Genomic DNA, 54961 nt, shown 5'->3' on the forward strand with positions numbered 1-54961 from the left:
TGTTCGTTTCGTCCGGCAACACCGGCACCGACCAGGGCTTTGCCCCCAACAGCGCCATGATCGTGGTCGGCGCCACCGACAGCAACGACAACCGCGCCAGCTGGTCGAGCTACGGCAGCTTCGTGACCCTGACCGCGCCCGGCAGCGGCATCTGGACCACCCGCATGGGCAACGGCTACGCCGCCGTGAACGGCACCTCGTATGCGAGCCCGGTGGCAGCCGGCGTGGCCGCGCTGATGATGGCCGCCGCCCCGACCCTCAGCAACAGCCGCATCGAAAGCCTGCTGGCCTCGACGGCGGTCGATCTGGGCACGGCTGGCCGCGACAATGACTTCGGCTACGGCCGGGTCGACGCCGCCGCCGCGGTCAAGGCGGCGCTCGCCGCCGCCCCGGCCGTCGACGGCAGCGCGCCCAGCGTCGCCATCCAGGCTCCGCTCGGCAGCAGCACGGTGTCCGGCCTGGTGGCCGTCGATGCGGTTGCCAGCGACAATGTCGGCGTGACGCGTGTCGACCTGCAGGTCAACGGCACCACGGTGGCCAGCGACACCAGCGCGCCCTATGGCTTCAGCTGGAATTCGGCGGGCGTGCCGAACGGAATGGCCAACCTGGTGGCCGTCGCCTTCGACGCCGCGGGCAATGCGGGCCGTTCGGCCAGCGTGGCCGTCAACGTCGCCAACGCCACCACGGTGCCGACGGCGGGCAAGGACACCAGCGCGCCGGTCGTCAGCATCGTCAATCCGGTGGCCGGCGCGGTCTCGGGCAACGTCAAGGTCAGCGTGAGCGCCAGCGACAACCTGGGCGCCGCCGCGCTGTCCCAGCAGCTGCTGGTCAATGGCGCCGTGGTGGCGCAGGGCAGCGGCGGCACCCTGTCGTACACCTGGAATACGCGCAAGCTGAAACCGGGCGCCCATACGCTCCAGGCGATCGTGCGCGACGCCGCCGGCAACGTCGGCAGCGCCAGCGTGAGCGTGACGATCCGCTGAGCTTCAAACGCCGCTTGTCCTTCCAGCGCCCGGTGCACCGTACCGGGCGTTGTGCATTTCGTGGCAAGATTGCCGGACCTTAGACAGACAGGAGTCCGCATGCTGATCGCCCAAGTCACCGACCTGCACCTGCACGCGGATCCCGGGCATCCCAACCTGGCGCGCTTCAAGCGCGTGCTCGATCACCTGCTCACGCTCCAGCCGCCGCCCGATCTGCTGGTCCTGAGCGGCGACCTGGCCGACGATGGCGCGCTGGAGAGCTACCGGCATTTGCAGGGCGCGCTGGCGCGCTGGCCGCGCCCGGTGCGTCTCGCGCTGGGCAACCACGACAGCCGCGCGCACTTTCAAGCCGTGTTCGGCGGGGTGCATGCCGCCGATGGTTTCGTGCAAAGCCGCAGCGCGTTCGGCGCCCTGCAGGTCGTCGTGCTCGACACCCTGGAAGAAGGCCGCCACGGCGGCGCCTTCTGCGAAGCGCGCGCCGGCTGGCTGCGCCAGGCCGTGCAAGACAGCGAGGGTGCGCCGCTGCTGGTCTTCCTGCACCATCCTCCGGTCGACGTCGGCATTCCGTGGATCGACCCGGGACCGTGCCAGGACTGGATCGCCCGTCTCGACGGCGCCCTGCAGGGAGCGCAGGTCGCGGGCATCTGCAGCGGCCACGTGCACCTGGGCGGCGTGTTCCGCTGGCGCGGGCGGCAGGTCGTGACTTGTCCGTCCTCGTCCTCGGACCTGAGCCTGGGCTTCGCGTCGATGATGGGAGGGCAGCCGGACGGCCGGCCGCTGGTGGAGCAGGGCGAGCCGGCTTTCGCGCTGAACCGCTGGGAAGACGGCGCCCTGGCGACGCTCTTCGGACGCTGTCCGCAGCGTGTGCTGGCGCGCTGGGATGCGGGCACCCAGCCCATGGTAACGAGCATGCTGGCCGAAAAAAAGCCGGCCTAGGCGATGCTGTCGCTCTCGATGCGGCCGTCCACCAGGGTGATGGTGCGGTCGCATTGCTCCGACAGGCGCGGATCGTGCGTCACCAGGAGCACCGCGCAACCGAACTCGCGGTTGAAGCGGCGGAACAGCTGGAACACTTCGGCGGCGGATTTGCTGTCGAGGTTGCCGGTCGGTTCGTCCGCCAGCAGCAGGGCCGGACGGGTGACCAGGGCGCGCGCCACCGCCACGCGCTGCTGCTGGCCGCCCGACAGCTGGTCGGGCTTGCGCGCTTCCATGCCCGCCAGTCCCACCTGCGCCAGCAGGGCGCGGGCGTGATCGGCCTGGGCGCGGGTCGGCTTGCCGCCCACGGCCATCAGCGGCATCAGGACGTTTTCCAGCGCAGTGAAGGCCTGGATCAGGTGGTGGAACTGGAACACGAAGCCGATGGTGCCGCCGCGCAGGGCGGTGCGGCGGGCATCGTCCATGGCGCTGGTCGGCTCGCCCAGCAGGAACAGCTCGCCCGCCGTGGGCCGGTCGAGCAGGCCGATCAGGTTGAGCAGCGTGCTCTTGCCGGAGCCCGAGGCGCCCACCAGGGCGGCGAAGTCGCGCCGCTCCAGGCGCAGGTCGATACCGTGCAGCACCTCGACCTCGGTCGGCTTGCCGACGTTGTAGCTCTTGCGCAGGCCGTCCAGGCGCAGCACTTCCTGGCCGGCGTCGTGCGCGGGATCGCGTTCAGACATGGCGAATCGCCTCCACCGGATCGAGGGCCGCCGCGCGCCGCGCCGGCACCGCCGCCGACACGATCCCGGTCACGGTCGCCAGCGCCGCCGCGCCCGCCAGCAGCGCGGGATCGAGCGGGATGGTGAACAGCTTCGGCCCGAAGGTATTGAAGGCGCCCACCAGGGCGTAGCCGGCGCCGCCGCCCAGCAGCGAACCGGCCAGCCCGAGCAGCGCGCCCTGCACCAGGAACACGCGCAGCATCTGCCCGCGGGTGATCCCCATCGCGCGCAGGATGCCGATCTCGCGGGTGCGCTGGACCACGCTGACCGACAGCACGCTGGCGATGCCGAGGGCCACGCTCAGGGCCACGAAGGTGCTGATCATCCGGGTCGACAGGCTTTGCGAGCGCAGCGCGTTCACCAGCTGTGCATTGGTCTCCATCCAGCTCTCCACTTTCAGGCCGGTCAGGCGGGCGGTGCGCGCGGCGATCTCGCGCGCCGCGAAGATGTCGTCCACGGTCAGGTCGATCACGGTGGCGGCGCCCGGCAGGTCGAGCAGCGACTGGGCCTGCTTCATGTCCAGGTAGACGTAGCGCGCATCGAGCTCGCGCACGCCCAGCTCGAAGATGCCGGCCACGTTTACCACGCTCTCGCGCCCCTGGCCGCCATCGAGCCGCAGCTTGTCGCCGACCCGCATCCCGAGATCCTTGGCCAGCTGCCGGCCGATCACAGCGTCGCCCGCGCCGATGCGAAAGGCCCCTTCCACGATGTCCTGCTGGATCGGGATGATGCGCTGGTAGCGCGGCGGATCGATGCCCACCAGCGCCACCGATTCCAGCGCGTCGCCGCGCCGCGCGAAGGCCGGTCCCGAGATCAGGGGCGAGACCGCCGTGATGCGCGGCAGGTTGTCGAGCACGTCGCGCACCTCCTGCCAGTTGTTGATCGAGCGCAGGCGCTGGGCGCGCTTGCTCTCCAGTACCAGCTGGGTGGTGCCGGCCGCCGGCGCCAGTATCCGGTTGTGCTCCTCGGTGGGCTGGACCTTGATGTGGGCCTGGGTACCCAGGGTACGGTCGATGATGTTGGCCTGCAGCCCGTTGATCAGGGCGGTCAGGAACACAATTACGGCGACGCCGACGCCGATCCCCACCAGGATCAGGGTGCTCTGCGCCCGGCCTTCGCGCAGGAACCGGGTGGCGATGGTCCACTCGAGCCACATGATCAGTCCAGCCTGGCCGGCAGTTCCCTGCGGGTGGCCGAGTCGGCCGGCATCGCGGCCGGCGCCGGGCGTACCCGGTCGCCGGCGCGCAGCGTGGCGGGCGGATCGGCCAGCACCCAGTCGCCGGCGCGCAGGCCGGCCGTGACTTCGGTCTGGACCAGGCCGCGCAGGCCGAGCTGGATGCGGCGCCGCTCGGCCCGGCCGTCCGCCACCACCCAGGTCTCGGCCTGCCGGCCCTGCACCGCCAGCAGGGCGTCGTTCGGCACCACGATGGCGCTGGCGCGCCGGCCGGTTTCGACGTTCACCGAGACCGTCATGTCCTGGCGCAGGAAGGCCGGCGCCGGATCGACCGCGAGGCGCAGGTCCACGGTGCCGCGCTGGGGATCGACGGCCGGGGCGATGAAATCGACCCGGGCCCCGAAGGGCTGCAGCGGATAGGCGTCGGCGACGCAGACGGCGCCCTGGCCGACGGCCAGCACTTCGAGGTTCTTCTCGTCCACCGGCACCAGGATCTCGGTGTCGCCCGCGCGCGCGATCTCGAACAGGATGCGGCCCGGCTGCACCAGGTCGCCCGGCTCGGCGTTGCGGGTCAGGACGGTGCCGGCGACTTCGGCGCGGATCGTGGTCTTGGCCAACTGGGCCCTGGCATTGGCGAGCCGCGCGCGCGCCGCCTGTTCGCCGGGATTGCCCGGCACCAGCGCGCGCGCCGCCAGGCGCGCCTGCTCGGCCGCGATGCGGGCCACGGTCTCGGCCTGTTGCGCCTGTTCCATGGCCTCGCGCGTGATCATCTGGCGCTGGAACAGGTCGCGCCGGCGCGCCGCTTCGCGGCTTGCCTGGGCCAGCCGCGCCTCGGCTTCGCGCAGGCTGGCCTGGGCCTGCGGCCGGGTCGACTGCTGCAGCTGGGCCAGCTCGGCCTCGGCTTCGCGCACCGCCGCCTCGAGGTCGTCGGCGCGCAGGACCGCCAGCACGTCGCCCGGCCGCACCGCGTCGCCTTCGCGCACGCGCCGCTCGAGCACCACCGCGGTCAGCGGACTGCCGACCTGGGCGCGCGATACCGCCGCCACCCGGCCGGTGGCCACCACGGTCTGCACCATGGGCCGCTCGCGCAACTGGTAGGCGGCCAGCGCCGGGCCGCGCATGCCGTGCAGCAGCCACCAGGCCAGCGCGGCCAGGATCAGGACGGAGGCAATCATGAGCAGTCGGCGTCGTTTCACGGCATTCTTTTTGTTGGAATTGATGAGCATTATTCTAAACGAAGGACCGCAGCGGAAGCGGGTAGCCTGTCCCAAAAAAAAGCCGGTATAGACAAGCAATGTCCCTTCGCTGACCCGGTTTTATATGAAATTTTAAACGTGCGTCGCGTTTATGAACCTATATTTAATGTCAGAACACCGTAGTGAACCGCTTGCGTCTACAACTTAACCATGATGTATCACTTCACCGGAGAACTGACATGACACTGCAAGGTTTCTTCAAATACGGGCTGGTGGTCTTTGCCTTCGCGGGCACCCTGGCCGGATGCGGCAGCAGCGACGACGACGAGGACATGGCGCCGGTCGCGATGCAGAAGAACATCGCCGACGTCGCGCGCGAGCAGGGCTTCAGCGCGCTGCTGGCGGCATCGAGCAAGGCCGGCATCGCCACCACGCTGGCCGACCCGAATGCCCAGCTGACCGTGTTTGCGCCGACCGACCAGGCATTCGGCGACCTGGCCACCCGGCTCGGCTTCGCCAGCGCGACGGCGATGGTCGAGGCACTGCCGGCCAGCGCCCTGCAGAACATCCTGAACTACCACGTGCTGACCAGCCGCAAGGCTTCCGGTGACCTGGCCGCGGGCGGCGCCACCCAGCAGACCGCCTACACCTATGCCGGCGCGCCGAGCCGCCTGAACTTCGACTTCAGCAGCGGCGTGAAGATCACCGACGCCGCCCTGACCAGCGCCACCGTCACCACCGCCAACGTCGGCGCCAGCAACGGCGTGATCCACGTGGTCGACAAGGTGCTGGTGCCGCCCGGCGTGCTGAACATCGTGCAGATGGCCCAGGCCAATCCAGTCTTCAGCTCGCTCGTCAGCGCCGTGGTGGCGAGCAACCTGCAGGGCACGCTGGCCGGCGCCGGCCCGTTCACGGTGTTCGCGCCGACGAACACGGCGTTTGCCGCCGCGCCGCAAGGCTTGACTGCGGCCCAGCTGCGCACCGTCCTGACCTATCACGTGGTGTCGGGCCAGGTGCTCTCCACGCAGATTCCTTTCGGCGCACCGGTGGCGACGGTGGCCGGCCAGAACATCGTGATCTCGGCCGGCACCCCGCCGACCATCCGCGACACCACCGCGGTCCCGGCGCGCATCACCGCGGTCGACGTCAGGGCCAGCAACGGCGTGATCCACGTGGTCGACAAGGTCTTGATCCCCACCCTGTAAGCGCGCACCCGGCGGGGCGCCGTGCGCCCGGCGCCCCGCCATCCGTGGCAAGATGCGGCTACCGACACGGATAAAAGGCATCGATGCGCATCCTGCTGGCCGAAGACGACAGTTCGCTCGGCGACACCATCCAGGCCTGGCTGCGGCTCGACGGGCACGCGGTCGACTGGGCGCGGCGCGGCGACTCGGCGCGCACCGCGCTGGCGACCCACCATTACGATTGCGTGCTGCTCGACCGCGGGCTGCCCGGCCTCGCGGGCGACGCGCTGCTGGCCAGCCTGCGCGCGGCCGGCGACACCGTGCCGGTGATCCTGATCACCGCCTTCAATGCGCTGTCCGACCGGGTCGAGGGCCTGGACCTCGGCGCCGACGACTACCTGGTCAAGCCCTTCGAGCTGGAGGAGATGTCGGCGCGCATCCGGGCGGCGGTGCGGCGCGGCGCCAGCCAGGCCAGCAACCTGATGGCGCACGCCGGGATCGCGCTCGACCTGGAGACCCGCCAGGCCAGCCTGCACGGCCAGCCGGTGGCGCTGACGGCGCGCGAATACCACGTGCTGCTCGCGCTCCTGCAGCGCAAGAACGGCATCGTCACCCGCGCCCAGATCGAGGAAAGCCTGTACGGCTGGGGCGAGGAAGTCGAGAGCAACGCCATCGAGGTCTACATCCACAACCTGCGCAAGAAGTTCGGCAGCGACAGCATCGTCACCGTGCGCGGCCTGGGCTACCGGCTCAAAGAAAGTGCATAAGCCTGCCGAACCCTGGTCGCTGCGGCGGCGCCTGCTGGCCGCCATCCTGGCCGCCAGCACGGTGCTGTGGCTGGCCGGCCTCGGGACCTTGACCGCGATCGCCTGGCAGGAGACCGGCGAAGTGTTCGACGACGCACTGGAAGAGTCGGCGTACATGCTGATGGCCGCCACCACCGACCTCGATGCGCGCGGCCTGCTGGCGCCCTTGCCGCCGATGGAAGGGGGCGGGGTGCGCCGGGTCGACATGCAATACCAGGTGGTGGCCGGCGGGCAGGTAGTCCAGCGCAGCGCCGGCGCCCCGGCGCGTCCCTTCGTGGAGGGCTTCGACGAGGAACACGGTTTTATCGACCTGCGGGTGGATGCCGAAGCCTGGCGCGTGTTCGTGGTGCGCGACGGGGCGCGGCGTTTCGAGGTGCAGGTCGGCCAGCGCGCCGGCAAGCGCTTCGAGATCCTGGAAGACCTGGCGGAAGCCCTGTGGCTGCCGGCGCTCGGCATCCTGCTGCTGCTGGCGCTGCTGTGCTGGTGGCTGACCGGGCGCGTGCTGGCGCCGCTGCGCCGCACCGCCGCCAGCATCGCCGCCAAGACCCCGGGCGAGCTGGCGCCGGTGGCGCTCGACGGCCAGCCGCGCGAACTGCTGCCGATCGTGGGCGCGCTGAACGAAGTGCTGGGACGCCTGGACCAGGCCTTGCAGGCCGAGCGGCGCTTCACGGCCGACGCGGCCCACGAGCTGCGCACGCCGCTGGCGGGCCTGCACATGCACGTGCAGCTGCTGCAGCGCCAGCATCCCGGCCTGGCCGAGTCCTTCCACAAGCTGCGCCAGGACATCGGGCGCCTGACCGCGCTGGTGGACAGCCTGCTGGCTCTGGCGCGCCTCGATCCGCTGGCGCGTGCCCAGCTGGCGAGCCAGGCGGTGGCGCTGCAGCCGCTGTTCGACGGCATGCAGGCCGAGTTCGCGGCCGAGGCGGCGCGGCGCGGCATCGCGCTGCGCTTCCAGGCCAGCATCGCGGCGGTCGGCGCCGACCCGCAGATGCTGGAGATCGTGCTGCGCAACCTGGTCGCCAACGCGCTGCGCTATTGCCCGGCCGGCAGCCGCATCGAGGTGAAAGCGCTGCGCCATGCGGGCCGCGACCGGATCGCCGTGCGCGACGACGGCCCCGGCGTCGATGCGGCCAGCCTGCGGCGCCTGGGCGAGCGCTTCTTCCGGGTGCTCGGGCAAGAGGAGGGCGGCAACGGCCTCGGCCTGTCGATCGTGCGGCGCATCGCCGAGCTGCATGGCGCCCAACTGGCGTTCGGACCGGGCCTGGCGGGGCGGGGGCTGGGTGTGACGCTCGACTGGCCGCCGTCTTAAGATCGGTTTAATGTCCGGCCGGTGTAATACCCCTGTGTCTTTTCGATTATCCAGACCAGGAGCTACCATGAAACGTATTGTCCAGATTTCCGCCATCACCACCCTCTTGGCCGCATCGGCCTTCGCCGTCGGCCAGCCGGCCGGCTACACCGGGCCGTCGAGCGTTCCCTTGATGAGCGCCAAGGCCCTGCTCGACAAGGGCAAGGACGACCAGCATGCGCGCCTGCAGGGCAAGCTGCTCAGCCACAAGGGCGGGGACGATTATGAATTCGCCGACGCCAGCGGCAAGATCACCGTTGAGATCGAGCCCGAGCTGTTCCCGGCAGGCGTGAGCATCGACCACAACACCGTGGTCGAGCTGAGCGGCGAATTCGACAAGGAGACCTTCGGCGAATCGAGCTTCGAGGTCAAACAGATCAAAGTAGTGGGCAAGTAAGCCGCCAGCGCCTTACTTGCGCTTGCGCCCGCCGCTGGCGAACAGCTCGATCTTCTTGGTCGGGCCCGACACGATCAGGAGGTCGGCCGGCAGGATGCGGGTCTCCGGCTGGGCGTGCTGGAAATCCTCGTTGGCGCGCTTGACGCCGACCACCGTGACGCCGTGGCGCGTGCGCACCTGCGACTCGGCCAGGATCTGGTGGTGGGTGTCGGGCGGGGCGTGGATCTTGGCGATGGCGAAGCCGTCCTCGAATTCGATGAAGTCCATCATGCGCCCGGTGATCAGGTGCGCCACGCGCGCGCCCATGTCCGCTTCCGGGAAGATCACGTGATGGGCGCCGATGCGCTGGGCGATCTGGCCGTGGTCCGGCGTCTGGGCCTTGACCCAGATGTCCTTGATGCCCAGTTCGGTCAGCACCATCAGCGTCATCAGGCTGGCCGCGAGGTCCGAGCCGATCGCCACGATGGCATGCGAAAAATCGGCCACGCCCAGCTGCAGCATGGTGCTCTCGTTGGTGGAGTCGGCCTGCACCGCATGGGTCAGGCGGTCGCCCCAGAATTGCACCAGGTCTTCGCGTTGGTCGATGCCCATGACGTCGTGTCCCAGGCGCATCAGGGACTGGGCGACGGCGCCGCCGAAGCGTCCCAGGCCGATGACGACCACGCTGTCGCTCGCCGAGAAGGCGAACTGCTCTGTAAAAATCCTACCCAACAATTGGATGTTCCTCCGGATAACGATAAGGCATGCGCCGTTCGCCCAGCACGAGCGAGGTGGCAAGCGTGATGGTGCCCACGCGGCCGATGAACATCAGCACGGCGAGCAGGAGCTGGCCGGCCGGCGGCAGCTCGTGGGTGATGCCGGTCGACAGACCGGCGCTGCCGAAGGCGGCGATCACCTCGAAGATGACCTGGTCGGTCGGGAAATGCGTGATGCGCAGCAGGATCACCGTACCCACCGCGACGATGATGCTGCCCAGCACCAGCACCGTGATCGCCTGGCGCTGGGCCGAGGCGCCGACCCGGCGCCCGAAGGCTTCGGTATCGGTGTGTCCTTTCGCTTCCGCGATCACCAGGAGGGCCAGGATGGCGATGGTGCCGACCTTGACGCCGCCCGCGGTGCCGCCGCTGCCGCCGCCGATGAACATCAGGAAGTAGTGCACGGCCCAGGTTTCGGGCGTGAGGGCGCCGATGTCCACCGTATGGAAACCGGCGGTGCGGGCCGACACCGACATGAACATGCTGTTCAATAGTTTATCGAAAAGAGACAATGGGCCGATGGTGCGCACATTGTTCCATTCCAACACAATAATCGCCAGGAAGCCGCCCAGCAACAGGATGAGCGAGCCGGTCAGCGTCAGCTTGGTGTGCAGCGACCAGTGGCGCGGGTCGCGCCAGCGGTGGCGCAGGTCGTGCAGCACGGGAAAGCCAATGCCGCCGATGACGATGGCGAGCATGATCGGCACCAGCACCAGGGCGTCGCCGGCGTAGCGCATCAGGCCGTCCGCATGGGTGGAGAAGCCGGCATTGTTGAACGCGGAGGCGGCGTGGAACAGCCCGCCCCAGGCGGCATCGGCCCAGGCGAGGCCATGCCCGAAGTGCAGCCTGAGCAGCAGGACCGCGAACAGCAGCAGCTGGCAGATCACGGCGACCTTGAACACGATCTTCGCCACGCTGGTGATGTCGCCGAGCCCGAGCAGGCGCGTTTCGGTCTGCGTCATCATGCGGGTGCGCAGCCTGGGCGAGCGGTTGACCATCAGCCCGAGCAGGGTGGCGGCAGTCATCAGGCCGAAGCCGCCGAGCTGGAACAGGAACATGATGACGGCCTGGCCGAAGCCGGACCAGTAGGTGCCCGTATCGACGATGGCCATGCCGGTCACGCACACCGCCGAGACCGAGGTGAACAGGGCGACCAGGGGCGGCGCCGGCAGGCCGTCGGCGCGCGCCGCCGGCAGCATGAGCAGCAGCGTGCCGGCCACGCTGGCCAGCAGGAAGCCGAGCGCGACCGCGCGTGCGGGATGGATGAGTGTCTTCATGCGCGCGTCCGTTGCGGCGCGCACGGCGGAATGGTATCGGTTCGAAAGTCCATGGTGTCGTGAGGCCTGGCCGCTTGTCGGCGGCACTCATTGCCAGAAATCACCCGAACCCTAACACACGGCGCGGGGAGGGTGCCGCAAAAACCGTCCTCGCTTGGCGCTTATCGTAGGGCGGTCGGCTCTGCCGACCGCGCATTCAACGAAAAAACGCTTCGCCACAGTGCATCCGGGAGCTGGACGCGCGGTCGGCGAAGCCGACCACCCTACATTGCTCAGCGAAATATCCCATCGCCCCGGCGGCGCCGCGCGCGCCAGGTCAGGCCGGCCAGGCCGGCCACCAGCATGGCCCAGGTCGAGGGTTCCGGCGCCTGCGACATCATGGTCAGGCGGGTATCGCTGGTCCAGTACAGGTGGCGCTCCTGGGTCTGGTTGGGTCTGAATTCGTAGGCGTAGTGCTGGTCGCCGGTGGTGATCAGGCGCCCGCCGCCGACCCAGCCTTCGGGATCCTGGCCATAACTGCCCACGCTGAAGTGCAGGCCGGCATCCTGGGAGAAGGAAAAACTGGTGGCGCCGCACTGGTAGAACGCGTTGCTGGAGGCGGCGCAGGCAATATAGTCGAGTTCGCCGACGACCAGGCTCAGCAGCTCGTCCTTTTCCAGCAGGCCGTTGCTGTTCAGGTCATGGCCCTTGAAGGAGCCGGCGATGACTTCCTCGGGCAGGAAGCTGTTCGACACGCTGTCGTAGAAACCGTTGAAGGAAAAAACCCAGGAAATGGTGTCGCCGGGGGCCGCGTGGGCGACGTCCGCGTAGGCGGCGGTGCAGCACAGGAGCAGGGCGCCGGTGGAAAGTAACTTCTTCATGTCAAACCTCGAGCAAAAAACAGGGGCGCCGATCAACAACGTCACCTGCTCACCCTACTCCTGTTCGCCAGATACTGTCGCGCTATATTGTGGATATTTCTACATTGTGTCGTGGCTTTGCGACAATCTGTAACATTGCCGTAAGGAATGCTCGAGGCGGATCATCACAAGCCGCCGGCGTAGCCGTTCTGGCGCCAGGCCTCGTAGACGACCACCGCCACCGTGTTGGACAGGTTGAGGCTGCGGTTGTCCGGCATCATCGGCAGGCGGATGCGCTGGGCCGGCGGGAAGCGCTCACGCAGCGCCGGGTCGAGGCCGCGCGACTCGGCGCCGAAGACGAATACGTCGCCCGGCTGGAAACTGGCGTTCGCGAAGGGCGAGGAGCCGTGGGTGGTCAGCGCGAACATGCGGGCCGGGTCCGGTTGCGCGTCCTGCAGGAACGCCTCCCAGTTCTTGTGCACCTTCATGCTCGCGTAATTGTGGTAGTCCAGGCCCGCGCGGCGCATCTTGGCATCGTCGAGCGGGAAGCCGAGCGGCTCGATCAGGTGCAGCTGGACGCCGGTGTTGGCGCACAGGCGGATGACGTTGCCGGTATTCGGCGGAATTTCTGGTTCGACCAGGACGACGTGAAACAAAACAAGTTCTCCTTCAATCAGTGGGGCGGCGTGCGTGCGAACACCAGGTTGGTGACGCGTGCCGCGCCGGCGCGCTTGAGCACGCCGGCCAGTTCATCGAGTGTGTGGCCGCTGGTCATGACGTCGTCGACCACCCCGACGTGCATGCCTTGCAGGGCCGGCTGGCCGTCGGCCAGGGCGAAGGCGCCGCGCACGTTGCGGCGGCGCTGGCCGGGCGCCGCGCCCGACTGCGCGGCCGTTTCCACCTGCCGCTCGAGCAGCCGCGGCGCCAGCGCAATGCCGAGCGCGGCGGACAGCGGCCGGGCCAGTTCGAGCGCCTGGTTGTAGCCGCGCTCGACCAGGCGGCGCGGCCCCAGCGGCACCGGGCACAGCAGCGCCGGCAAGTCCGGGCCGCGCGCCAGCACGGCCTGGTGCAGCCGGCCCACCATCCACGGCGCCAGCGCCAGCCGGCCGCCGAACTTCAGCTGCAGCACCAGGCGGTCGACCGGGGCGCCATAGTCGCAGGCCGCCACGGTAGCGTCGAAGGCCGGCGGATCGGCGAGGCAGGCGCCGCAATGGCGCCCGGCGTCATGGCCGCCCACCGGGTTGGCGCAGCACGGGCAGCGCGGATGGACATCCCGCGCATGGGCCTCGGTACAGGCCGGGCAGACGGCGTCCTTTCCCAGGCTGCCGCACAGCACGCAGCTGGACGGCAGCAGCGCCTGCAGACAACGCGGCAGCAGGGAGTGGAAAAGCAGGGGCATCTACTCGAATCCACAGGAGCATGTACACTCCGCCATTATCTCACCAAGTTATCGCACTGAGCGCTTCACCACCATGGCTTCATCGCAACCTTCCCGCATGAGCGCGCCGATCGACCTCGCGCGCGTCCGCACCCTGTTCGCCCGGCCCGGCCGCATCCAGCTCTCCGATTTCCTGCGCCGCGAGGTCGCCGGGCGCATGCACGAGCGCCTGCAGCTCGTGAAGATCGCGCCGAAGCAGGTGCTCGATGCCGGCTGCGGCGAAGGGCGCGACCTGGCGCTGCTGCAGAAGACCTATCCGGCCGCCCAGATCCTCGGCATCGAGGCCGCGCCCGCCATGGCCACGGCCGCGAAAGCGCCGGCGCCGGCCACCCGCTCGCTGAACCAGATGCTCAGCCGCCTGCTGCCGGCCAAGGCCGGCGTCGACGTCGTGTGCGGCGACTTCGGCAATCTGCCTTTCGGGACGAACTCGCTCGATTTGCTGTGGTCGAACCTGGCGCTGCACTGGCACCCGCAGCCGGACCGCGTGTTCGCGGAATGGCGGCGTGCGTTGCGGGTGGACGGGCTCCTGATGTTCTCGAATTTCGGCCCGGACACCTTCGTCGAGCTGCGCAGCGCCTTTGCCGCCATGGACGACACGCCGCACACGCTGCCTTTCGTCGACATGCACGACTTCGGCGATCAACTGGTGGAGGCGGGGTTTTCGACCCCGGTCATGGACATGGAACGCATCACGGTCACCTACGACGACGTTCCGGCACTGCTGGCCGACGTGCGCGCTTTCGGCGGCAATCCGCTCGACACGCGCCGGCGCGGCCTGATCGGGCAGGCGGCGTGGAAGCGCATGCTCGACGCCTTCGAGGCGCAGCGCCGCCCCGACGGCAAGCTCGGCCTGACGTTCGAGGTCATCTATGGACACGCTTTCCTCCCGGCCCCGCGCACCACCGCGGCCGGGGAGGCGATCGTGCGTTTCCAGCCACGCAGGCCCTAATAACCCCCGGCAAGAATAGGCATGTCGAAAAACCTGCTGCGCGTTGCACTGGCGGTCTGCGATGCTCGCTGTACTTTCAGTACAGCTGCGCTTCTCAACCACCATTGCCGCCGCTCGCAACGGTTTTTCGAGATGCCCACAGGCACCCGATTTTCCTTGAATAAAAATTACTGATTTGATTATAATCAGTAGCTATTTTTGTCGTCTGGACGAGAAAAACGCTGAAAAAAGCAGCAGTCCCGGCGCAAAAATAGAAATACAACGAGAAATGAATTGCAGCATCAGCAGAGCCGCTGATGGCCGGTAGCACGAAGCGACCAGCCCCCAGCGTGTAGGTTCCCACCGATTCCGCAGCGCAATTTCGCGGTAACTGGTATGAACCGTTCTGCGAATTACGTTTCGGAGCGGCGCCAGTTCGTTCATGGAGCTGTCGACCGTTAAAAAATATTTTTATTTTGGGTGGTTGGGGACAACATGACATACGCATCGCGACTTGGGGCCTGGATGTTCGGCCTCGCAGCAACGGCCGGCATCCCAGCATGGGCGGCTCCGGAAATCACGGGCCGGCCTCAGGAACACCAGTTGAACATGCAGACCCCCGTGACCGGCGTCGGCGCCGACATCTACGACCTGCACAACTGGATGATGATCGTCTGCCTGGTGATCTTCGTCGGCGTATTCGGTGTCATGTTCTATTCGGTGTTCAAGCACCGCAAGTCGCTCGGCCACAAGCCCGCCACCTTCCACGAATCGACCGCGGTCGAGATCGCCTGGACCATCGTTCCCTTCCTGATCGTCATCGGCATGGCCCTGCCGGCCACCCGGACCGTGGTCGCCCTGAAGGACACCTCGAACGCCGACATCACCATCAAGGCCACCGGCATGCAGTGGAAATGGGGCTATGACTACCTGAACGGCGAAGGCGAGGGCATTTCCTTCCTGTCCAACCTGGCCACGCCGCGCGCCCAGATCGGCCTGCCGGGCCAGCCGGCCACCGAGCAGAAAGGCGAGAACTACCTGCTGGAAGTGGACAACGAGATGGTGGTTCCGGTCGGCAAGAAGATCCGCATGGTGTTCACCGCCAACGACGTGATCCACGCCTGGACCATCCCGGCCTTCGCCATCAAGCAGGACGCGATTCCCGGCTTCGTGCGCGACGGCTGGTTCAAGGCCGACAAGATCGGCGTCTACCGCGGCAACTGCGTCGAGCTGTGCGGCAAGGACCACGCCTTCATGCCAATCGTGGTGCGCGTGGTGTCCGCCGAGGACTACAGCGCCTGGGTCGCCGGCGAGAAGAAGCGCATGGCCGCCCTGGCCGACGACCCGAACAAGGTCTGGACCATCGACGAACTGAAGACCCGCGGCGAGCAGGTCTACGCCGCCAACTGCGTGGCCTGCCACCAGGCCAACGGCAAGGGCGTGCCGAACGCCTTCGCCCCGCTGGACGGCTCGCCGAACGTGCTGGGCCCCAAGGCGCACCAGATCGAGATCCTGCTCAACGGCCAGGACACCCCGGCCTATCCGTCGGCGATGCCGTCCTGGAAGCAGCTGTCGGACACCGAGATCGCCGCCGTGATCACCTATACCCGCAACACCTGGTCGAACAAGGCTGCGGAAAACATCGTGCAACCGGCGGAAGTGCTGGCTGCCCGCAGCAAATAACGTAGCACTGTGTTAGCTATCTAAGCTTCAGGGAATCGACATGACTACCAGCACCATCGATCACGCACACGACCACGGCCACGACCACGCGCACGACCATCCACACGGCTGGCGCCGCTGGCTGTTCGCCACCAACCACAAGGACATCGGCACCCTGTACCTGTGGTTCTCCTTCATCATGCTGCTCTCGGGCGGCGTGCTGGCGCTGATGATCCGCACCGAACTGTTCGAGCCGGGCCTGCAGTTCTTCCGTCCCGAGTTCTTCAACCAGCTGACCACCATGCACGGCCTGGTGATGGTGTTCGGCGCAATCATGCCGGCCTTCGTGGGCTTCGCCAACTGGATGCTGCCGCTGCAGGTCGGCGCCTCGGACATGGCGTTTGCCCGCATGAACAACTTCTCGTTCTGGCTGCTGCCGCCGGCGGCGATCCTGCTGGCCAGCTCCTTCCTGGTGCCGGGCGGCGCCACCGCGGCCGGCTGGACCCTGTACGCACCGCTGTCGACCCAGATGGGTCCGGGCATGGACATGGCGATCTTCGCCATGCACATCATGGGCGCCTCGTCGATCATGGGTTCCATTAACATCATCGTCACCATCCTGAACATGCGCGCGCCGGGCATGACCCTGATGAAGATGCCGATGTTCTGCTGGACCTGGCTGATCACCGCCTACCTGCTCATCGCCGTGATGCCGGTGCTGGCCGGCGCCATCACCATGACCCTGACCGACCGCCACTTCGGCACCTCGTTCTTCAACGCGGCCGGCGGCGGCGACCCGGTGATGTACCAGCACATCTTCTGGTTCTTCGGCCACCCCGAGGTCTACATCATGATCCTGCCGGCCTTCGGCATCGTCTCGCAGATCATCCCGGCCTTTGCACGCAAACCCCTGTTCGGCTACGCCTCGATGGTCTACGCGACCGCCTCGATCGCGATCCTGTCCTTCATCGTGTGGGCGCACCACATGTTCACCACCGGCATGCCGGTGACCTCGCAGCTGTTCTTCATGTACGCCACCATGCTGATCGCGGTGCCGACCGGCGTGAAGGTGTTCAACTGGGTCGCCACCATGTGGAAGGGCTCGATGACCTTCGAAACCCCGATGCTGTTTGCGGTGGGCTTCATCTTCGTGTTCACCATGGGCGGCTTCACCGGCCTGATCCTGGCCGTGACCCCGATCGACATCCAGGTACACGACACCTACTACGTGGTGGCGCACTTCCACTACGTGCTGGTGGCGGGCTCGCTGTTCGCCCTGTTCGCGGGCTTCTACTACTGGGCGCCGAAGTGGACCGGCCACATGTATCCGGAAGGCCGCGGCAAGATCCACTTCTGGCTTTCCTTGATCACGTTCAACGTCACCTTCTTCCCGATGCACTTCCTGGGCCTGGCCGGCATGCCGCGCCGCTATGCGGACTACGCCACCCAGTTCACCGACTTCAACATGATCGTGTCGATCGGCGCCTTCGGCTTCGGCCTGTCGCAGGTCTACTTCCTGTTCGCGGTCGTGCTGCCGACCATCCGCGGCGGCGCCAAGGCCCCGGCCAAGCCGTGGGAAGGCGCGGAAGGCCTGGAGTGGACCGTGCCGAGCCCGGCGCCGTTCCACACCTTCGAAACCCCGCCGCTGGTGAAATGATCATGTCCGCCGAACGTAAGCCGAACAACCTGCGTACCGCCCTGATCCTGGGCGGGATCGCACTGTTCTTCTTCGCCAGCGTGTTCGTCAAGTTCACCTGGCTGAGCTGAGGGGGACGTCGGGATGAGCGCGAGCAAACGGCTGTTGCAGCTGAACCGCACCACCCTGACCAAGCTGGTGGTGGTGGCGGTGCTGATGTTCGGCTTCGGTTACGCGCTGGTGCCGGTGTACCGCCAGATCTGCGAGGTACTCGGCATCAACGTGCTGACCCAGGGCGAGTTCGTGGAAGCGCCCAGGAATACCCAGATCGACAAGAGCCGCAAGATCGTCGTCGAGCTGGATGGCAATGCGCAGGGACCGTGGCGCTTCCGCCCGGTCCAGCGCAGCATCGAAGTGCATCCCGGCGAGCTGACCACCGTCACCTACGAGGTGGTCAACACGCAGGCGAGGGCGGTCAAGGCGCAGGCGATCCCGAGCTATGCGCCGCAAAGCGTCACGCCGCACTTCAAGAAAGTGGAATGCTTCTGCTTCCAGGAGCAGACGCTCGCCGCGAACGAAGCGCGCCAGATGCCGGTGGTCTTCTTCATCGATCCGGCGCTGCCGCGCGAGGTGAAGAACATCACCCTGTCGTATACCTTCTTCGAGATCGGCGGCGCGGTGCAGACGGCGTCGGCGAAAGCGGCGACAGTCAAGTAAGGGCAGTAGACAAGAGTAGAGCGCCTAACAAAACCCCGAGGGCAAGGCGCATCGTCGAAGACAGTACGCTAGTACGGCGAGACGATGCAACGCAGCCATCGGGGGAATTGTTGGGCGCTCTTAGCGACACAAAAGAATCACCCGATAACACAAAGAGTAGATGAGGAGATGAAAATGAGTTCGCCACAAACCGCGCCCTACTATTTCGTGCCAGGCCCGTCGCGCTGGCCGATGTGCGCCGGCATGTCGATGCTGGTCACCATGGCCGGCGCGTCCGGCTGGGTCAACAGCGCCCCCTGGGGCCCGGCAGTGTGCCTGGCCGGCATCGCCGCCACCCTGGTGGTGCTGTACTTCTGGTTCGGCGACGCCATCAAGGAATCCGAGTCGGGCATGTACGGCAGGCGCATCGACCTGTCCTACCGCTGGTCGATGAGCTGGTTCATCTTCTCGGAAGTGATGTTCTTCGGCGCCTTCTTCGGCGCGCTGTTCTACGCCAGGGCGGTCAGCATGCCCTGGCTGGCCGACCTCGACCACAAGATCCTCTGGCCGGATTTCACCCCGACCTGGGGCAATACCGGCCCGGCCGGCGTGGTGGACGGGTTCCAGACCATGGGTCCGTTCCCGATCCCGACGATCAACACCGCGCTGCTGCTGCTGTCGGGCGTGACGCTGACCATTTCCCACCATGCCCTGCGCGCCGGCCACCGCTCGAAGACCGCGTTCTGGCTGTTCGCCACCATCCTGCTGGGCGCGATCTTCATGGGCTTCCAGGTCTATGAATACATGCACGCCTACGCCGACCTGAACCTGAAGCTGACCTCGGGCATCTACGGCTCGACCTTCTTCATGCTGACCGGCTTCCACGGCTTCCACGTGACCATGGGCGCGATCATGCTGTCGGTGGTCCTGTACCGCGTGCTCAAGGGCCACTTCACGGCGGACAACCACTTCGGCTTCGAAGGCGCGGCTTGGTACTGGCACTTCGTCGACGTGGTGTGGCTGGGCCTGTACGTCGTCGTGTACTGGCTGTAAAGAAAGGCAGGCGGCATAGCCGCCTTTGTAGGGTGGGCGGGGTAACTCTGGCCAATGGCCAGAGTTACGAACGCCCACGCGTTCAAATCACGTATCTTGGCCTGCTTCGTGGCTATTCATACGCCGGTTGAACGCGTGGGCGGCAGAGCCGCCCACCCTACGTTATAGTGGTCTTTCAGCGAATACCGGTCGGGGCAATCCACCCCATCTTGTAGGCGGCGAGCAGGCACAGGAACAGGGTAATCGACAGCCCGACCCGCAGCGCCAGCGCATGCACCGTCCGGTTGCTCTGGCCTTTGTCGCGCATCAGGAAGAACAGGGCCGACGCAAGGCTGGCTAGGATTAGGATGAAGGCAATCGCAACGAGCAGTTTCATGGTTGGCCCAGTCAAGGTTGAGGCATCATTGTAATGCGCTTCCCCTTCCATTTTCGCCTCATTCCCTTCCTCGCCGCACTGGTTGTTGCCCTGTTAGGTATTGCGCTAGGTAACTGGCAGCAGGGCAGGGCCGCCTACAAGCTGGCCGTGCAGGAAAAGCTGGCCACCCTCGCCACCAAGCCACCCATGGCGCTCGGTTCCGCCCTTGCGCCGGCCGCCGGTCTCGAATACCGCCACGTGAGCGTCAGCGGCGAATTCGTCGCCGGCTGGCCGCTGTTCCTGGCCAACCGTCCGATGGCCGGCCGTCCTGGCTACTATCTCGTGATGCCGTTTAAAATCGCGGGATCGAACACACATGTGCTCGTGATGCGCGGCTGGTTGCCGCGCGCGGCGGAATACGGCAAGCTGCCGGCCTTCACCACGCCTTCGGGCAGGGTCACGGTCGAAGGCATCGTGGTGGCCTCGGCCGGCCACGTGATGAACCTGGGCGACGCCGCGCCGCTGGCGCCGGGGGCGATCGTCCAGAACCTCGAGCCAGGGCAGGTGGCCAAGGCCACCGGACTGGTGCTGCAGCCTTTCTTCGTGCAGCAGACCGGGCCGGACCAGCCGGGCGAGCTCGATGACATGCTGCTGCGGGTCTGGCCCTCGCCCTCGAGCGGCATCGACAAGCACCGCGGCTACGCCTTCCAGTGGTATGCGCTGGCGGCCATGGCCATCCTATTTTTTGTGATAACAGGGTTCCGACGTGGAGCAAGACAAGCTGATGCAAGAAAACCTGAAGCAGAAACAAGTGATGCAGGCAACTGATGCTGCCAAGGACCCGGTGAAGGCACGACGCTCGGGCCGCTGGAAACTGTTCGCCGTGCTGATGGTCTGCGCCGCGCCGCTGATCCTGTCCTATCTCACCTATTACGTCATCAAGCCGACCGGCCGCACCAACTATGGCGCCCTGATCGATCCGCGCACCCGGCCGATCCCGGCCATGGCCAGCACCACGCTCGACGGCCGCCCCGAGACGCTGGAGCAGTATGCCGGCAAGTGGATCATGCTGAAGGTGGGCGGCGGCGAGTGCCTGGAGGCCTGCCAGAAGCAGCTGTTCGCGATGCGCCAGTGGCGCCTGATGCAAGGCAAGAACATGGACCGCGTCGAACGGGTCTGGCTGGTCACCGACACGCAGCCGCTCGACACGATGACGATCCGCCAATACGACGGCATGCACCTGCTGCGCGCGCCAAAAGAGACCGTCGACAAGTGGCTGCCGGCCGACAAGGGCACGCAGCCGTCCGACCACATCTACCTGATCGATCCGCTCGGCAACCTGATGATGCGCTTCCCCATGAATCCGGATCCGGGCAAGGTACACAAGGATATCGCCAAGCTGCTCAAGGCTTCCGCAATCGGTTGACAAGGCAGGCTCCCATACAGGGCCATGCGCATGGCCCGCAATACTCTGATAGATAATGCAAGCTTCTTCCCTGATCCAACTGGCCCTGATGGGCGTGCTCGTGGCCATCCTGCCACTGTCGATGGTCTGGATGGCATCAAGCCCCAACAAGTTCCGCAAGCTGGTCTGGGTGGCGGTCTTCCTGACCTTCGACCTGATCGTCTTCGGCGGCTTCACGCGCCTGACCGACTCGGGTCTGGGCTGCCCGGACTGGCCGGGCTGTTACGGCATGGCCAACCCCTTCCTGGCGCACGAGCAGATTTCGGCCGCTGAGGCGGCCATGCCGACCGGGCCGGTCACGGTGGTCAAGGCCTGGATCGAGATGATCCACCGCTACCTGGCGATGGGCATCGGCGTCATCATCATGGCCCTGCTCATCACCGCCACCGTGCAGTGGCGTAAAACCAGGATGCAGGCCTTCAAGCCGGGCATCCCGCTGGCGCTGTTCATCTTCGTATGCATCCAGGGCGCCTTCGGCGCCTGGACCGTTACCCTCAAGCTGCAGCCGGTGATCGTGACCATCCACTTGCTGCTGGGCATGGGCCTGCTGGCCCTGCTGACCTGGCTCGGCGGGCGCGAAGACTACCTGATGCACAAACCGCCACGCGCCGGCGACGATGCCGCGCTGCGCGGCATCCGCACCCTGGCGCTGCTGGCGGCGGTCGTGATCACCGTGCAGATCGCGCTGGGCGGGTGGGTGAGTACTAACTACGCAACCCTGGCCTGCGATGAATTCCCGCTGTGCGATGGCCGGGTGGTGCCGGAGATGGACTTCGAGCACGGCTTCCACCTGTGGCGCGAGCTGGGCAAGACGGCGGCGGGCCACTACCTGCCGTTCTCGGCCCTGGTGGCGATTCACTGGGTGCACCGCAACTTTGCCATCCTGGTCGTCGCCGTCGTCGGCCTGCTGGCCTGGCGCGCATGGCGCCACCCCTATCTGGCCAAACACGCCAAATGGCTGGCCGGGGTGCTGGTCGTCCAGCTGCTGACCGGGGTGGCCACGGTCTACTTCGACTTCCCGCTCGCTATTGCCGTAATGCATAACGCAGGGGCGGCCCTGCTGGTCCTGCTCGTGACCATGCTAAACTATCGGGTGAATCAGCAACTTGAAGTGAACCGCGCCGGATGAGCAGGGACATGCGCCTCGACGAGGGCCGCGACCTGGCCGGTGCGACCGCGACCGCGGCCCTGCCGCGGTTCGAGCCCTCACGCCCCCCATCGATGACGACCCAGACAGCCCTCCATAGACCCCCGAACCGCGTTTCCCAGTACTGGGCCCTGACCAAACCACGGGTGACGCAGCTGGCCGTGTTCTGCGCGGTGATCGGGATGTTCCTTGCCACCGACGGTTTCCCGGGCTGGCAGGTGCTGGTTGCCGGTACCGCCGGCATCTGGCTGCTGGCGGGCGCGGCCTTTGCCGTGAACTGCCTGGTGGAGGCGGAGATCGACGCGCGCATGGCGCGCACCGCCCGCCGCGCCACCGCCATGGGCGAGCTCACCAGCACCCAGACGATCATCTTTTCGACGATCATCGGCGGCCTGGGCATGGGCGTGCTGTATTTCCTTGTCAATCCGCTCACCATGTGGCTGACCTTCGTGACCTTCGTCGGTTATGCGTTCATCTACACCATGCTGCTCAAGCCGGCCACGCCGCAGAACATCGTCATCGGCGGGCTGTCGGGCGCCATGCCGCCAGCCCTGGGCTGGGCCGCGGTTGCCAATGAAGTGCCGATGGAAGCCTGGCTGCTGGTGCTCATCATCTTCGTCTGGACCCCGCCGCACTTCTGGGTGCTGGCCATGTACCGCCGCGAAGACTACGCCCGCTCCGGCCTGCCGATGCTGCCGATTACCCATGGCATGGCGTACACCGGCCTGCAGGTGTGGCTGTACACCATCGCGCTGGCGGCGACCACCCTGATGCCCTTCGCCGTCGGCATGAGCGGCCTGATCTACCTGGCCGCGGCCGTCGTGCTCAACGCGATCTTCCTGCGCCACTCGTGGCGTGTGCACAAGCATTACAGCGACATGGCTGCGCGTAATGCCTTTACCTGGTCCATCGTCTACCTGTCGCTGCTGTTCGCCGCGCTGCTCGTCGATCATTACTTCAAGTTCTGACCATGAAAAAACTGCTGACCGCCCTGATGCTGTCCGCGGCGGTGCTGGCCGCCGGCTGCGACAAGCTGTCCACCAAGACCCCGGCCTTCGTCAATACCGACATCACCGGTCTCGATTACGCCAAGGGCTTCTCGCTCACCGACCACACCGGCAAGCCACGCACGCTGCAGGACTTCCGCGGCAAGCTGGTGGTGGTGTTCTTCGGTTATACCCAGTGCCCGGACGTGTGCCCGACCACGATGGCCAAGATGGCTACCGTGATGAAGGAACTCGGCCCGGCAAGCAAGGACGTGCAGGTGCTGTTCATCACGCTCGACCCGGAGCGCGACACCCAAGAACTGCTCAATGCCTACGTGCCGGCCTTCCACCCGAGCTTTATCGGCCTGCGCGGCGACGCCGAGGCCACCGCGCGCACCGCCAAGGAATTCAAGGTGTTCTACGCCAAGACGCCGTCCGGCGACGACCCGAAGAACTACACCGTGGACCACATGACCGGCAGCTACGTGTTCGACCGCGAGGGCAGGGTGCGCCTGCTGGTGCGCCACGAAGCCGAGCCGGGCGCGATCGCATCGGACCTGCGCCAGCTGCTGTAAGCGCCCCTGCTTCCGAGTCATCCTTAAATCGTCTCCTGTTATGATGGTGTAAACACCATCTGACAGGGACGGCATGGAACAAGGCCAAGGCAGGAACTACACCCGCATCGCCATAGTCGTCCTGCTGACGCTGGGCTGCCTCTACGTCCTCAAGCCTTTCCTGGCCGCGATCCTGTTCGCGGCCTGCGTCGTGATTTCCTCCTGGCCGCTGTACCTGCGCCTGCAGGTCGCCATGCGCGGTCACCGCACCCTGGCGGCGCTGACCATGACGCTGTCGCTCACCCTGCTCGTCATCATCCCGCTGTCGATGGTCGCCTACAACCTGGCCGACGACGTCGCCAGGGGCTTCAGCGAACTGCGCACCGCGGTCGAGCACCGCGAACTGATTCCGCCGACCTGGATACGCGAACTGCCGCTGGTGGGCGCAACGGTCGACAACTACCTGCGCGAGCTGGTCGCCAGTCGCGAGCAGATGATCGCGCTGGCCCAGCGCATGCTGGAGCCGGCGCGGCGCTACCTGATTGCCGGCGGCCTGATGCTGGGCAACGGCGTGGTCCAGCTCAGCCTGGCCGCTTTCGTCAGCTTTTTTTTCTACCGCGACGGCAAGGCCCTGCTCGAGGTGATCGCAGTGACCATGCGCCGCGTGATGGGCGAGGGCGCCGAATCGGTCGCCAACACGGTCAGCCAGACGGTGCGCGGCGTCATGTACGGCCTGCTCGGCACCGCGCTGGCGCAGGCGGTGGTGGCGGCGGTCGGCTTCACCATCGCGGGCGTGCCGGCGGTGCCGTTGCTGTCGGTGATGGTCTTCATCTCGTCCCTGATCCCGGTCGGCCCGCCCCTCATCTGGGGCGGCGCGGCCTTCTGGCTGTTCCTGCAGCACGAGACCGGCTGGGCGATCTTCATGGTGATCTGGGGGACCTTCCTGATCAGCGGCGTCGACAACGTCGTGCGCCCCATGCTGATCAGCCGCGGCAGCAGCCTGCCCTTCCTGCTCACCCTGCTGGGCGTGCTGGGCGGCTTGATCGCCTTCGGCTTCGTCGGCATGTTCATCGGGCCGACCCTGCTGGCGGTCGGCTACTCCCTGATGACCGATTGGACCGGCACGCCCGACCGGGTGATCCGGCAGGACACCAACGGCGAGGGTCAGGTCTGACATTCGGACACGGCCTCATCAACACCAATGTTGAGTCCGTGTCTTAATGTCAGACCTGACCCCGATGACTCCTTTAAATTCGCGGCAGCAAGGCCTTGCGCTTGGCGCGCGCCCGGATGTTCAGCGCTTCCACCGCCAGCGAGAAGGCCATCGCGGCGTAGATATAGCCTTTCGGGATCTCCGCTTCGAAGGCTTCCGCGGTCAGCGCCATGCCGACCATCACCAGGAAGGCCAGCGCCAGCACCTTGACGGAAGGGTGGCGGTCGACGAAGTCGCCGATCGGCTTGGCCGCGACCAGCATCACCAGCACGGAAAAGATCACGGCCGCCACCATCACGCTGATCTGGTCCACCATGCCCACCGCGGTGATGACCGAATCGAGCGAGAACACGATGTCGATCACCGCGATCTGGCCGATAATGTTCCAGAACAGCTTGTTGGTCGCCGCGGCCGCCGCGGCGGTGCCGGCCACGTCCTGCGGCCCGGCCTGGTCCTTGGCTTCCACCTCGACGAAGATCTCGTGCGACGCCTTGTAGAGCAGGAACAGGCCGCCGAACAGCAGCACCAGGTCGCGCCCGCTGATGCCCTGGCCGAACACGTTGAACAGGTCCGCGGTCAGGCCCATCACCCAGCTCAGGGAGAACAGCAGCAGCAGGCGCGAGACCATGGCGAAGCCCAGGCCCAGGCGCCTTGCCTTGTCGCGCATCTCGGGCGGCAGGCGGCCGACCAGGATCGAAATGAAGATGATGTTGTCGACCCCGAGCACGATCTCGAGGGCACTCAGCATGAAGAAGGCGATCCAGACGTTCGGGTCCGCTAGCAGTTCCATGGCCGCTCCGTTGTAAAAAAGCTCATGGTAGCAGCCTCCGGTTTTATGCAGAGCGCGTCCGACCCGGCGCCGGCGGATGCCGTGTCAGGCGGGCAGGGCGGCGACGATGCGGGCGGCGATCTCGCGCAACTGTTCCGTATCCGCCGGCACCGCGGCGTGCGGCTTCAGCAGCCCCGCCTGCGCGCGCGGCACGATGTGGAAGTGGACGTGCGGCACGGTCTGTCCCGCCGCGCTGCCGTTGAACTGGGCGACCATGATGCCCGGCGCGCCCATTGCGGCCTTGACCGCGGCCGCCACCTTCTTGGTAGTACGGATGCTGGCCGCAGCGGCCTCATCGGACAGGCCGAACAGCTCGACGGCCGGCTCTTTCGGCAGCACCAGCACATGGCCCGGGGCCTGGGGCATGATGTCCATGATGGCGAGCGTGTGCTCGTCTTCGTAGACCTTGATGCAGGGCAGTTCGCCGCGCAGGATGCGGGCAAACGGGTTGTGGGAATCGTATTCCATGGATAGCTCGTCGACGCATCGGGTTCAATGGATGCGCCATTCTCTCATGACGGGCCGCCTGAGCCCAGCACGCTGCGCAGCCGCTCGAAGTCGATCGGCTTGGTCAGATGGTGGTCGAAGCCGGCGTCGAAGGCGCGCTGGCGGTCCTTTTCCTGGCCCCAGCCGGTGGCGGCGATCAGGCGCATGTGCCGGCCCGCGGTCGTCGCACGCAGGCGCCGCGCCAGCTCGTAGCCGTTCAGGTCCGGCAGGCCGATGTCGAGCAGGGCGACTTCCGGCGCGAATTCCTGGGCCATGGCCAGGGCCGCGCCGGCGCTGTGGGCCGCGCGCACTTCGCAGCCGAAGGTTTCCAGCGCCATCAGGAGCATCTCGGCGGCGTCGGCATTGTCGTCCACCACCAGGATGCGCGCCGCAACCGGCGCGGGCGCCGCCGCCGCCGCTTCCGGCAGCCTCGCGACCGGGGCCAGCGGCAGGCGCACCGTGAAGCAGCTGCCCCGGCCTTCGCCCTCGCTCTCGGCGCCGATCGTCCCGCCATGCAGTTCCACGATGCCGCGCACCAGCGACAGCCCGATCCCCAGCCCGCCGCGCGATCGCTGCAGCGCTGGCTCCAGCTGCGAGAACATGTCGAACACGGTCGCCAGCGCGTGGCGCGGCAGGCCGATGCCGTTGTCGCGCACAGCCAACAGGGCCATGCCCTCGTCGACCGCGAGCGAGAGCGCGATGCGTCCGCCGTCGGGCGTGTACTTGGCGGCGTTGGTGAGCAGATTGACCACCACCTGGTTGATGCGCGTGGGATCGGCATCGACCGTGACCGGATGCGGCGGCAGCGTGACTTCCAGCCGGTGTCCCGCCTGTTCCATCAGCCCCGCGGTGTCGCACACGGCGGCGCGCACGAGCACGGGCAGGTCCACCGCCTCGCGCCGCAGTTCCATCTTGTCCTGGGTGATGCGCGAGACCTCCATCAGGTCGTCGACCAGGTGGGTCAGGTGGTGCAGCTGGCGGTCGAACACCGACAGCAGGCGCTGGCCGGTGCTTTCGGCCGCCGTGGTATGGCGCATCACTTCGAGCGCGCTGCGCAGCGGCGCCAGCGGGTTGCGCAGCTCGTGCGATAGCGTGGCCAGGAATTCGTCCTTGCGCCGGTCGGCCTCGGACAGTGCGGCGTTGACGGCCTGCAGCTGCAGTTCGGCGCCGCGGCGCGCTTCCAGCGCCTCCTCGGCGGCGCGGCGCGCATTGCGCAGCTCGCGCTCGTAGGACTGGCGCTCGCTGGCCATGAACAGGGCCCACTGGTCGCGGACGGCACCGCCGCTCTGGCCGGCTTCGCGCCGCCGTACGATGTTGACCAGCATCGGCAGGCGGGTGCCGTCGCGGTGGCGCAGGTCGATCTGCAGTTCCGCCACCGAACCGCGCGCCTGCAGTACCGGCTCGCAGTGGGTGTGGTGGAACAGGCGCGCGCCGACGGTCATCAGGTCCTGGATGCGCACGATCCCGGCCAGTTCCGCCGGCGTGAAGCCCAGCCATCCGCAGGCGGTCGCGTTGGTGTGCAGCAGCAGGCCGTCGGCGTCGGCCAACAGCAGGCCGCAGGGAGCGTCGTCGTACAGCGCGTCAAGGGAAGTGGCGGCGCTGAGCATGGCCTCAGTCCAGGGCCGGGAAGGCGTCGATCGCGCGCGCGCCGGTGATGGGCGCGCCGATGTTGTTGCAGACTTGCAGGGACATCATGGCTCCTCGTGGTTGCTACCGCCGGGAATCCCGTCGCCCACGAGTATGCGTCAGGAATATTGCAAGCGCAACAACTTTATGGACGCCCCAGGCGCAAACGTGTCAGTCGCGCTCGTCGTGTCCGTCTTCGCGCTCTCCCTTCGGGAAGACCTTCACCAGGAGAATGCGCGGACCGTTCATCTTCTTGACCACCACGTCGAAGTGAGGGAAGCCGATGCGCTGGCCCTGCTTGGGGATGTCGCCCAGCTTGGCCATCAAGAGGCCACCCACCGATTCGACGTCGTCCAGGCCCATCTCCTCGTTGTCGATGTCGATCCCGAGCAGGCGCTCGAGTGAGAAGATCGGCAGGCTGGCCTTGCCGATCCAGGTGCCGTCGGGCTGGGACATCCAGTCGTTCTCGTTCATGCGGAACTCGTCGCGGATCTCGCCCACCATGGCGCCCAGCAGGTTGTCGAGCGTAATGAAGCCGACCGGGCGCTTGCCCTTTTCGCCGATCAGGGCGAAGTGCGGAGCGCCGCTCTTGAAGCGCCGGAAGATGTCCTGCGCCTTGGTGCGCGCCGAGATGGTCTCGACCGGACGCAGGTGCTGGGTCAGGTCGGTGATGGCGCGGCCGGCCTGCTGGGCGAAGAACAGGTCCTTCAGGTGGATCACGCCCAGCACTTCCTCGCCTTCCTCGTCGAAATAAGGGTAGCGCGAGAAGCGGTTGCGGCGCACCGTCTCCATGTTTTCCTCGAGCGAACGGCTGGCGTACAGCGCGCTGACCTCGTTGATCGGCCGCATCAGGTCGGACACGGCGAGCTGGGTGAAGTCGAGCGACTGCGCCAGGATGTTGCGTTCGTCGTTCGTGAATTTCTCGCCCGGCGCGCTGGTGTTGGAGCGCAGGATCATCTTCAGCTCGTCGGTCGAGTAATGGGTCTCGTGGCTGCCGCTGCCGGCCAGGCCGGCTACCCGCAGCACCATGTTGGCGCTGGCGTTGAGCAGGGCGATGGCCGGATACATCGCCCAGTAGAAGGCGTACAGCGGAATGGCGCACCATAGCGCCACCGCTTCCGGCAGGCGGATCGCGAGCGACTTGGGCGCCAGTTCGCCGACCACGATGTGCAGGAAGGAGATGACCGAGAACGCCACCACGAAGGAAACGCCGTGGATCAGCTCGGGCGAGGTGACGCCCAGTAAAGCGAACACGGGTTCGAGCAGGCTGGCGAAGGCCGGTTCGCCGACCCAGCCCAGGCCCAGCGACGCCAGGGTGATGCCGAGCTGGCAGGCGGAGAGGTAGGCGTCGAGCTGGCCATGGACCTTGCCGAGGATGCGTCCGCGCAGGCCCGTGGTCTTGGCGATGGCATGGACGCGGGTCTTGCGCAACGTGACGATGCTGAATTCAGCCGCCACGTAGAAGCCGTTCAGCGCCACCAGGAACAGGGCGAGAACGACAAACAGAAAGTTTTCCATTGAAGAGATTTCGTTAAAAAATGGCAATAGCCGACATCATTGTACCGCTATGTACCCGCCAAGACGCCCTGATGGACGGCCGAGAGGATCGCTTCGACGGCCGGATGCTTGATCTTGCGCTCGTTCGAGATCGCATAGAAGTGCTCGCGCACCTGCGGGACCCGCCCGACCAGCAGCGCATTGAACTGCTCCTCGAGGTCGTGGACCAGCGCGGCCGGAGCGAAGAACAGGCCCAGTCCGCGCCGGCCGAAGGTGTTGAGCAGGGCGTTGTCCATGAACTCGCCGACCACGTCGGGACGCACGCCCTGCAGCTCGAACCATTCGTCGATCTTGCCGCGCAAGGCATTATTGCGGGTCGGTAGCAGAAAGGGCGCGCCGTTCAGCGAGCGCGGAAAATCCGCGCCCCATTCCTTCACCAGGCCGGGCGCGCCGACCACGATGGTCTCGCTGTCGCTCAGCAGGTGGCTGAACACGCGCAGCGTCGTGCCCGAGCGCACCGCGCGGTCGGTCAGCACCACGTCGAGCTTGTGCAGGGCCAGGTCGGCCAGCAGCTCGTCGAATTCGCCTTCGTAGCAGACCATGCGCACCGGACGCGGCAATTGGGTGGCGATCTCCAGGAAGCGGTAGGCGGTCAGCTTGGGCAGCGAATCGGAAATCCCCACCGTCAGGCGGGTGCGTGCGCTGTCGGATTCGGCCAGCGCTTCCTGCATCTGCTCTCCCAGAAGGAAGATCTGGTCGGCGTAGGACAAGGCCAGGCGCCCGGCCTCGGTTAAAGTCAGTCTCCGACCTTGCTGGGTGAACAAGGACTTGCCGAGGGACATTTCGAGCTGCGCCAGCTGGGTGCTGACGGTCTGGATCGCCAGGCCCAGGCGCTCGGCGGCGCGCGTGATGCTGCCTTCCTTGGCGACGACCCAGAAGTAGTACAGGTGACGGAAGTTCGGGGGACTATGGTTCATTTATTCGGTTTTTCGGAAGTAATTCTTCGATTATCTTCGCTTTTTCGATATTCGCCCAGGCTTCATACTGCGTGGGTCTTCTGGACGAAAAAATGATACTGACACAACAACTCATCGCATATTCAAAAAACTTAACTCAACAACAAGGGGAAACGACAACATGAAGCACTTTACGTGGTCATTCATCGTGACTGCCGTCTGTATGGTATTGGCAGGCTGGTGGGGTTACGACCATGGCGGCGTCGCCGGCATGATAACGGCGCTCGGCGTGACGGCCATCCTGTCCGTCATGGAAGTCTCACTGTCTTTCGACAACGCGGTGGTGAACGCCTCGGTGCTGAAAGGCTGGGACGAATTCTGGCTCAAGCTGTTCCTGGGCCTGGGCATGATCATTGCCGTGTTCGGCATGCGCCTGGTGTTCCCGCTGGTGATCGTCGCGGTGGCGGCCGACCTCGGCATGATGGACGTGTGGAACCTGGCGCTGACGAATCCGAAGGAATTTTCCTCGCACCTGACCAACCACCATGCGGAAGTGGCGGCCTTCGGCGGCATGTTCCTGCTGCTGGTGTTCCTGAACTTCCTGCTGGACGACGAGAAGGAAGTGCACTGGCTCGGCAACATCGAGCGCAAGCTCGGTTCGCTCGGCAAGGTGTCCTCGATCTCGGTGCTGGTCTGCCTCGGCGCGCTGATGTTCGCAACCGGCTACGTGCCGGACGCGCAGCGGATGGTGGTGCTGGTTGCCGGCCTGTGGGGCATCCTGGTGTACATCGGCGTCGACATGATCTCGAGCCTGCTCGAGAAGAGCGAGTCGGATGAGAACAGCAACGTCGGCGACATGGTCAAGCGCGGCGGTATCGGCGGCTTCCTGTACCTCGAAGTGCTCGACGCATCGTTCAGCTTCGACGGCGTGATCGGCGCCTTTGCGATCACCACCGACGTCGTGATCATCATGCTGGGCCTGGCGATTGGCGCGATGTTCGTGCGTTCCATGACGGTCTACCTGGTGCGCCAGGGCACGCTGGACGAATTCGTCTACCTGGAGCACGGCGCGCACTACGCGATCGGTATCCTGGCCGTGATCATGCTGGTCAGCATGCACATGCACGTGCCCGAGCTGATCACCGGCGGCGTGGGCGTGGCCTTCATCCTGGCCTCGCTGTGGAGCTCGATCCAGCACAAGAAGAAGCACGCGGCAGTCGAAGCATGAACAAACGGGCAGGCCCGGCCTGCCCGGACAGAACCGCACGGCGAGTGGCAGAACACCAGCTCGCTGTGCTCATACCCCCGGTGTTCAAGCAGTCATTTTAAGGAGAGTCACAATCATGGCAATCAGTCTGCAAAAAGGCGGCAACGTCAATCTGTCGAAAGAAGCTCCCGGCCTGACCAACCTGAAGGTCGGCCTCGGTTGGGATACCCGCGCCACCGACGGCGCCGGTTTCGACCTCGACGGCGCGGTGTTCCTGCTGAATTCGCAGGGCAAGGTGCGTGCTGATAGCGACTTCATCTTCTACAACAACCTGAAGTCCGTGGACGGCTCGGTGGTCCACTCGGGCGACAACCTCACCGGCGAAGGCGAGGGCGACGACGAATCCGTGTCGATCGACCTGTCCAAGGTGCCGGCCGACGTCGACAAGATCGTGCTGGCCGTGACCATCCACGACGCGGAAAGCCGCCGCCAGAACTTCGGCATGGTCGGCAAGGCCTTCATCCGCTGCGTCAACGCGGCCAGCAATACCGAGATCGCGCGCTACGACCTGTCGGAAGACAGCTCCACCGAAGCGGCGATGATCTTCGGCGAGGTGTATCGTAACGGCGCCGACTGGAAGTTCCGCGCGATCGGCCAGGGCTTCGCGGGCGGCCTCGGGCCTCTCGCCAAGAACTACGGCGTCAACGTTTAATCACCATGCTCGCGGCCCGCGCCAGGTGCGGGCCGCTCAAGAAAGGAAGTCCACATGCCAGTATTTACCGTGACCGGGGATGTCGATCCCTTCCTGCATGTCTCGATGCGGCGCGGCGAAACCATCTATTGCGAATCGGATGCGATGGTGATGATGGAGTCGACGCTCGACCTGAAAGGCAAGATGAAGGGCGGCCTGGGCAGCGCGCTGATGCGCACCTTCGCCAACGGCGAGTCCTTCTTCCAGCAGCACATCGAGGCGACCCGCGGCGATGGCGACTGCCTGCTGTCGCCGACCCTGCCGGGCGCGATGCAGGTCATCGACTGCGGTCCGAACCACTACATCATCAGCGACGGCGCCTTCGTTGCCGCCACCTCGGGCGTGGACCTGAAGGTGCGCACCCAGAGCCTCGGCAACGCCCTGTTCGCGCAGAGCGGCGGCTTCTTCGTCACCGAGACGACCGGCAGCGGCCAGGTGGTGGTGTCGGGCTTCGGTTCGATGTCGATGCTGGAGGTCGAACCGGGCAAGGACGCGATCATCGACAACTCGCACGTGGTGTGCTGGGACAGCGGGCTGCGCTACGAGATCTCGATCACGACCGGCCAGAGTGGCGGCTTCCTGGGCAACCTGATCAACAGCCAGACCAGCGGCGAGGGCATGGTATTGCGCTTCTCGGGCAAAGGAAAGGTTTTCGTATGTTCGCGCAACCGGATGGCATTCAAGGCATGGATGCAGACGCCGGCGCGCTAAAGGAGGAATGACATGGCAGTGAATTTGACGAAGGGCCAGAAGATCTCGCTGGACAAGGAAGCCGGCGGAGCGCTGAGCCGCGTGACGATGGGCCTGGGCTGGGACGTGGCCAAGTCGAAGGGTTTCTTTGGCTTCGGCGGCGGCGCCGGCCAGCCGGTCGACCTGGACGCATCGGTCGTGATGTTCGACGAATCGAACCGTCCGGTCGACGTGGTCTGGTTCCGCCAGCTCAAGAGCAAGGACGGCAGCATCACCCACACCGGTGACAACCGCACCGGCGCCGGCGACGGCGACGACGAACAGATCCAGGTCGACCTGTCGCGCGTTCCGGGCAACGTGAAGTCGCTGGTGTTCACCGTGAACAGCTTCACCGGCCAGAACTTCTCGACCGTGGAAAACGCCTACTGCCGCATCGTCAATGCCGGCAACAACCAGGAAGTGGCGCGCTTCGACCTGTCGGTGCAGGGCTCGCACACGGCCCAGATCATGGCCAAGCTGTACCGCCACAACGGCGAGTGGAAGATGCATGCGATCGGCGAGAACGGCTCCGGCCGCACCTTCGACGACCTGATGCCGCTGATCACGCCGCACCTGTGATCCATCCCTGATTGGCGTCGAAGAGCCGGGCTTGTCCCGGCTCTTTTTTTGCCGGGGTCAGGTCTGACATTTAGACACGGACTGGGCAGTACGGCACGCTCATGCTCGAGCTCGTGTCCGAATGTCAGACCTGACCCCCATGGACTCAGTCCGCCGGTTCTTCCAGGGAGAACAGTTCCTCGACGCTGACGCCGAGCGCGCGCGCCAGCTTGAGCGCCAGGATCGTCGAGGGCACCATGGCCCCGGTCTCGATGGCGTTGATCGATTTGCGCGTGACGCCGGCCCGCTCGGCCAGCCCGGCCTGGGTCAGGTCGAGCCGGGCGCGCTGCACTTTCATCGTCGTTTTCAGGTGTTCCGTCATGGCTCAGCGGTCGTGATACAGCACGCTGCCGAGGAACACGGACAAACCCGTTGCGATCGTCAGGACCGCCATCAGCGCGACCGGGTAGGGCGTGGACAGCCAGGCCAGGGCAGGCGCCAGCACGGCCTGCGCCGCCAGCACGGCAAGGAAGCCATTGCGGCTGGCCCGGTGCTGGCTTGCCTGGCGCAGTTCGTCGTCCGCCAGCGCCTGGACCTCGGCACTGGAAGGCGCGCCGCGCCCGCCGCCCGACTTCAGGGCCGCCACGGCAAGCACGATCACGATCGGCAGCAGGGAGAGCAAGCGGATGGGCGCTTGCGCCCCCGGAAATGCCAGCAGGCCGACCGCAAGGGTGGCAAGCACCAGGACGGTTCCCAGCGCGAACCACACCTGGCGGCGGGAAAATGCCAGGAGCTGGTCCTGGCGATCGTGAGCGGCGGTATGCATGACGGTGTCTCCTTTGTTGTTGATAGGAAGCACTGTAACACATACGGAACAAAAAGAAACCTATCAGTTGCATAAAGAGTTGGATGGGTGGCTTTTTGTCAGGCCAGCCGCAGCCAGACCGTGAATGCGCAGCCCTTGCCCGGCCTTCGCTGTACGCCTGCACCTCGCCGTCGTGCAGCGCCACCATGGTGCGCACCAGCGCCAGCCCGATGCCCAGGCCACCCTGCGAACGGTCCGGCGTGCGCTCGGCCTGGGTGAACAGGTCGAACACCTGCGGCAGCAGCCCGGGGTCGATGCCGATGCCGTTGTCCTCCACGCGCAGCCGCACGCGCATGCCGTCATGCGCTGCGCCCAAACGAATCGCGCCGCCGGCCGGGGTGTACTTGGCAGCATTGCCCAGCAGGTTGGCGAGCACCTGCACCAGGCGGGTGGCGTCGCCATGCACCCGGGACGTGGCCAGTTCCGGCGCCAGCGCGAGGCTCAAGGCGTGCCCGCGTGCTTCGAGCAGGGGGCGCGATTGCTCGACCGCGCTGGCTACCACCGTCCCGATGCCGACCAGCGTCTTGTCCAGCTTGATCAGCCCGCGCGTCACGCGCGACACGTCGAGCAGGTCGTTCACCAGCGACGTCATGTGCCGCACCTGGCGCGCGATCACCTCGCTCGAGGCGCGGATGCGCCCTGGATCGGCGGCGATCCGCAGCACCTCGGCGGCCGCGGCGATCAGCGCCAGCGGATTGCGCAGCTCGTGGGCCAGCATCGCGAGGAACTCGTCCTTGCGCCGGTCCTGCTCGCGCAAGCTGCGATACAGCCGCGCGTTGGCGAAACCGGTGGCGGCGAGCGCGGCCAGCTGCGCGAGGACGGCTTCGTCCTGCGCGTCGAAGCCGCCGGCCTTGCCGGCAACCCGGATGCGACCGATGCGCCTTCCCTGCGGTCGAGCAGGGGCAGGGCCAGGCTGTCGCAGGCCGCATCGCCGGCCGCGGATGGGTCCCGGGTGCCGCCGTCGAGCGCGACCTCGACCTCGGCCGCGCCGAGGATGGCGCGCACTTCCTGCGCCAGCGCATCGGCGATGTCCTCGCTCGACAGTGCGGTGTGCAGGGTGCGCGCGGCGCCGGCCACCTTGGCCAGCAGGGCCGACTGGCGCCGTTCGCTGTCCAGCCGCTGCAGCAGCCCTTCCTGCTGGGTCACGCTGTCGTGGATATCGCGGTTGGCGCCGACCCATTCGCGCACGCTGCCGTCAGGCGCGAGCAAAGGGATGCCCTTGACCGCCGTCCAGCGGTAGCTGCCGTCGGCGCGGCGCAGGCGGTATTCGGTTTCGTAGACGGCGCGGCCGGCGATGCAGGCGTCCCAGGTCTGGCACGTACGCGCGCGATCGTCGGGGTGGACCGCGTCGAGCCAGCCGTCGCCACGCCATTCCTCGTAGCGCTGGCCGGTGAAGGCGCGCCACGACGGCGAATCCTCGAGGATCTCTCCATTCGCGCTGCTGCTCCAGACGATCTGCGACGTCGCCATCGCCAGGGTCCGGAAGCGTTCCTCGCGTTCGCGCAGTGCCTTCTCGGCCAGGACCCGTTCGGTGATGTCCTCGTGCATCAGCATGACTCCGACCACCTTGCCCTGCGGGTCCTTGATGGGATGGGCGCGCGCGGTGACCCAGCGCGCCCGCCCGGACGTCCCGAGCGCGGCGGTGTCGTAATGGATCGCAGGGATCTCGACCGACTCGCCGGCCATCGCGCGCGCCAGGCAGGCGGCGACGCCGGTGGCGACCAGCTGGGGATCAAGCAGCAGGTTGTAGTCGCGGCTCATCACGTGGCGCTTCAGCGCGCTGCCTTCGTGGATCTGCCAGAGCGCTTCCCAGGCCCGGCTCACCCGCATCGTGTAGCCCTGCGGGTCGAGGATCTGCAGGCTGACGGGGGCCTGCTCGAACAGTTCCCGGAAGCGCACTTCGGGGTAGGCGTGGGAGGTGGCGCCGGCGCCTGTTGCTGCAGTGGGGGACATGGTTCCTTGTTGTTCTCTATCGTTGCACGGCAGCGGCGGCCCGTGCGGCTCCGGCGTGCGCATCATGTCATAAATTTGTTTGAGGTGGGAACATACGTAGTGCGTGCACGTACGTAGCCGGGCTGGCGAGGTAAAGAGAGTTTGCTTGGACTTGTGGCCGTACCGCTGAGCGATCACACCCGCAGGAGGAGGCCGTGGCGGCCACGCTGCTCGTCGTGACGCGCGGACTGCACAGGATGCGCCATGCGCCCTGCGCCTTCCCGGCAGGGCGCATGGATTGAACAAGCCTCAGTTGGACGCCGGCGCCGCCGCGCCGGCCGCTTGCTTGCGGCCCAGGATCAGGAAACCGAAGGCGGTGGCGAACACGTACATGCTGACCGAGTAGATCGCCGCCGGCAGCATCAGCTGGAAGTCGCCCAGCACCGACACCGCGACAAAGATCGCCAGGGTCGAATTGTGGATGCCGATCTCGTAGCCGATCGCGATCGCGTTCGGCTTGTCCAGGCCCAGCATGCGCGGCACGTAGTAGCCCAGGCCCAGGCTCAGGATGTTGAGCAGGATGACGGCCAGGCCGATCGAGGCGAACGAGCTGGTGATGGCGCTCCACTCCTTGGCGATGGCGATGATGGCGAGCAGGGCCAGCACGGCCATCGAGAAGCGCTTCATCGGCTTGTCCATGCGCGCGCCGAAGGCGGGGGCGCGGCGCTTCACGAACATGCCGATCGCCACCGGGATCAAGACGATGACGATCACCTCGATCACCTTGGCGGTCTGCATCGGCACCACTTGCCCGCTGTTCGCGAAGCTCGCGATGGCGAAGTTGGCGATCAGGGGCAGGCTGACGATCGAGAGCACGGTGTTGATCGCGGTGAGCGAGATGTTCATCGCCACGTTGCCGCCGAACAGGTGGCTGAACAGGTTGGCCGAGACCCCGCCCGGGGAGGCTGCCAGCAGCATCAGGCCGACCGCGTACACGGGCGCCACGCCGAGGCCATTGACCAGGCCGTAGCAGATCGCCGGCAGCACCATGGCTTGCAGGACCAGGGCCAGCACCACGGCTTTCGGGTGCTTGATGAGGCGGCGGAAATCGGCCAGGGTGAGGGACAGGCCCAGCCCGAACATGATCAGCGCCAGCGCGCCGATCAGGAGGATGGGCAACAGGGTGATGAAGTTGCTCATGCGTTGTCTCCGTCGTTATCGTTATGCGGTCGCGCGGGCGCGGCGGCCGTCTCGACAGTGTAGTGCCTGGCCAGGCTGTACAGACAAAATAAATGCGGCGGCAAGGGATGGCGACGGCGCCGCGCTGCGCTAGAACACAGCCCCGGTCGTGGAGGCGGCGCCCGGCGTGACAACAGCCGGTTCGGCGCGCGCGAACGACAGCATGCCGCGGCCGCCGTGCTTGGAGGCATACAGCGCGTCGTCGGCGGCCTGCATCACGCTTTCCAGGTCGGCGCCGTTCAGCGGGAAGGCGGCGGCGCCGATGCTGGCTCCGACCGCGTTGTCCGCCAGGCCCGCACGCAATGACGGGTACAGGCAGTCGATCAGGCGCCGGCCGAGACTGGTGACTTCGTTGCGCGAGAACTCGCCGTCGATCAGCACCAGGAATTCGTCACCGCCCACGCGCGCCAGGAACTCGCCGCTGCGCAGCGCCGACTGGAAGCGCCGCGCGACTTCCTTCAGCACCTCGTCGCCGGCCGCATGGCCGTGGGTGTCGTTGACGTCCTTGAAGCGGTCCAGGTCGATGGCCAGCAGGGTGAAGGGCTTGCCGCTACGCTGGCTCCGGGCCATCAGGCGGCGCGCCCAGCGCTCGAAGTAGCGCCGGTTGGGCAGGCCGGTGAGGACGTCGTGCGAGGCTTCCATGGCCAGGCGCTTGGCCAGCTCGTTGTTGCGGCGCGCCGCCGCCGACAGCGAGCGCCAGGCATGCACGGCCATGGCGACCACGGTCGACAGCATCAGCACCAGGAGCAGCGCGGCGCGCAGCAGGCGGGCGTTGAAGTCATCCATGAGCGCCTCGCGGACGGTGCGCAGCCGCGCCACCTCGTCCTGGATCAGCCGGCGCGCTTCGCGCATCTTGGCGCGGCCGAAGCCCTCGCGCACGATGGCCTGGGCCGCGGCATCGTCGCCGCGCTTCTTGAGCTGCACGGTGCGCTCGATCTCGTCGAGCTTGCTCTCCGTGACCAGCGCCAGCTTGCGCACGTTGGCGAGGAACTGCGCGTCGTGGTAGCCGGACTGCTCCGCCTGTTCCAGGTTGTCGCGCACGCTGCCGCGCCCGAGCTGGTAGGGCTCGAGGTAGGCGGGGTCGCCGGTGAGCAGGAAGCCGCGCTGCCCGGTTTCGATATTGAGCAGGTTGATCAGGACGTTGCGGACCTGGATGCGCGCCACGTCGTTCTGCCTGAGCTGGCCCATCGCATAACGCAGGGCGACGACCTCGCGCACGAAAACGATGCTCATCGCCGTGATGAGCACGAGCGCGAGGACCAGGGTAAGCGCACTCCGGCGGATCCGCGGGGCGGGCACGACGTAGGAGGTGGACATAGGAGTAAGAACAATGCTGATGTCCCTATGTTATCCCAATGTAAGATCATTCCTACATGAAATTGCCTATTTTGCAAGCAAAGATTATGAACATGTAACAAACGTCCAACGCTCAATGCCCGCGGCCTTGCACCAGCGCCGTGCCGATGCCGTGGCGCCTGCTTTCGCTGACCGCGGTGATGGTGCCGTCCGGATTGAACACCAGGGCATTCGCCGCGCCGATTTCTTCCGGCTCGGCTTCCCAGCGGTGGCCGAGGCGCTCGAGCGCGCGCGCCTGCTCGCTGCCGGCAAAACCCGGCTCGATCGAGGTGGCCTCGCCGTTGCGCTCCGAGATGCGCGGGGCGTTCAGGGCCTGGTCCATCGGCATGCCGAGGTCGATGTAGTTGACGATGGTCTGCAGCACCGTCGTGATGATGGTCGAGCCGCCCGGACTGCCGATGGTGAAGGCCGGCTTGCCGTCCTTGAGGGCGATGGTCGGTGCCATGCTCGAGCGCGGACGCTTGCCGGCTTCGGGCACGTTCGGGTGCGGGCCGTTGAAGTCGAAGTCGGTCAGCTCGTTATTCAGCAGGAAGCCGTAGCCCGGCACGACGATGCCGCTGCCGCCCCAGGATTCGATGGTGAAGGTATACGACACCACGTTGCCGTCCTTGTCCGACACCGTCAGGTGGGTGGTGTGGGCGTTCTCCAGCTGCAGCTTGGCAGACTGTGGGCGCAGCGGCACGCTGAGGTCGCGCTGGTAGCCGTAGGGGTCGCCCACGGCCACCTTGCGCGCCGCCTGCGCCCCGATCAGCCTGCGCCGCTGGGCCGCGTAGTCCTTGGACAGGATACCGGCCACGGGTGCGTCGATGTATTCGGGATCGGCCAGGTAGGCGTTGCGGTCGGCGAAGGCCAGGCGGCTGGCCTCGATGTACAGGTGCTCGGCCTGGGCGCGCGGCAGTTTCTTCAGGTCGTAGCCTTCCAGGATGTTCAGCGCTTCGGCCACCGTGGCGCCGCCGCTGCTGGGCAGCGGCATGCCGTAGATCTCGTAGCCGCGGTAGGTGCTGCGCAGCGGCTGGCGGATGCGCGCCTCGTAGTTGGCCAGGTCGGCCATCGTCATCTTGCCCGGGCGCGCGCGCCGGCCCGGGGCCAGCGGCGGCATGTTGACGGCATCGACGATGGCGCGCGCGAGCGGCCCTTCGTAGAAGGCCTTGACGCCGCCTGCGGCGATCTCGCGGTAGGCCTTGGCCATGCCCGGATTGCGGATCAGCGTGCCCGGCTGCACCGCCTTGCCGCCCCGCAGGTAGAGCGCGCTGGTCGGCGCATATAGCTGAAATTTTCTTTCATTTTGGGCTGTTAAATGACTGAATATTTCACTGACGCGAAAGCCCTTGTCGGCGACCTCGATGGCCGGCGCCAGCACCTGGCTGAAGCGCATGGTGCCGTAGCGCTCGAGCGCCTCGTGCCAGCCGCGCACGGTGCCGGGCACGCCCACCGAGGCGCCGCTGGCGACTGCCGTTTCAAAATCGATCGGCTTGCCGTTCTCGAGGAAAGCCTGGGGCGTGAAGCTGGCCGGGGCGGTCTCGCGGTGGTCGATGGTGATCACACGCTTGTCCTTGGCCAGGTAGATCAGCATGAAGCCGCCCCCGCCGATGCCGCAGCTGAACGGATCGGTGACGCCCAGCGTGGCCGCCGCCGCGACCGCCGCGTCGACGGCATTGCCGCCCCCGTTCAGGATCGCCAGCGCCGACTGCGAGGCCTGCTCGCTGATGGTGGCGACCGCGCCGCCAGTGCCGGTGGCCACCGGCGTCTTCGCTTGCGTCGCGGCCGGGTGCAGGACGATGGATAAAGTCAGCCCGCAAGCGAGCAGGGTCGCCTTCATGGGAGTTCCTTCGGGCGCCTAGTAGGCGTACAGGTTGAAGGTCACCGGATACGAGCTTGGTGCGGTGCCCGCGATGCCGCGCGGCGGCTGCGGCGTCAGGTGGTCGAGCTGGATGAGCGAGCCGCGCAGCGCTGGCGACATGTAGCCCGGCCGGCCCGGCACCAGGTAGAAGCCCTGGGCCACGTTGCCGATGCGCATCGTGAAGCGGTAGGCCAGCTGGCCCGGCCAGATGCAGCGCGCGTTGTCGGGACAGCGGCTGTCTTCGGCGCCTTCGTAGGTGATGCTGAGGCGTTCGCCGAGCGGCAGCACCTGGCGCTCGGTCAGGGTATAGCGCGCTTCGGGCAGGCGGTCGTGGGAGCTGGCGCAGCCGGCCAGGGCACCGGCAAGTGCAAGGGCGGCGCAGCCGAAGGAGGAAACACGGAGCAGGGGATGCATGCGATGTCCACCGGGTTGTTTTTTTGGAATCCTCATCATAGCAAACCTGCCCGGCGCGGTCGCGCACAGGCGGTCACGGAGCGGTCATATTGCGGTCACATGCTTGTCACATCGGCGGACTAGACTTTGCCGCGTGGTCCAAAACACACCTCCATCAACCAGGAATAGGAATAAGAAGCCAATGTTCAAGAAGATCCTCGCCGCCGCAGCCACCACTGCCGCCGTGCTCGCGATGTCGACCGCTCACGCCGCTGACATGACCGGCGCCGGCGCGACCTTCCCGTACCCGATCTACGCCAAGTGGGCCGAGTCGTACAAGGCTGCCACCGGCAACGGCCTGAACTACCAGTCGGTCGGTTCGGGCGCCGGCATCAAGCAGATCAAGGCCAAGACCGTGGACTTCGGCGCGTCGGACATGCCGCTGAAGGCCGAAGACCTGGATGAGGCGGGCCTGATGCAGTTCCCGGCCATCATGGGCGGTGTGGTCGCCGTGGTCAACGTGGAAGGCGTGCAACCCGGCCAGCTCAAGCTGACCGGTCCGGTGCTGGCCGACATCTACATGGGCAAGATCACCAAGTGGAACGCGCAGCAGATCGCCGCGCTGAACCCGGGGGTGAAGCTGCCGGACGCCGACATCACCGTCGTGCACCGCGCCGATTCCTCGGGCACCTCCTTCCTGTTCACCGACTACCTGTCCAAGACCAGCCCCGACTGGAAGAACAGCATCGGCGCCGGCACCACCGTGAAGTGGGCGGTGGGCGTGGGCGGCAAGGGCAACGAAGGCGTGGCCGCCAACGTGCAGCGCATCAAGGGCGCGATCGGCTACGTCGAGTGGGCCTACGCCAAGAAGAACAAGCTGTCGCACACCCAGCTGAAGAACAAGGACGGCGCCTTCCTGCAGCCGGACGACGAGGCTTTCAAGGCTGCAGCAAGCGGCGCCGAATGGACCAAGGCGCCGGGCTTCGGCGTGGTGCTGACCGACGCGGCCGGCAAGCAGAGCTGGCCGATCACGGGCGTGTCCTACATCCTGATGCACAAGACCCAGGCCGATGCAGCCAAGGGCCTGGAAGTCGTGAAGTTCTTCGACTGGGCCTTCAAGAACGGCGCCCCGGCTGCCGCCGAGCTGGACTACGTGCCGATGCCGGCATCGGTCGTCAAGCTGGTGCAGGCCAACTGGAAGGCCAACCTGAAGGATGCGTCGGGCAAGGCGATCTACTGATCCCTTGAATTGACGCGGCGCTGACGTAGGGTGGGCGGCTATGCCGTCCACGCGTTCAACTCACGTAAGCAGGCCGCACATCCATTCAAATTCTGTTTGAACGCGTGGGCAGGAAGACCTGCCCACCCTACATTTCAACTATGAACACGGCTAACACGATCGTCCTGGTCGTCGACGACAAGCCGGCCATCGCCGAGCTGCTCAAGTATTCGCTGCACGAAGACGAGTGGATCTGGCACAGCGTGCCGAGCCTGGCGCAGGCCTGGGAGTTCATCGGGCGCGAACGCCCCGCACTGCTGCTGCAGGAATCGATGCTGCGCCAGGAAGGCGGCCTGCGCCTGCTGGCGCGCCTGCGCGGCGATCGCCGCCTGCGCGGGAAACCGGTGATCCTGCTGGCCGCCGAATCCACCGAGGGCGACGGCACGGGGCCATCCGCGCCTGCCGAATTCATTCCCCAGCCGCCGCCAGACGACGCGCCGGACGAGCGCCTGCTGTGCCTGGGGCGCCTGGTGCTCGATCCGCTCAGCTGCAGCGTGCGCGTCGGCAACCACAAGGTCGAGGTGCGCCACGCCGAGTACCGCCTGCTGCGCTTCCTGCTGTGCCACCCGGGCCAGGTGTTCTCGCGCGCCCAGCTGCTCGAGCACCTGTGGGCGTCGCACGACACCCTCGACCAGCGCACCGTCGACGTCCACGTGCTGCGCCTGCGCAAGGCGCTGGGACGCGCCAAGTCCCTGCTCAAGACCGTGCGCGGCGCCGGCTACATGCTGTCCGCGGCTTAGGGGCCGGCGCGCAGCGCCTTGATGCGCGCCACCGCGTTCAACTGGTTCTTGTCCACCGCGACCGCCTTCTCGTAGGCCGCGATCGCCTGGGCCTTCTCTCCCAGCGCCTCCCAGGCCTCGCCTTCGCTGTCCTAGGCGTTGCCGTATTTCGGCTCGATATGGGTGGCCAGCTTGAACAGTTCGAGCGCGCCGCGCGCATGCTTCCCGCCCAACAGCTGGTAACCCAGGGTGTTGAGATGGAGGGGACTCAGCGCGAAGTCAGGGGAGTCGTCGCGCATGCGCGCATAGAGGGCCTGGGCATCGCAATAACCGGCTGCGGCGAACGCACGCAGGAAGGCCGCTTCGGTCGGCACCGCGGCAAGGGCCGGCTGGAAGCGCATAGCCATCACTTGCGGCGCGATGCCGTTCCTGGCGGGCGACTGGCGCAGGAAGGCCAGCGCCTTGTCGTCCTGCTTCAGGTAGGCGTCGAAGAAGCGGTGCACGTACAGGGCGACGGCGCGGTAGGCCTGTTCGACGTCGGCGCGCCGGAAGTCGCCGAATTCGTCGTCGCGCGCCAGGCGCAATCCATACAGGGAGCTGAAGTGCCCGTGCTGCATCGGGTGCATGGTGCCGAAGTAGACGTCCGAGTACTTCATGCTGTTCAGGTAGCTCGCAGTCGGCCTGTTGTTCTTCTGTGCGAGCTCCTCGAAGGGCAAGGAAGCGGCGCCCAGGGACAGCATCGGCACCGTGGTGCGCGCCGGCCGCACGTCGCCGGCGGCGCTCCAGATCTTCTGGTAGAAGCGGATCGAGCCGTCCAGGCTCACCAGCGCCTTGATGCGGCTGGAGCGCGCGGCGGCGAACACGTTGGACAGGCCGCCCCAGCTGAAGCCCGCCACCGCGACCTTGTCCAGGTCGGCCTGCGGCAGGGTGTGCGCGTGGTTGACCAGGAAGGTGATGTCCGCCGCCTGCGCTTCCACGCCTTCGACATCGTCGGTCATGACCTTCGAGCGCGCGCCCAGGCTGCGGCTGGCGATGACGACGTAGCCCTGGCTGGCCAGGTACTCGCACAGGTCCAGGTTCTCGTCCGCCGCCTCGGCGAAACTCGGCGCGTAGACCAGCACCGGATACTTGCCGGCGGCGGGGGCGGCGTCGCGCACGGCCAGGGTCGCGGCCTCGTACCGGGACTTCTGCGGACCCGCCAGCCAGGCGGCCCGCTGCTTCGCGCTGTCGGCCGCCGGCAAGCCGAAATTCACGTCGGACAGGGCGGCCTGGCGATAGTCCACCACCCGCATCGGCGCAGCCTGCGACTGCCTGGCCGGATACCAGACCAGGGCCTGGATCGGCCGGGCCTGCGGCGTGGCGAGCGGCTTGCCGAAGGCGTCGAGCTGCTCGTCCATGGCACGGCTGTAGTCGTAGAGCTGCGCCACGCGCAGGCCGACCGCATGCGGGCCGGGCGCGGGCGTCAGGCCGGCTGCGCCGGCATGGACGGGGAGATGGGCGCTGGCGGCGAGGATCAGGATGGCGAATGTTTTCATCAGGCTTGGAAGGGGGGGGCGACGTCGCCCATCCTACGGCCAGTTTGGCGCCGAAAATGCGCGGTTTGTCACTTTACAAACATGTCATCGGGACGACATGTTCGCTAATTAGACTTGCGGAAACTTTGCGTCCTGATTCCGCCTGCATGAGCATCCACGCCGCCGTCCGCACCGCTTCGCGCACCAACCGTTATCTCGTCGTCATCTGGCCGCTGCTTGCGCTGCTGCTGTGCGCGGCGCTGTGGATCGCCACCGTATGGCGCGCCGAGGCCGAGCGCGCGCGCGCGGACAGCCAGGCGCGCAAGGACGCCGGCGCCTATGCCGAGGCCTACGAGCAGTACATCACGCGCTCGGTCGGGCAGATGGACCAGGTCACGATGCAGCTGAAGTTCAGCTGGGAGAAGGGACGGGCGCACCGGAAAGACCTTGGCCTGCTCGACGAGCTGCGCCGCGACGGCATGTTCACCGACGCCGCCTTCGGCGTGGTGGCGATCGTCGACCGCGACGGCATGGTGCAGGCCTCGACCCGGCCCGCGCTGCTCGGCAGCGACCTGTCCGCCGGACCTTACTTCGTGCAGCATCGCAACCACATCTCCACCGCCCTGCGCATCGGCACAGCGCCGCCGCATGTCGCCGGGCACGGCGAGATGGTGCTGTTCACGCGCCGCCTCGACACCCGCGACGACGAATTCGACGGCATCGTGCTGATGGCGGTCGATGCGCGCTACTTCACCGCCTTCGTCAGCCCGGCCACGCTGGGCGCGGGCGGCGTGGTGGCGCTGGCTGGCAGCGAGGGGCGGCTGCGCGCCGAGCAGCACAGCGACGGCGCCGCCTTCCGCGGCGCCAGGCTGCTGCCCTCGCGCGCGCAGCCGTGGGCGGGCGAGCGCGGCGTGCGCCTGGTGCAGGGACGGGACGGTTTCGCCGACGGCCAGGCGCGCGTGCTCGGCTGGCGCCAATCGAGCGCCTATCCGTTGGTGGCCCTGGTCGGCCTGTCGCACGCGACTGCCCTGCAGGCGGCGCAGGCGGCCTGGGTCGACAACCGCAACCGGACCATCGCCATCGGCGCCTGCCTGCTGCTGCTGGGGGGCATCGGTTCGGTGCTGGCGCGCCGCGCCGTGCTGCGCGAGCGCGAGCAGGAAGAAGTGCAGCGCGCCTACCGCACCGCCACCGAAAGCGGCAACGACGGCTTCTACATGGCCGCCGCCGTGCGCGGCCGCGATGGCGGCATCCTGGACTTCCGCATCGTCGACTGCAACGAGCGCGGCGCCTTCTTCTACGGCCTGACGCGCGCCACCCTGGTGGGCAGCAGTCTGTCGCAGGTCGACAGCGCCCTGTTCGGGGAAGCGCTGCTCGACACCTACCGCAAGGCGATGGAGACCGGCTTTCACGAGGACGACCGCCGCCTGCCGGCGGACAACCGCCTGAACATCAGCTGGGGACGCCGGCGCCTGGTGCGGGTCGGGAACGGGCTGGCGGTGACGCTGCAGGACATCAGCGAGCGCAAGGCCCACGAGACCCAGCTCGAGCGCCTGGCCCACGAGGACGTGCTGACCGGCCTGGCCACGCGCCACGCCTTCCTGGCGGCGATGCCGGCGATCCTGGCGCAGGCGCGCGCCGGCGAAGCCGGCCTGGCCCTGCTGTTCATCGACCTCGACGAATTCAAGCAGGTCAACGACACCCATGGCCACGCGACCGGCGACCAGCTGCTCAAGAGCGCGGCCCAGCGCCTGCTGTCGCTGCTGCGCCCCACCGACCGGGTGGCGCGCTTCGGCGGCGACGAGTTCCTGGTGCTGCTGCATCCCTGCGAGGGCGAGCGCCAGGCCGCCTCGGTGGCGGCGCGCATCGTCGAGGCCTTCGGCGTGCCTTTCCTGATCGGCGACGAGCTGCATGCGGTGGGCGCCTCGATCGGCATCAGTATGTTCCCGCGCGACGGCCAGGACGCCGAGACCCTGGTACGCCACAGCGACATCGCGATGTACGCCGGGAAAAACGAGGGCAAGGGCCAGTACCGCTTCTTCGATCCGGCGCTGTCGAACGGCCTGAACGCGCGCGCGCGCCTGAAGCAGCGCATGCTGGAAGCGATCGAGCACGACCAGTTCCTGCTGCACTACCAGCCGCGCGTGGACGCCCGCAGCGGCGAGCTGCTGAGCATGGAGGCGCTGGTGCGCTGGCGCCATCCTGAACTGGGCCTGGTGGCACCTAGCGAGTTCATCCCGCTGGCGGAAAGCACCGGCCTGATCCGCAACATCGGCGAGATCGTGATCGACAAGGCCTGCGCCCAGCTGGCCGCCTGGCGCGAGGCGGGAGCCCAGCTGGTGCCGGTCTCGATCAACGTCTCGCCCAGGCAGTTCCTGCGCGGCGGCGTGCAGCGCCAGCTGAGCTGCGCGATGGCGCGCCACCGCGTGCCGGCCAGCCTGATCGAGATCGAGATCACCGAGTCGGCGATGATGGGCGACCACGACGAGATCCTGGCCGAACTGGCCGCGCTGCGCGCCCTCGGCGTCAAGCTGCACGTGGACGATTTCGGCACCGGCTACTCCTCGCTGTCGCAGCTGCAGCGCCTGAAAATGGACGTGCTAAAGGTGGACCGCGCCTTCACCACGGAACTGGGCAACTCGAAGGAGGGCAGGGTGTTCTTCCAGGCGATCGTGTCGATGGCCCACGCGCTCGGCATGTCCGTGGTGGCCGAAGGCGTCGAGACCGAAGAGCAGCTCGACATCCTGCGCGGCCTGGACTGCAACGAGGTGCAGGGCTATTACATCGCGCGTCCGGTGCCGGCCGGCGAGATGTTGCAGATGATGGGGCGGCGCTTCCTGTTGGAGCACGCAGCGGCGCCCGCGTCGCTTGCGCCGGAGGTTGTTTCCTTCTAGAATGCCCACACCCTGTGGGGAGTAGCCTCCTCCTGCGCAATGCGGGAGGGCCCGTGTCAACATACTCGCTTCGCTCAGTTTCTGATGCGTAAAGCGTGGCACGGGCGACCTAGCGGTTGGCGAGACCATCGGCCCATCCGCGCCATTGTCGGGCGTGCGGGTGCGCCTTTGTGTTTTCGTCCGACCGGAACCCCAGCATGACCTTCACCGCCCTCGTATTCCTCGCCCTCGCCATGTCGACCGACGCCTTCGCCGCGGCGATCGCGAAAGGCGCCGCTCTGCGCAATCCCGGCCTGCCGCAGGCGCTGCGGATCGGCCTGCTGTTCGGCTGCATCGAGACCATCACCCCGATCATCGGCTGGGCCTTGGGCTCGCTGGCCGCCGACGCCATCCGCCAGTGGGACCACTGGATCGCCTTCTTCCTGCTGCTGGGCCTGGGCGGGCGCATGCTCTGGCTCTCCTTCGGCGACGAGGAAGAGGAAGACGAGCGCGCCGGCTCGCAGAACTTCCTGGTGCTGGTGCTGACCGCGGTGGCCACCAGCATCGATGCGATGGCGGTCGGGGTCGGGCTGGCGTTCGTCGACGTCTCGATCTTGCATGCGGCGGGGGCGATCGGCATCGCCACCACGGTCATGGTCACCATCGGCGTGCTGCTCGGGCGGCGCCTGGGCGCGGCCGTGGGGCGCAACGCAGAGCGCATCGGCGGGGTCGTGCTGGTGCTGGTCGGTACGACCATCCTGATCGAGCACCTGTCGCAGTAAGGTGCGGACATCGGACGCGGCAGGCCCCATGCTATACTGATCGCGTCCTGTGTTTCCCCAATGTATGAGACGAATCCTCGTCATTTTCCTGATCCTGCTGTTCCCGCTGAACGTCCTGGCGCTGTCGATATCCGTGTCGACGGCGCAGCCCGATGTCGCGCACACGCATGCCGCCGCAACGAGCATGGACGCCTTCCAGGGCAGCGCCAATCCCGACATCGATCCCGACGAGCCGCCCTCGGTGGCCGACCTGCATGATCTCGTGCACCAGGACGCCCGCCTGAACCTGGCGGGCCTGCGCGCCGCCGCGGTGCCCCAGCACGCCGCCTCGCCTTACCGCCTCTCCCTTCCGCCTCCCGACAAGCCGCCCCGCCGCGCCTGATCCGGGAGCGCCGCTCCTTCCTGTCGTCCGTCCGGCCAGCGCCGGCCGGCGCCCCCGTGCGCCTGCCTGCCTCCGGACCTCTTCCGCCGGCTACGCCCGGTGGACCCCGCTTCTTCACATTGATTAAGGCAAGCAAGATGGAATGGCTAATGGACCCCTCGATCTGGGTGGGTTTGCTGACCCTGGTGTTCCTGGAAATCGTCCTGGGCATCGACAACCTGATTTTTATCGCGATCCTGGCGGACAAGCTGCCGCCGCACCAGCGCGACAAGGCGCGCCTGCTGGGCCTGTCCCTGGCCATGGCCATGCGCCTCGGCCTGCTGACGATCGTCTCCTGGCTGGTCACCCTGACCACGCCGCTGTTCTCGCTCGGTTCCTTCAGTTTCTCCGGGCGTGACCTGATCCTGCTCGTCGGCGGCCTGTTCCTGCTGTTCAAGGCCACGGTCGAGCTGCACGAGCGCCTCGAAGGCGTGGTCCACGTCCAGTCGGGGAACAAGATGTATGCCGGTTTCGCCGCCGTGGTGGCGCAGATCGTGGTGCTCGACGCCGTGTTCTCGCTCGACGCGGTGATCACGGCGGTGGGCATGGTGGACGAACTGTGGGTCATGATGGCGGCCGTCGTCATCTCGATCGGCGTCATGATCCTGGCCTCCAAGCCGCTGACCCGTTTCGTCAATGCCCACCCGACGGTGGTGGTGCTGTGCCTGAGCTTCCTGCTGATGATCGGCCTGAGCCTGGTCGCCGAGGGGCTGGGCTTCCACATCCCGAAGGGCTACCTGTACGCGGCGATCGGCTTCTCGGTGCTGATCGAAACGCTCAACCAGTTCGCGCGCCGCAACTTCCTGAAGAACGAGGCGCGCCTGCCGTTCCGCGAGCGCACCGCCGACACGGTGCTGCGCCTGCTCGGCAAGCCGCGCCATGCGCTCGAAGAGGCGCCCCAGGAAGCGCGCGCGGACGACAGCTTCGCCGTCGAGGAGCGCAACATGGTCAGCGGCGTGCTGACCCTGGCCGAGCGCTCGATCCGCTCGATCATGACGCCGCGCGCCGAGATGTCTTGGGTGAACCTGGAACAGGACGCGGCCACCGTCCTGCAGCAGCTGCGGGAAACCCCGCACAACCAGCTGCCGGTCTGCCGCGGCGACGTCGACCGGGTGGTGGGCGTGGCCCGTACCAAGGACCTGATCGGGGCGCTGTTGCTCCACGATCGCATCGACGAGGCCGACCCGGGGCTGCTGCGTCAACCAATCTTCCTGCCCGATACCGCCGGCGTGCTGCGCGCCATGGACACGCTCAAGCGCGCGCGCGGCCAGCTGGTGCTGGTGGCCGACGAATACGGCGTGGTCCAGGGTCTGTTGACGCCGATCGACCTGCTGGAGGCGATCGCCGGCGAGTTCCCGGACGAGGACGAGCAGCCGGCGATCCGCGCGCAGGGCGTGGGCCGCTGGGAGGCCGACGGCAGCGCCGACCTGCACCTGCTCGAGCAGGTGCTCGATTCAGGCGCCCTGGTGGACCCGGAGGCCGACTACAGCTCGCTCGCCGGCTACCTGCTGGCGCGCTTCGAAACCCTGCCGGCCGCCGGCCAGGCCATCGAGGCCGACGGACTGCGCTTCGAGATCCTGGCGGTGGAAGACCGGCGCATCCTGCGCGTCGCGATCCTGCGCCTGGACCCGCAGGCGCAGGACGCCGCCGGCTGATTCTCCATTTACTTTGCTATTGAAGGAAACCACATGAAACGCATTGTCCTGTTCCTCGCCACCAACCTGGCCGTCGTGCTGGTCCTGAGCCTGAGCGCCAGCCTGCTCGGCATCAACCGCTTCCTGACCGCCAACGGCCTGAATCTGCCCATGCTGCTGGCCTTCGCCGCCCTGATGGGCTTTGGCGGCGCCTTCATCTCCCTGTGGCTGTCCAAGCCGATCGCCAAATGGTCGACCAAGGCGCGCGTCATCGCCCAGCCGGCCAACGCCACCGAAGCCTGGCTGCTGAATACTGTGGAGGGGCAGGCGCGCAAGGCCGGCATCAAGATGCCGGAAGTGGCGGTGTACGAGGGCGAGCCGAACGCCTTCGCCACCGGCGCCACCCGCAACGGCTCGCTGGTCGCGGTGTCCACGGGCCTCTTGGCCTCGATGTCGCAGGAAGAAGTGGAAGCCGTGCTGGCGCACGAGGTGGCGCACATCGCCAACGGCGACATGGTCACGCTGACCCTGGTCCAGGGCGTGGTCAACACCTTCGTCGTGTTCCTGGCGCGGGTGGTCGGCTATGCCGTCGACCAGATGCTGCGCAAGAACGACAGCGAGCAGTCGGGGCCGGGCATCGGCTACATGGTGACGGTGGTGGTGTGCGAGATCCTGTTCGGCATCCTGGCCAGCATCATCGTGATGTACTTCTCGCGCCAGCGCGAGTTCCGCGCCGACCGCGGCGCCGCGCACATCCTGGGCCGTCCGCAGCCGATGATCGCGGCGCTGCGCCGCCTGGGCGGCCTGGCCGAAGGGGAGTTGCCGAAGAACATGGCGGCCTTCGGCATTTCCGGCAGGGGCGCGCTGTCGCTGTTCTCCAGCCATCCGCCGATCGAGGCGCGCATCGCGGCATTGCAGGCGCAGTAAGCGGATCCGCCGCGCCTCAGCGCATGGGGCGCGGATGGCGGCGGCGGTCGCGCTGGCGGAAGTGTTCGGGGGAGCACAGCACGCGCAGGGCGACCTGGCGCGGCACCCCCACCTGTTCCATGAACAGCAGGGCGGGATGGACGCCGTAGCGCGCGCATAATTTCAGGCCCTCGTCGACCTGACCAGCCGTCACCAGATCACTGCGTGCATCGTTTCTGCTTTGCGCTGCCATGTGCTCCTCCATGCGAGCGAAGGATGCTAGCAGAGCTGTAAATGTACTTAAAGTAAATTCTTAAGACTTTTCAGTAAGTCGATGTTTTAGTAGCTAATCCGCAAAAATTGCGCGTTTGGCATTGCACACTGTTGGAACTGAAGTTAGTGCCGCTTTGCATGATCGCTCAGTTGGCCATGCGGTGGAACAGCTCGCGCAGGGCGAAACCGCCGCCACCGATGAGCAGGGCGAAATACAGGATGGTGACGAGGTTGCTGATGTGGCCCAGCAGTACGCTGACGCCGTCGCGCTGCAGCAGGCCGATCGCCAGGAACAGCAGGGCGACCGCAGGGAAGGTATTGCTGAACGGGATCAGGCCGAAGGGCATCATCAGCAGCACCGCGCCCAGGATCAGGCCGGCGTTGTTGAGATGCTGGATCGAACCGTTTGCCACCAGCCACCCGATACGATTGGGCTTGCACACACGTTCGATCCGGTACAGCCAGGGCAGTGCCTTGCGCAGCGCCGGGCGCAGCTTGCTGGTGGAGATCGTCCGGTGCTTCAGTTTTGCCGGGACCCACAGTTCGCGGCCGAACAGGCGGCTGATGCCGATCAGCAGGATCGCGGCGCCGAACACGGTGCTCACGCCCGGAATCGACACCGGAATCAGGAACACGAGCGTGAGCAGGGCGGTCAGGATCAGCAGGCCTTCATTGCCGACTCGGCGGATCAGTTCGCTCAGGGTGATGCCGCCAGGCGGCAGGGAGCGGACCATGCCGCGGAGCTTCTTGAAAACCGGTTCAGCTTGCAGGGATTCTTTCATTGTGCTTCTCATGGGTCCTGGACGGGCAAGAGTATAGTGCAGGACCGCATGCTTGCGCCGCGTGAATGGCGGCAAGCGCGCGAACCCGGACGCCGCCGTTCCCGCTCAGCCGCGCCGTGCCGCCTCGATCGTGGCCACGTCGATCTTGCGCATCGTCATCATCGCCTCGAACGCGCGTTTCGCCACGGCCGGGTCGGGGTCGGCAATGCCCTCGCTGAGCACGCGCGGCGTGATCTGCCAGGACAGCCCCCACTTGTCCTTGCACCAGCCGCATGCGCTTTCCTGGCCTCCATTGCCGACGATGGCGTTCCACAGGCGGTCGGTTTCCTCCTGGTCATCGGTCGCGATCTGAAAGGAAAACGCTTCGGTATGCGGGAAGGCCGGGCCGCCGTTCAGGCCGATGCAGGGATGCCGGCCACGGTGAAGGCGACGGTCAGGACGTCGCCCTGCTTGCCGGCCGGGTAGTCGCCCGGGACACGGAAGACCCGGCCCACCGCGCTGTCGGGAATATGGGCGGCATAGAACTGCGCCGCTTCCAGCGCCGTTCCGTTGAACCAGAGGCAAATCGTATTCTTGCTGACCATGGCACGTCTCCCATCGTTGGCACGTCGTTTGGAATGTCGCGCGCCAGCTTACCGCAATCGCGCGCGTCGTCCGCGCTTGCCATGGTCTCTCTTACGGAAGATCAGTCCAGGTCGGAAGCGTCGTGGCGTTCGGGAACCTGTTCATCCGGATTGCCGCGCACCCGGTTGACCTTGCGGCCGCGGATGACGGCCGGCCGCGCGGCGATCCCGTCGGCCCAGCGGCGCACGTTCTTGTATTCGTGCACGGAGAGGAATTCGCCGGCCTCGTACAGCTCGCCGCGTACCATGCCGCCATACCATGGCCAGATCGCCATGTCGGCAATCGTGTACTCGTTGCCGGCCACAAACTGGTGGTCGGCCAGCTGGCGCTCGAGCACGTCGAGCTGGCGCTTGGTTTCCATCGCATAGCGGTCGATCGGGTACTGCAGCTTTTCCGGCGCGTAGGCATAGAAGTGGCCGAAGCCGCCGCCCACGAAAGGCGCCGAGCCCATCTGCCAGAACAGCCAGTTCATGGTTTCGGCGCGCGCCGGGCCATGTGCCGGCAGAAAGGCGCCGAACTTCTCGGCCAGGTAGACCAGGATCGAGCCGGATTCGAACACGCGCACCGGTGCGTCGGCGCTGCGGTCGACCAGGGCCGGGATCTTGGAATTCGGGTTGATCTCGACGAAGCCGCTGGAGAACTGGGCGCCTTCGTTGATCTTGATGAGCCAGGCATCGTACTCGGCGCCGCTGTGGCCGAGGGCCAGCAGCTCTTCCAGCATGATGGTCACCTTCACGCCGTTGGGCGTGGCCAGCGAATACAGCTGCAGCGGGTGCTTGCCGACCGGGAGGGCGGCCTCGTGGGTCGGGCCGGCGACCGGGCGGTTGATGTTGGCGAAGGTGCCGCCGGAGGAGGCGGGCGGGGTCCAGACAGTGGGCGGGACGTACTGGTCGGTCATCGGGGACTCCGTTCTATCGGATGAAAAACCCATTCTAGCCGGCGTCCCGGACGCCGGTATACTTCGGCTCCACACGGACTGGCCTGGGAAGGAGATCGCACCGGTGATTCGACCGATAAACAATCATGACATGGATCAGGTGCTGGACATCTGGCTGGGTGCGTCGATCCAGGCGCACGCTTTCATCGACGAACAATTCTGGCGCGCCCAGCGCGACGCCATGCGCAGCGTGTATCTGCCCGCGGCCAGTTCATTTGTGTTCGAACGGGAGGGCGCGATAGCCGGCTTCTACAGTCTGTACGGCGACGCCCTGGCCGCGCTGTTCGTGCATCCGGACAGCCAGGGCGCGGGCATCGGCAGCCTGCTCGTCGCCCACGCCAAGAGCGGCCGCGACAGGCTCGAACTGGCCGTGTACTCGGCCAATCGTGCCGCGCACCGCTTCTATGAAAGGCACGGCTTCGTCGCCGTCGACGAACGCCTGGACGCGCACACCGGGCATCCGGAAACCCTGATGCGCTGGCCGGCCTCACCATGAGGGCTTAAAAAAAAGAAAACCCCGCCGGGGCGGGGTTTAGGTTGGGGTGGGCAGGGCTTAGAGGTAAGCCGTCAGCGCACCTTTCATTTTCTTCAGCGCAGCCGATTCGATCTGGCGGATACGCTCGGCCGACACGCCGAACTCTTCGGCCAGCGTGTGTAGCGTGGCGCCCGAGCCGTCGTCGTTGGCCAGCCAGCGCGCTTCGACGATGCGGCGCGAACGCGGGTCCAGCTTCGACAGGGCGGTCTCCAGGCCTTCGGACTGCAGGCGGTCGCGCTGCTCGGCCTCCAGCACGCGGGTCGGCTCCTGCTGCTCCGACGACAGGTAGGCGATCGGGGCGAACTTGTCGTCTTCGTCGTCGGTCGGCGATTCGAGGGCGATGTCGCGGCCCGACAAGCGGGTTTCCATCTCGATCACTTCTTCGCGCTTGACGTCGAGCATCTTCGCCAGCTCGTCGACCTGGCTCGGGGTCATGGTGTCCAGACCCTGCTTGTTGCTGCGCAGGTTGAAGAACAGCTTGCGCTGGGCCTTGGTCGTCGCGACCTTCACCAGGCGCCAGTTCTTCAGGATGTATTCGTGCATCTCGGCCTTGATCCAGTGCATCGCGTACGAAACGAGACGCACGCCCTGGTTCGGGTCGAAGCGCTTGACCGCTTTCATGAGGCCGATATTGC

At 66.7% G+C, this 54961-nt stretch carries 57 protein-coding genes, 2 pseudogenes and 1 riboswitch (2 of these 60 only partly in view); of the genes and pseudogenes, 30 read left to right on the top strand and 29 right to left on the bottom strand.

The features are described 5' to 3' along the window. Together MasN3_RS05930 and MasN3_RS05935 are read left to right on the top strand one after the other, a co-directional pair. A protein-coding gene (locus MasN3_RS05930) for a S8 family serine peptidase (protein WP_281912990.1) crosses the window boundary here: on the top strand, window positions 1–983 show its 3' portion. 805 nt of this gene lie to the left of the window's left edge; only the last 983 of its 1788 coding nucleotides appear in the window; its start codon lies beyond the left edge, outside the window; it ends in the stop codon at window positions 981–983. 99 nt (window positions 984–1082) lie between these two features. Next, complete coding sequence (locus MasN3_RS05935) at window positions 1083–1919, top strand: metallophosphoesterase (RefSeq protein ID WP_281912991.1); 837 nt, start codon at window positions 1083–1085, stop codon at window positions 1917–1919. On the opposite strand, the gene MasN3_RS05940 is transcribed toward MasN3_RS05935, so the two are convergent. From MasN3_RS05940 to MasN3_RS05950, 3 genes are read right to left on the bottom strand one after another with little or no spacing between them, the layout of a single operon-like run. After that, window positions 1916–2638 (bottom strand): ABC transporter ATP-binding protein, encoded by a 723-nt coding sequence (locus MasN3_RS05940; protein ID WP_281912992.1) that lies wholly within the window; start codon window positions 2636–2638, stop codon window positions 1916–1918. The two genes, MasN3_RS05935 and MasN3_RS05940, sit on opposite strands and share 4 nt — an antisense overlap. Next, window positions 2631–3833 (bottom strand): ABC transporter permease, encoded by a 1203-nt coding sequence (locus MasN3_RS05945; protein WP_281912993.1) that lies wholly within the window; start codon window positions 3831–3833, stop codon window positions 2631–2633. Before MasN3_RS05945 ends, MasN3_RS05940 begins: the two co-directional genes overlap by 8 nt. 2 nt (window positions 3834–3835) lie before the next feature. Next, window positions 3836–5047, bottom strand: coding sequence for an efflux RND transporter periplasmic adaptor subunit (locus MasN3_RS05950; protein ID WP_281912994.1), 1212 nt, complete (start codon window positions 5045–5047; stop codon window positions 3836–3838). A gap of 239 nt (window positions 5048–5286) precedes the next feature. Here MasN3_RS05950 and MasN3_RS05955 point away from each other — a divergent pair, with 239 nt between their 5' ends. From MasN3_RS05955 to MasN3_RS05970, 4 genes are all read left to right on the top strand, one after another. Continuing rightward, window positions 5287–6252 (top strand): fasciclin domain-containing protein, encoded by a 966-nt coding sequence (locus tag MasN3_RS05955; RefSeq protein WP_281912995.1) that lies wholly within the window; start codon window positions 5287–5289, stop codon window positions 6250–6252. Between the two features lie 83 nt (window positions 6253–6335). Then, on the top strand, window positions 6336–6998 hold the full coding sequence (locus MasN3_RS05960) for a response regulator transcription factor (RefSeq protein WP_281912996.1): 663 nt from the start codon (window positions 6336–6338) through the stop codon (window positions 6996–6998). Further along, a complete protein-coding gene (locus tag MasN3_RS05965) occupies window positions 6991–8346 on the top strand; it encodes an ATP-binding protein (RefSeq protein ID WP_281912998.1) in 1356 nt (451 codons plus the stop codon). The genes MasN3_RS05960 and MasN3_RS05965 overlap by 8 nt, the downstream gene beginning before the upstream one ends. 67 nt (window positions 8347–8413) lie before the next feature. Then, window positions 8414–8782 (top strand): YgiW/YdeI family stress tolerance OB fold protein, encoded by a 369-nt coding sequence (locus MasN3_RS05970; RefSeq protein WP_281912999.1) that lies wholly within the window; start codon window positions 8414–8416, stop codon window positions 8780–8782. A 12-nt stretch (window positions 8783–8794) separates the two neighbouring features. On the opposite strand, the gene MasN3_RS05975 is transcribed toward MasN3_RS05970, so the two are convergent. The 5 genes from MasN3_RS05975 to MasN3_RS05995 all read right to left on the bottom strand — a co-directional run bounded on the left by MasN3_RS05975 (window position 8795) and on the right by MasN3_RS05995 (window position 13052). Then, the gene (locus MasN3_RS05975; protein WP_281913001.1) at window positions 8795–9493 is read right to left on the bottom strand and encodes a potassium channel family protein; all 699 of its coding nucleotides are present in this window, start codon (window positions 9491–9493) and stop codon (window positions 8795–8797) included. Continuing rightward, window positions 9486–10814, bottom strand: a complete 1329-nt coding sequence (locus tag MasN3_RS05980) for a TrkH family potassium uptake protein (protein WP_281913002.1) — start codon at window positions 10812–10814, stop codon at window positions 9486–9488. The genes MasN3_RS05975 and MasN3_RS05980 overlap by 8 nt, the downstream gene beginning before the upstream one ends. A 272-nt stretch (window positions 10815–11086) precedes the next feature. Continuing rightward, complete coding sequence (locus tag MasN3_RS05985; protein ID WP_281913003.1) at window positions 11087–11674, bottom strand: PEP-CTERM sorting domain-containing protein; 588 nt, start codon at window positions 11672–11674, stop codon at window positions 11087–11089. 164 nt (window positions 11675–11838) lie between these two features. Then, window positions 11839–12309: a tRNA (uridine(34)/cytosine(34)/5-carboxymethylaminomethyluridine(34)-2'-O)-methyltransferase TrmL gene (gene trmL / locus MasN3_RS05990; RefSeq protein WP_281913004.1), complete on the bottom strand. Its 471-nt coding sequence runs from the start codon at window positions 12307–12309 to the stop codon at window positions 11839–11841. Window positions 12310–12326: 17 nt separating this feature from the next. Beyond that, the gene (locus MasN3_RS05995; RefSeq protein ID WP_281913005.1) at window positions 12327–13052 is read right to left on the bottom strand and encodes a ComF family protein; all 726 of its coding nucleotides are present in this window, start codon (window positions 13050–13052) and stop codon (window positions 12327–12329) included. A gap of 73 nt (window positions 13053–13125) precedes the next feature. On the opposite strand from MasN3_RS05995, the gene MasN3_RS06000 reads away from it, so the two are divergent. Further along, window positions 13126–14040 carry a methyltransferase domain-containing protein gene (locus tag MasN3_RS06000; protein ID WP_281913006.1) on the top strand — a complete coding sequence of 305 codons (915 nt, stop codon included), beginning with the start codon at window positions 13126–13128 and terminating at the stop codon, window positions 14038–14040. A 94-nt stretch (window positions 14041–14134) separates the two neighbouring features. Here the strand turns inward: MasN3_RS06000 and MasN3_RS06005 are convergent, their stop codons facing one another. After that, window positions 14135–14383 carry a hypothetical protein gene (locus MasN3_RS06005; RefSeq protein ID WP_281913007.1) on the bottom strand — a complete coding sequence of 83 codons (249 nt, stop codon included), beginning with the start codon at window positions 14381–14383 and terminating at the stop codon, window positions 14135–14137. 131 nt (window positions 14384–14514) lie between these two features. On the opposite strand from MasN3_RS06005, the gene coxB reads away from it, so the two are divergent. From coxB to MasN3_RS06030, 5 genes are all read left to right on the top strand, one after another. After that, the gene (gene coxB, locus MasN3_RS06010; protein ID WP_281913008.1) at window positions 14515–15702 is read left to right on the top strand and encodes a cytochrome c oxidase subunit II; all 1188 of its coding nucleotides are present in this window, start codon (window positions 14515–14517) and stop codon (window positions 15700–15702) included. Window positions 15703–15742: 40 nt separating this feature from the next. Further along, on the top strand, window positions 15743–17338 hold the full coding sequence (gene ctaD, locus MasN3_RS06015) for a cytochrome c oxidase subunit I (protein WP_281913010.1): 1596 nt from the start codon (window positions 15743–15745) through the stop codon (window positions 17336–17338). Window positions 17339–17340: 2 nt separating this feature from the next. Further along, a complete protein-coding gene (locus MasN3_RS06020; RefSeq protein ID WP_281913011.1) occupies window positions 17341–17448 on the top strand; it encodes a cytochrome oxidase small assembly protein in 108 nt (35 codons plus the stop codon). 13 nt (window positions 17449–17461) lie between these two features. Further along, complete coding sequence (locus MasN3_RS06025; protein WP_281913012.1) at window positions 17462–18034, top strand: cytochrome c oxidase assembly protein; 573 nt, start codon at window positions 17462–17464, stop codon at window positions 18032–18034. Between the two features lie 174 nt (window positions 18035–18208). Then, complete coding sequence (locus MasN3_RS06030) at window positions 18209–19066, top strand: cytochrome c oxidase subunit 3 (RefSeq protein ID WP_281913014.1); 858 nt, start codon at window positions 18209–18211, stop codon at window positions 19064–19066. Window positions 19067–19241: 175 nt separating this feature from the next. Here the strand turns inward: MasN3_RS06030 and MasN3_RS06035 are convergent, their stop codons facing one another. Continuing rightward, window positions 19242–19442, bottom strand: coding sequence for a twin transmembrane helix small protein (locus MasN3_RS06035; RefSeq protein WP_281913015.1), 201 nt, complete (start codon window positions 19440–19442; stop codon window positions 19242–19244). 33 nt (window positions 19443–19475) lie between these two features. Here MasN3_RS06035 and MasN3_RS06040 point away from each other — a divergent pair, with 33 nt between their 5' ends. The 6 genes from MasN3_RS06040 to MasN3_RS06065 all read left to right on the top strand — a co-directional run bounded on the left by MasN3_RS06040 (window position 19476) and on the right by MasN3_RS06065 (window position 24747). Continuing rightward, window positions 19476–20249: an SURF1 family protein gene (locus MasN3_RS06040; protein ID WP_281913017.1), complete on the top strand. Its 774-nt coding sequence runs from the start codon at window positions 19476–19478 to the stop codon at window positions 20247–20249. Further along, complete coding sequence (locus MasN3_RS06045; protein ID WP_281913019.1) at window positions 20236–20847, top strand: SCO family protein; 612 nt, start codon at window positions 20236–20238, stop codon at window positions 20845–20847. The genes MasN3_RS06040 and MasN3_RS06045 overlap by 14 nt, the downstream gene beginning before the upstream one ends. 55 nt (window positions 20848–20902) lie before the next feature. Continuing rightward, a complete protein-coding gene (locus MasN3_RS06050) occupies window positions 20903–22015 on the top strand; it encodes a COX15/CtaA family protein (protein WP_281913021.1) in 1113 nt (370 codons plus the stop codon). A 92-nt stretch (window positions 22016–22107) separates the two neighbouring features. Next, window positions 22108–23001, top strand: coding sequence for a heme o synthase (gene cyoE / locus MasN3_RS06055; protein ID WP_281914441.1), 894 nt, complete (start codon window positions 22108–22110; stop codon window positions 22999–23001). A gap of 2 nt (window positions 23002–23003) precedes the next feature. After that, window positions 23004–23594: an SCO family protein gene (locus MasN3_RS06060; RefSeq protein ID WP_281913022.1), complete on the top strand. Its 591-nt coding sequence runs from the start codon at window positions 23004–23006 to the stop codon at window positions 23592–23594. Window positions 23595–23667: 73 nt separating this feature from the next. Further along, complete coding sequence (locus tag MasN3_RS06065) at window positions 23668–24747, top strand: AI-2E family transporter (protein ID WP_281913023.1); 1080 nt, start codon at window positions 23668–23670, stop codon at window positions 24745–24747. Window positions 24748–24820: 73 nt separating this feature from the next. Here MasN3_RS06065 and MasN3_RS06070 read toward each other — a convergent pair whose 3' ends face one another. The 5 genes from MasN3_RS06070 to MasN3_RS06090 all read right to left on the bottom strand — a co-directional run bounded on the left by MasN3_RS06070 (window position 24821) and on the right by MasN3_RS06090 (window position 30201). Then, window positions 24821–25576 (bottom strand): TerC family protein, encoded by a 756-nt coding sequence (locus MasN3_RS06070; protein WP_281913024.1) that lies wholly within the window; start codon window positions 25574–25576, stop codon window positions 24821–24823. A gap of 84 nt (window positions 25577–25660) precedes the next feature. Next, window positions 25661–26083, bottom strand: coding sequence for an HIT family protein (locus MasN3_RS06075; protein WP_281913025.1), 423 nt, complete (start codon window positions 26081–26083; stop codon window positions 25661–25663). Window positions 26084–26127: 44 nt separating this feature from the next. Beyond that, on the bottom strand, window positions 26128–27708 hold the full coding sequence (locus tag MasN3_RS06080) for a hybrid sensor histidine kinase/response regulator (RefSeq protein ID WP_281913027.1): 1581 nt from the start codon (window positions 27706–27708) through the stop codon (window positions 26128–26130). Window positions 27709–27898: 190 nt separating this feature from the next. Further along, window positions 27899–29245, bottom strand: coding sequence for a hemolysin family protein (locus MasN3_RS06085; RefSeq protein WP_281913029.1), 1347 nt, complete (start codon window positions 29243–29245; stop codon window positions 27899–27901). A gap of 47 nt (window positions 29246–29292) precedes the next feature. After that, window positions 29293–30201, bottom strand: coding sequence for a LysR family transcriptional regulator (locus MasN3_RS06090; RefSeq protein ID WP_281913031.1), 909 nt, complete (start codon window positions 30199–30201; stop codon window positions 29293–29295). Between the two features lie 160 nt (window positions 30202–30361). On the opposite strand from MasN3_RS06090, the gene MasN3_RS06095 reads away from it, so the two are divergent. From MasN3_RS06095 to MasN3_RS06110, 4 genes are all read left to right on the top strand, one after another. Beyond that, window positions 30362–31408, top strand: a complete 1047-nt coding sequence (locus MasN3_RS06095; RefSeq protein ID WP_281913033.1) for a DUF475 domain-containing protein — start codon at window positions 30362–30364, stop codon at window positions 31406–31408. A 115-nt stretch (window positions 31409–31523) separates the two neighbouring features. After that, window positions 31524–32099 carry a TerD family protein gene (locus MasN3_RS06100; protein ID WP_281913034.1) on the top strand — a complete coding sequence of 192 codons (576 nt, stop codon included), beginning with the start codon at window positions 31524–31526 and terminating at the stop codon, window positions 32097–32099. A 54-nt stretch (window positions 32100–32153) separates the two neighbouring features. Then, window positions 32154–32849, top strand: coding sequence for a TIGR00266 family protein (locus MasN3_RS06105; protein ID WP_281913036.1), 696 nt, complete (start codon window positions 32154–32156; stop codon window positions 32847–32849). A gap of 12 nt (window positions 32850–32861) precedes the next feature. Next, a complete protein-coding gene (locus tag MasN3_RS06110; protein WP_281913037.1) occupies window positions 32862–33446 on the top strand; it encodes a TerD family protein in 585 nt (194 codons plus the stop codon). Window positions 33447–33591: 145 nt separating this feature from the next. Here MasN3_RS06110 and MasN3_RS06115 read toward each other — a convergent pair whose 3' ends face one another. The 8 genes and pseudogenes from MasN3_RS06115 to MasN3_RS06150 all read right to left on the bottom strand — a co-directional run bounded on the left by MasN3_RS06115 (window position 33592) and on the right by MasN3_RS06150 (window position 41071). Continuing rightward, window positions 33592–33807 (bottom strand): helix-turn-helix transcriptional regulator, encoded by a 216-nt coding sequence (locus tag MasN3_RS06115; protein WP_281913038.1) that lies wholly within the window; start codon window positions 33805–33807, stop codon window positions 33592–33594. Window positions 33808–33810: 3 nt separating this feature from the next. Then, window positions 33811–34251, bottom strand: coding sequence for a hypothetical protein (locus tag MasN3_RS06120; protein ID WP_281913039.1), 441 nt, complete (start codon window positions 34249–34251; stop codon window positions 33811–33813). Window positions 34252–34456: 205 nt separating this feature from the next. After that, window positions 34457–35008: pseudogene (locus MasN3_RS06125) on the bottom strand (sensor histidine kinase); the annotation flags it as partial. Beyond that, the gene (locus MasN3_RS06130; protein WP_281913041.1) at window positions 34972–36243 is read right to left on the bottom strand and encodes a PAS domain S-box protein; all 1272 of its coding nucleotides are present in this window, start codon (window positions 36241–36243) and stop codon (window positions 34972–34974) included. The gene MasN3_RS06130 and the pseudogene MasN3_RS06125, both read right to left, overlap by 37 nt. 288 nt (window positions 36244–36531) lie before the next feature. Continuing rightward, on the bottom strand, window positions 36532–37422 hold the full coding sequence (locus MasN3_RS06135; protein WP_281913043.1) for a bile acid:sodium symporter family protein: 891 nt from the start codon (window positions 37420–37422) through the stop codon (window positions 36532–36534). Window positions 37423–37551: 129 nt separating this feature from the next. After that, window positions 37552–38778 (bottom strand): GGDEF domain-containing protein, encoded by a 1227-nt coding sequence (locus tag MasN3_RS06140; protein WP_281913044.1) that lies wholly within the window; start codon window positions 38776–38778, stop codon window positions 37552–37554. Window positions 38779–38890: 112 nt separating this feature from the next. Continuing rightward, window positions 38891–40636, bottom strand: a complete 1746-nt coding sequence (gene ggt, locus MasN3_RS06145; protein ID WP_281913046.1) for a gamma-glutamyltransferase — start codon at window positions 40634–40636, stop codon at window positions 38891–38893. A gap of 18 nt (window positions 40637–40654) precedes the next feature. Next, on the bottom strand, window positions 40655–41071 hold the full coding sequence (locus MasN3_RS06150) for a hypothetical protein (protein ID WP_281913047.1): 417 nt from the start codon (window positions 41069–41071) through the stop codon (window positions 40655–40657). A gap of 181 nt (window positions 41072–41252) precedes the next feature. On the opposite strand from MasN3_RS06150, the gene pstS reads away from it, so the two are divergent. Both pstS and MasN3_RS06160 read left to right on the top strand, forming a co-directional pair. Next, window positions 41253–42290, top strand: coding sequence for a phosphate ABC transporter substrate-binding protein PstS (gene pstS, locus MasN3_RS06155; protein ID WP_281913048.1), 1038 nt, complete (start codon window positions 41253–41255; stop codon window positions 42288–42290). Between the two features lie 140 nt (window positions 42291–42430). Then, window positions 42431–43069, top strand: a complete 639-nt coding sequence (locus MasN3_RS06160; protein ID WP_281913049.1) for a winged helix-turn-helix transcriptional regulator — start codon at window positions 42431–42433, stop codon at window positions 43067–43069. A gap of 131 nt (window positions 43070–43200) precedes the next feature. Here the strand turns inward: MasN3_RS06160 and MasN3_RS06165 are convergent, their stop codons facing one another. Further along, window positions 43201–44583 (bottom strand): CocE/NonD family hydrolase, encoded by a 1383-nt coding sequence (locus MasN3_RS06165; RefSeq protein ID WP_281913050.1) that lies wholly within the window; start codon window positions 44581–44583, stop codon window positions 43201–43203. 146 nt (window positions 44584–44729) lie between these two features. On the opposite strand from MasN3_RS06165, the gene MasN3_RS06170 reads away from it, so the two are divergent. The 5 genes from MasN3_RS06170 to htpX all read left to right on the top strand — a co-directional run bounded on the left by MasN3_RS06170 (window position 44730) and on the right by htpX (window position 51196). Beyond that, window positions 44730–47453 carry a bifunctional diguanylate cyclase/phosphodiesterase gene (locus MasN3_RS06170; protein ID WP_281913051.1) on the top strand — a complete coding sequence of 908 codons (2724 nt, stop codon included), beginning with the start codon at window positions 44730–44732 and terminating at the stop codon, window positions 47451–47453. A gap of 4 nt (window positions 47454–47457) precedes the next feature. Then, window positions 47458–47650: riboswitch (yybP-ykoY riboswitch) on the top strand. Then, window positions 47651–48214, top strand: a complete 564-nt coding sequence (locus MasN3_RS06175; RefSeq protein ID WP_281913052.1) for a manganese efflux pump MntP — start codon at window positions 47651–47653, stop codon at window positions 48212–48214. It abuts the riboswitch before it with no gap. Window positions 48215–48278: 64 nt separating this feature from the next. Then, entirely contained in the window at window positions 48279–48596 is a 318-nt protein-coding gene (locus tag MasN3_RS06180; RefSeq protein ID WP_281913053.1) for a hypothetical protein, read from the top strand. Window positions 48597–48733: 137 nt separating this feature from the next. Continuing rightward, window positions 48734–50290 (top strand): TerC family protein, encoded by a 1557-nt coding sequence (locus MasN3_RS06185; protein ID WP_281913054.1) that lies wholly within the window; start codon window positions 48734–48736, stop codon window positions 50288–50290. 33 nt (window positions 50291–50323) lie between these two features. After that, complete coding sequence (gene htpX, locus MasN3_RS06190) at window positions 50324–51196, top strand: protease HtpX (protein ID WP_281913055.1); 873 nt, start codon at window positions 50324–50326, stop codon at window positions 51194–51196. A 16-nt stretch (window positions 51197–51212) separates the two neighbouring features. Here htpX and MasN3_RS06195 read toward each other — a convergent pair whose 3' ends face one another. The 4 genes and pseudogenes from MasN3_RS06195 to yghU form a co-directional block, all read right to left on the bottom strand. Continuing rightward, window positions 51213–51428 carry a hypothetical protein gene (locus tag MasN3_RS06195; protein ID WP_281913056.1) on the bottom strand — a complete coding sequence of 72 codons (216 nt, stop codon included), beginning with the start codon at window positions 51426–51428 and terminating at the stop codon, window positions 51213–51215. A gap of 166 nt (window positions 51429–51594) precedes the next feature. Then, window positions 51595–52230 (bottom strand): exopolysaccharide biosynthesis protein, encoded by a 636-nt coding sequence (locus MasN3_RS06200; RefSeq protein ID WP_281913057.1) that lies wholly within the window; start codon window positions 52228–52230, stop codon window positions 51595–51597. Between the two features lie 105 nt (window positions 52231–52335). After that, a pseudogene (locus MasN3_RS06205) lies at window positions 52336–52814 on the bottom strand (VOC family protein). A gap of 101 nt (window positions 52815–52915) precedes the next feature. Then, on the bottom strand, window positions 52916–53752 hold the full coding sequence (yghU, locus tag MasN3_RS06210; RefSeq protein WP_281913058.1) for a glutathione-dependent disulfide-bond oxidoreductase: 837 nt from the start codon (window positions 53750–53752) through the stop codon (window positions 52916–52918). 130 nt (window positions 53753–53882) lie between these two features. Between yghU and MasN3_RS06215 the strand changes: the two genes are divergently transcribed. Next, on the top strand, window positions 53883–54287 hold the full coding sequence (locus MasN3_RS06215; RefSeq protein WP_281913059.1) for a GNAT family N-acetyltransferase: 405 nt from the start codon (window positions 53883–53885) through the stop codon (window positions 54285–54287). A gap of 57 nt (window positions 54288–54344) precedes the next feature. Here the strand turns inward: MasN3_RS06215 and rpoH are convergent, their stop codons facing one another. Then, window positions 54345–54961: the 3' portion of an RNA polymerase sigma factor RpoH gene (gene rpoH, locus MasN3_RS06220; protein WP_281913060.1), read on the bottom strand. It continues 274 nt past the right edge of the window; only the last 617 of its 891 coding nucleotides appear in the window; its start codon lies beyond the right edge, outside the window; its stop codon occupies window positions 54345–54347.

Source organism: Massilia varians (genome assembly GCF_027923905.1).
GTDB lineage: Bacteria > Pseudomonadota > Gammaproteobacteria > Burkholderiales > Burkholderiaceae_D > Telluria > Telluria varians_B.

What these genes read in the sequence shown, in the direction of transcription:
- MasN3_RS06100 (WP_281913034.1), top strand. Translation starts at nt 31,524, where the DNA reads ATGGCAATCAGTCTGCAAAAAGGCGGCAACGTCAATCTGTCGAAAGAA.
- MasN3_RS06135 (WP_281913043.1), bottom strand. Translation starts at nt 37,422, where the DNA reads ATGAGCAACTTCATCACCCTGTTGCCCATCCTCCTGATCGGCGCGCTG.
- MasN3_RS05945 (WP_281912993.1), bottom strand. Translation starts at nt 3,833, where the DNA reads ATGTGGCTCGAGTGGACCATCGCCACCCGGTTCCTGCGCGAAGGCCGG.
- MasN3_RS06115 (WP_281913038.1), bottom strand. Translation starts at nt 33,807, where the DNA reads ATGACGGAACACCTGAAAACGACGATGAAAGTGCAGCGCGCCCGGCTC.
- MasN3_RS06160 (WP_281913049.1), top strand. Translation starts at nt 42,431, where the DNA reads ATGAACACGGCTAACACGATCGTCCTGGTCGTCGACGACAAGCCGGCC.
- yghU (WP_281913058.1), bottom strand. Translation starts at nt 53,752, where the DNA reads ATGACCGACCAGTACGTCCCGCCCACTGTCTGGACCCCGCCCGCCTCC.
- MasN3_RS06095 (WP_281913033.1), top strand. Translation starts at nt 30,362, where the DNA reads ATGAAGCACTTTACGTGGTCATTCATCGTGACTGCCGTCTGTATGGTA.
- MasN3_RS06180 (WP_281913053.1), top strand. Translation starts at nt 48,279, where the DNA reads ATGAGACGAATCCTCGTCATTTTCCTGATCCTGCTGTTCCCGCTGAAC.
- MasN3_RS06165 (WP_281913050.1), bottom strand. Translation starts at nt 44,583, where the DNA reads ATGAAAACATTCGCCATCCTGATCCTCGCCGCCAGCGCCCATCTCCCC.
- coxB (WP_281913008.1), top strand. Translation starts at nt 14,515, where the DNA reads ATGACATACGCATCGCGACTTGGGGCCTGGATGTTCGGCCTCGCAGCA.
- MasN3_RS06075 (WP_281913025.1), bottom strand. Translation starts at nt 26,083, where the DNA reads ATGGAATACGATTCCCACAACCCGTTTGCCCGCATCCTGCGCGGCGAA.
- MasN3_RS06105 (WP_281913036.1), top strand. Translation starts at nt 32,154, where the DNA reads ATGCCAGTATTTACCGTGACCGGGGATGTCGATCCCTTCCTGCATGTC.
- MasN3_RS05935 (WP_281912991.1), top strand. Translation starts at nt 1,083, where the DNA reads ATGCTGATCGCCCAAGTCACCGACCTGCACCTGCACGCGGATCCCGGG.
- MasN3_RS06030 (WP_281913014.1), top strand. Translation starts at nt 18,209, where the DNA reads ATGAGTTCGCCACAAACCGCGCCCTACTATTTCGTGCCAGGCCCGTCG.
- ggt (WP_281913046.1), bottom strand. Translation starts at nt 40,636, where the DNA reads ATGAAGGCGACCCTGCTCGCTTGCGGGCTGACTTTATCCATCGTCCTG.
- MasN3_RS06195 (WP_281913056.1), bottom strand. Translation starts at nt 51,428, where the DNA reads ATGGCAGCGCAAAGCAGAAACGATGCACGCAGTGATCTGGTGACGGCT.
- cyoE (WP_281914441.1), top strand. Translation starts at nt 22,108, where the DNA reads ATGACGACCCAGACAGCCCTCCATAGACCCCCGAACCGCGTTTCCCAG.
- ctaD (WP_281913010.1), top strand. Translation starts at nt 15,743, where the DNA reads ATGACTACCAGCACCATCGATCACGCACACGACCACGGCCACGACCAC.
- MasN3_RS06090 (WP_281913031.1), bottom strand. Translation starts at nt 30,201, where the DNA reads ATGAACCATAGTCCCCCGAACTTCCGTCACCTGTACTACTTCTGGGTC.
- MasN3_RS06170 (WP_281913051.1), top strand. Translation starts at nt 44,730, where the DNA reads ATGAGCATCCACGCCGCCGTCCGCACCGCTTCGCGCACCAACCGTTAT.
- MasN3_RS06110 (WP_281913037.1), top strand. Translation starts at nt 32,862, where the DNA reads ATGGCAGTGAATTTGACGAAGGGCCAGAAGATCTCGCTGGACAAGGAA.
- MasN3_RS05980 (WP_281913002.1), bottom strand. Translation starts at nt 10,814, where the DNA reads ATGAAGACACTCATCCATCCCGCACGCGCGGTCGCGCTCGGCTTCCTG.
- MasN3_RS06070 (WP_281913024.1), bottom strand. Translation starts at nt 25,576, where the DNA reads ATGGAACTGCTAGCGGACCCGAACGTCTGGATCGCCTTCTTCATGCTG.
- MasN3_RS06080 (WP_281913027.1), bottom strand. Translation starts at nt 27,708, where the DNA reads ATGCTCAGCGCCGCCACTTCCCTTGACGCGCTGTACGACGACGCTCCC.
- MasN3_RS06085 (WP_281913029.1), bottom strand. Translation starts at nt 29,245, where the DNA reads ATGGAAAACTTTCTGTTTGTCGTTCTCGCCCTGTTCCTGGTGGCGCTG.
- MasN3_RS06045 (WP_281913019.1), top strand. Translation starts at nt 20,236, where the DNA reads ATGCAGGCAACTGATGCTGCCAAGGACCCGGTGAAGGCACGACGCTCG.
- MasN3_RS06035 (WP_281913015.1), bottom strand. Translation starts at nt 19,442, where the DNA reads ATGAAACTGCTCGTTGCGATTGCCTTCATCCTAATCCTAGCCAGCCTT.
- MasN3_RS06020 (WP_281913011.1), top strand. Translation starts at nt 17,341, where the DNA reads ATGTCCGCCGAACGTAAGCCGAACAACCTGCGTACCGCCCTGATCCTG.
- MasN3_RS05985 (WP_281913003.1), bottom strand. Translation starts at nt 11,674, where the DNA reads ATGAAGAAGTTACTTTCCACCGGCGCCCTGCTCCTGTGCTGCACCGCC.
- MasN3_RS06120 (WP_281913039.1), bottom strand. Translation starts at nt 34,251, where the DNA reads ATGCATACCGCCGCTCACGATCGCCAGGACCAGCTCCTGGCATTTTCC.
- MasN3_RS05960 (WP_281912996.1), top strand. Translation starts at nt 6,336, where the DNA reads ATGCGCATCCTGCTGGCCGAAGACGACAGTTCGCTCGGCGACACCATC.
- MasN3_RS06185 (WP_281913054.1), top strand. Translation starts at nt 48,734, where the DNA reads ATGGAATGGCTAATGGACCCCTCGATCTGGGTGGGTTTGCTGACCCTG.
- MasN3_RS05970 (WP_281912999.1), top strand. Translation starts at nt 8,414, where the DNA reads ATGAAACGTATTGTCCAGATTTCCGCCATCACCACCCTCTTGGCCGCA.
- MasN3_RS05940 (WP_281912992.1), bottom strand. Translation starts at nt 2,638, where the DNA reads ATGTCTGAACGCGATCCCGCGCACGACGCCGGCCAGGAAGTGCTGCGC.
- pstS (WP_281913048.1), top strand. Translation starts at nt 41,253, where the DNA reads ATGTTCAAGAAGATCCTCGCCGCCGCAGCCACCACTGCCGCCGTGCTC.
- MasN3_RS06130 (WP_281913041.1), bottom strand. Translation starts at nt 36,243, where the DNA reads ATGTCCCCCACTGCAGCAACAGGCGCCGGCGCCACCTCCCACGCCTAC.
- MasN3_RS06140 (WP_281913044.1), bottom strand. Translation starts at nt 38,778, where the DNA reads ATGTCCACCTCCTACGTCGTGCCCGCCCCGCGGATCCGCCGGAGTGCG.
- MasN3_RS06050 (WP_281913021.1), top strand. Translation starts at nt 20,903, where the DNA reads ATGCAAGCTTCTTCCCTGATCCAACTGGCCCTGATGGGCGTGCTCGTG.
- MasN3_RS06000 (WP_281913006.1), top strand. Translation starts at nt 13,126, where the DNA reads ATGGCTTCATCGCAACCTTCCCGCATGAGCGCGCCGATCGACCTCGCG.
- htpX (WP_281913055.1), top strand. Translation starts at nt 50,324, where the DNA reads ATGAAACGCATTGTCCTGTTCCTCGCCACCAACCTGGCCGTCGTGCTG.
- MasN3_RS06060 (WP_281913022.1), top strand. Translation starts at nt 23,004, where the DNA reads ATGAAAAAACTGCTGACCGCCCTGATGCTGTCCGCGGCGGTGCTGGCC.
- MasN3_RS06065 (WP_281913023.1), top strand. Translation starts at nt 23,668, where the DNA reads ATGGAACAAGGCCAAGGCAGGAACTACACCCGCATCGCCATAGTCGTC.
- MasN3_RS06175 (WP_281913052.1), top strand. Translation starts at nt 47,651, where the DNA reads ATGACCTTCACCGCCCTCGTATTCCTCGCCCTCGCCATGTCGACCGAC.
- MasN3_RS05995 (WP_281913005.1), bottom strand. Translation starts at nt 13,052, where the DNA reads ATGCCCCTGCTTTTCCACTCCCTGCTGCCGCGTTGTCTGCAGGCGCTG.
- MasN3_RS05955 (WP_281912995.1), top strand. Translation starts at nt 5,287, where the DNA reads ATGACACTGCAAGGTTTCTTCAAATACGGGCTGGTGGTCTTTGCCTTC.
- MasN3_RS06025 (WP_281913012.1), top strand. Translation starts at nt 17,462, where the DNA reads ATGAGCGCGAGCAAACGGCTGTTGCAGCTGAACCGCACCACCCTGACC.
- MasN3_RS06200 (WP_281913057.1), bottom strand. Translation starts at nt 52,230, where the DNA reads ATGAAAGAATCCCTGCAAGCTGAACCGGTTTTCAAGAAGCTCCGCGGC.
- MasN3_RS06215 (WP_281913059.1), top strand. Translation starts at nt 53,883, where the DNA reads ATGGATCAGGTGCTGGACATCTGGCTGGGTGCGTCGATCCAGGCGCAC.
- MasN3_RS06040 (WP_281913017.1), top strand. Translation starts at nt 19,476, where the DNA reads ATGCGCTTCCCCTTCCATTTTCGCCTCATTCCCTTCCTCGCCGCACTG.
- MasN3_RS06150 (WP_281913047.1), bottom strand. Translation starts at nt 41,071, where the DNA reads ATGCATCCCCTGCTCCGTGTTTCCTCCTTCGGCTGCGCCGCCCTTGCA.